The 54,716-nt window shown below is 69.8% G+C and carries 65 protein-coding genes (1 of these 65 running past the window's edge); 6 read left to right on the forward strand and 59 right to left on the reverse strand.

Going from position 1 to position 54,716, the window contains the following annotated elements; genetic code table 11:
• Positions 1–95: 95 nt before the first annotated feature.
• Positions 96–1,292, forward strand: coding sequence for a class I SAM-dependent methyltransferase (locus tag IH45_RS0132630; RefSeq protein ID WP_050515345.1), 1,197 nt, complete (start codon positions 96–98; stop codon positions 1,290–1,292).
• 31 nt (positions 1,293–1,323) lie between these two features.
• On the opposite strand, the gene IH45_RS0132635 is transcribed toward IH45_RS0132630, so the two are convergent.
• The 6 genes from IH45_RS0132635 to tsaB form a co-directional block, all read right to left on the reverse strand.
• Positions 1,324–1,689 (reverse strand): hypothetical protein, encoded by a 366-nt coding sequence (locus IH45_RS0132635; protein WP_030676946.1) that lies wholly within the window; start codon positions 1,687–1,689, stop codon positions 1,324–1,326.
• Positions 1,690–1,773: 84 nt separating this feature from the next.
• On the reverse strand, positions 1,774–2,046 hold the full coding sequence (locus IH45_RS0132640) for a hypothetical protein (protein ID WP_030676949.1): 273 nt from the start codon (positions 2,044–2,046) through the stop codon (positions 1,774–1,776).
• On the reverse strand, positions 2,043–2,399 hold the full coding sequence (locus IH45_RS0132645) for a hypothetical protein (RefSeq protein WP_030676952.1): 357 nt from the start codon (positions 2,397–2,399) through the stop codon (positions 2,043–2,045). The genes IH45_RS0132640 and IH45_RS0132645 overlap by 4 nt, the downstream gene beginning before the upstream one ends.
• Before the next feature lie 121 nt (positions 2,400–2,520).
• A complete protein-coding gene (tsaD, locus tag IH45_RS0132650) occupies positions 2,521–3,672 on the reverse strand; it encodes a tRNA (adenosine(37)-N6)-threonylcarbamoyltransferase complex transferase subunit TsaD (protein WP_030676956.1) in 1,152 nt (383 codons plus the stop codon).
• Positions 3,665–4,243, reverse strand: coding sequence for a ribosomal protein S18-alanine N-acetyltransferase (gene rimI, locus IH45_RS0132655; RefSeq protein ID WP_234440767.1), 579 nt, complete (start codon positions 4,241–4,243; stop codon positions 3,665–3,667). Before rimI ends, tsaD begins: the two co-directional genes overlap by 8 nt.
• Before the next feature lie 53 nt (positions 4,244–4,296).
• Entirely contained in the window at positions 4,297–4,956 is a 660-nt protein-coding gene (gene tsaB / locus IH45_RS0132660) for a tRNA (adenosine(37)-N6)-threonylcarbamoyltransferase complex dimerization subunit type 1 TsaB (RefSeq protein ID WP_030676962.1), read from the reverse strand.
• An 86-nt stretch (positions 4,957–5,042) separates the two neighbouring features.
• Here tsaB and IH45_RS0132665 point away from each other — a divergent pair, with 86 nt between their 5' ends.
• Entirely contained in the window at positions 5,043–5,615 is a 573-nt protein-coding gene (locus IH45_RS0132665; RefSeq protein ID WP_030676965.1) for a hypothetical protein, read from the forward strand.
• Positions 5,616–5,658: 43 nt separating this feature from the next.
• On the opposite strand, the gene IH45_RS01000000144340 is transcribed toward IH45_RS0132665, so the two are convergent.
• The 7 genes from IH45_RS01000000144340 to glmS form a co-directional block, all read right to left on the reverse strand.
• A complete protein-coding gene (locus IH45_RS01000000144340) occupies positions 5,659–5,871 on the reverse strand; it encodes a hypothetical protein (RefSeq protein WP_032918746.1) in 213 nt (70 codons plus the stop codon).
• A 166-nt stretch (positions 5,872–6,037) separates the two neighbouring features.
• Entirely contained in the window at positions 6,038–6,583 is a 546-nt protein-coding gene (tsaE, locus tag IH45_RS0132675; protein ID WP_030676967.1) for a tRNA (adenosine(37)-N6)-threonylcarbamoyltransferase complex ATPase subunit type 1 TsaE, read from the reverse strand.
• 71 nt (positions 6,584–6,654) lie between these two features.
• Positions 6,655–7,917: an alpha/beta fold hydrolase gene (locus tag IH45_RS0132680; protein WP_030676970.1), complete on the reverse strand. Its 1,263-nt coding sequence runs from the start codon at positions 7,915–7,917 to the stop codon at positions 6,655–6,657.
• A complete protein-coding gene (gene alr / locus IH45_RS0132685; protein WP_030676972.1) occupies positions 7,914–9,074 on the reverse strand; it encodes an alanine racemase in 1,161 nt (386 codons plus the stop codon). The genes IH45_RS0132680 and alr overlap by 4 nt, the downstream gene beginning before the upstream one ends.
• 65 nt (positions 9,075–9,139) lie before the next feature.
• The gene (locus tag IH45_RS0132690; RefSeq protein ID WP_030676975.1) at positions 9,140–10,567 is read right to left on the reverse strand and encodes a bifunctional ADP-dependent NAD(P)H-hydrate dehydratase/NAD(P)H-hydrate epimerase; all 1,428 of its coding nucleotides are present in this window, start codon (positions 10,565–10,567) and stop codon (positions 9,140–9,142) included.
• Positions 10,568–10,686: 119 nt separating this feature from the next.
• Entirely contained in the window at positions 10,687–11,055 is a 369-nt protein-coding gene (locus tag IH45_RS0132695) for a holo-ACP synthase (protein WP_030676976.1), read from the reverse strand.
• Positions 11,052–12,899, reverse strand: coding sequence for a glutamine--fructose-6-phosphate transaminase (isomerizing) (glmS, locus tag IH45_RS0132700; RefSeq protein WP_030676979.1), 1,848 nt, complete (start codon positions 12,897–12,899; stop codon positions 11,052–11,054). The genes IH45_RS0132695 and glmS overlap by 4 nt, the downstream gene beginning before the upstream one ends.
• A gap of 158 nt (positions 12,900–13,057) precedes the next feature.
• On the opposite strand from glmS, the gene coaA reads away from it, so the two are divergent.
• Both coaA and IH45_RS0132710 read left to right on the forward strand, forming a co-directional pair.
• Positions 13,058–14,056 carry a type I pantothenate kinase gene (gene coaA, locus IH45_RS0132705; protein ID WP_030589689.1) on the forward strand — a complete coding sequence of 333 codons (999 nt, stop codon included), beginning with the start codon at positions 13,058–13,060 and terminating at the stop codon, positions 14,054–14,056.
• A gap of 40 nt (positions 14,057–14,096) precedes the next feature.
• The gene (locus IH45_RS0132710) at positions 14,097–15,029 is read left to right on the forward strand and encodes a DUF389 domain-containing protein (protein WP_030676981.1); all 933 of its coding nucleotides are present in this window, start codon (positions 14,097–14,099) and stop codon (positions 15,027–15,029) included.
• 3 nt (positions 15,030–15,032) lie between these two features.
• On the opposite strand, the gene glmM is transcribed toward IH45_RS0132710, so the two are convergent.
• The 5 genes from glmM to IH45_RS0132735 all read right to left on the reverse strand — a co-directional run bounded on the left by glmM (position 15,033) and on the right by IH45_RS0132735 (position 20,679).
• Positions 15,033–16,391 (reverse strand): phosphoglucosamine mutase, encoded by a 1,359-nt coding sequence (glmM, locus tag IH45_RS0132715; protein WP_030676984.1) that lies wholly within the window; start codon positions 16,389–16,391, stop codon positions 15,033–15,035.
• Positions 16,392–16,533: 142 nt separating this feature from the next.
• A complete protein-coding gene (gene rpsI / locus IH45_RS0132720) occupies positions 16,534–17,046 on the reverse strand; it encodes a 30S ribosomal protein S9 (protein WP_030676987.1) in 513 nt (170 codons plus the stop codon).
• A gap of 41 nt (positions 17,047–17,087) precedes the next feature.
• Positions 17,088–17,531 carry a 50S ribosomal protein L13 gene (gene rplM, locus IH45_RS0132725; protein ID WP_004571851.1) on the reverse strand — a complete coding sequence of 148 codons (444 nt, stop codon included), beginning with the start codon at positions 17,529–17,531 and terminating at the stop codon, positions 17,088–17,090.
• A 205-nt stretch (positions 17,532–17,736) separates the two neighbouring features.
• Entirely contained in the window at positions 17,737–18,993 is a 1,257-nt protein-coding gene (locus tag IH45_RS0132730) for a glycosyltransferase 87 family protein (RefSeq protein WP_030676990.1), read from the reverse strand.
• A gap of 57 nt (positions 18,994–19,050) precedes the next feature.
• Positions 19,051–20,679: an ABC-F family ATP-binding cassette domain-containing protein gene (locus IH45_RS0132735; protein WP_030676992.1), complete on the reverse strand. Its 1,629-nt coding sequence runs from the start codon at positions 20,677–20,679 to the stop codon at positions 19,051–19,053.
• Positions 20,680–20,735: 56 nt separating this feature from the next.
• Here IH45_RS0132735 and IH45_RS0132740 point away from each other — a divergent pair, with 56 nt between their 5' ends.
• A complete protein-coding gene (locus IH45_RS0132740) occupies positions 20,736–21,560 on the forward strand; it encodes a hypothetical protein (protein WP_030676995.1) in 825 nt (274 codons plus the stop codon).
• An 18-nt stretch (positions 21,561–21,578) separates the two neighbouring features.
• Here the strand turns inward: IH45_RS0132740 and truA are convergent, their stop codons facing one another.
• From truA to IH45_RS0132905, 33 genes are all read right to left on the reverse strand, one after another.
• Positions 21,579–22,430, reverse strand: a complete 852-nt coding sequence (gene truA / locus IH45_RS0132745; protein ID WP_030676997.1) for a tRNA pseudouridine(38-40) synthase TruA — start codon at positions 22,428–22,430, stop codon at positions 21,579–21,581.
• Between the two features lie 249 nt (positions 22,431–22,679).
• Entirely contained in the window at positions 22,680–23,174 is a 495-nt protein-coding gene (rplQ, locus tag IH45_RS0132750) for a 50S ribosomal protein L17 (RefSeq protein WP_030677000.1), read from the reverse strand.
• 96 nt (positions 23,175–23,270) lie between these two features.
• The gene (locus IH45_RS0132755) at positions 23,271–24,293 is read right to left on the reverse strand and encodes a DNA-directed RNA polymerase subunit alpha (protein WP_003956430.1); all 1,023 of its coding nucleotides are present in this window, start codon (positions 24,291–24,293) and stop codon (positions 23,271–23,273) included.
• Positions 24,294–24,491: 198 nt separating this feature from the next.
• On the reverse strand, positions 24,492–24,896 hold the full coding sequence (gene rpsK, locus IH45_RS0132760) for a 30S ribosomal protein S11 (protein WP_004571845.1): 405 nt from the start codon (positions 24,894–24,896) through the stop codon (positions 24,492–24,494).
• A 64-nt stretch (positions 24,897–24,960) separates the two neighbouring features.
• Positions 24,961–25,341, reverse strand: coding sequence for a 30S ribosomal protein S13 (gene rpsM / locus IH45_RS0132765; protein WP_030677003.1), 381 nt, complete (start codon positions 25,339–25,341; stop codon positions 24,961–24,963).
• A gap of 205 nt (positions 25,342–25,546) precedes the next feature.
• Positions 25,547–25,660: a 50S ribosomal protein L36 gene (rpmJ, locus tag IH45_RS0132770; protein WP_003956441.1), complete on the reverse strand. Its 114-nt coding sequence runs from the start codon at positions 25,658–25,660 to the stop codon at positions 25,547–25,549.
• 59 nt (positions 25,661–25,719) lie between these two features.
• Positions 25,720–25,941 (reverse strand): translation initiation factor IF-1, encoded by a 222-nt coding sequence (gene infA, locus IH45_RS0132775; RefSeq protein WP_003956442.1) that lies wholly within the window; start codon positions 25,939–25,941, stop codon positions 25,720–25,722.
• 197 nt (positions 25,942–26,138) lie between these two features.
• A complete protein-coding gene (map, locus tag IH45_RS0132780; protein WP_030677005.1) occupies positions 26,139–26,975 on the reverse strand; it encodes a type I methionyl aminopeptidase in 837 nt (278 codons plus the stop codon).
• 124 nt (positions 26,976–27,099) lie between these two features.
• Positions 27,100–27,753, reverse strand: a complete 654-nt coding sequence (locus IH45_RS0132785) for an adenylate kinase (protein WP_030677008.1) — start codon at positions 27,751–27,753, stop codon at positions 27,100–27,102.
• Positions 27,753–29,066 carry a preprotein translocase subunit SecY gene (gene secY / locus IH45_RS0132790; RefSeq protein WP_030677011.1) on the reverse strand — a complete coding sequence of 438 codons (1,314 nt, stop codon included), beginning with the start codon at positions 29,064–29,066 and terminating at the stop codon, positions 27,753–27,755. Before secY ends, IH45_RS0132785 begins: the two co-directional genes overlap by 1 nt.
• 235 nt (positions 29,067–29,301) lie before the next feature.
• Positions 29,302–29,757: a 50S ribosomal protein L15 gene (rplO, locus tag IH45_RS0132795; RefSeq protein ID WP_004571840.1), complete on the reverse strand. Its 456-nt coding sequence runs from the start codon at positions 29,755–29,757 to the stop codon at positions 29,302–29,304.
• 1 nt (position 29,758) lies between these two features.
• Complete coding sequence (rpmD, locus tag IH45_RS0132800; RefSeq protein WP_004571839.1) at positions 29,759–29,941, reverse strand: 50S ribosomal protein L30; 183 nt, start codon at positions 29,939–29,941, stop codon at positions 29,759–29,761.
• A complete protein-coding gene (rpsE, locus tag IH45_RS0132805; protein WP_030677014.1) occupies positions 29,941–30,546 on the reverse strand; it encodes a 30S ribosomal protein S5 in 606 nt (201 codons plus the stop codon). Before rpsE ends, rpmD begins: the two co-directional genes overlap by 1 nt.
• 78 nt (positions 30,547–30,624) lie before the next feature.
• Positions 30,625–31,008, reverse strand: a complete 384-nt coding sequence (gene rplR / locus IH45_RS0132810; RefSeq protein WP_030375637.1) for a 50S ribosomal protein L18 — start codon at positions 31,006–31,008, stop codon at positions 30,625–30,627.
• 3 nt (positions 31,009–31,011) lie between these two features.
• Positions 31,012–31,551: a 50S ribosomal protein L6 gene (rplF, locus tag IH45_RS0132815; protein WP_004571836.1), complete on the reverse strand. Its 540-nt coding sequence runs from the start codon at positions 31,549–31,551 to the stop codon at positions 31,012–31,014.
• A 22-nt stretch (positions 31,552–31,573) separates the two neighbouring features.
• Positions 31,574–31,972: a 30S ribosomal protein S8 gene (gene rpsH / locus IH45_RS0132820; RefSeq protein ID WP_004571835.1), complete on the reverse strand. Its 399-nt coding sequence runs from the start codon at positions 31,970–31,972 to the stop codon at positions 31,574–31,576.
• Positions 31,973–32,236: 264 nt separating this feature from the next.
• Positions 32,237–32,422 carry a type Z 30S ribosomal protein S14 gene (locus tag IH45_RS0132825; RefSeq protein ID WP_004571834.1) on the reverse strand — a complete coding sequence of 62 codons (186 nt, stop codon included), beginning with the start codon at positions 32,420–32,422 and terminating at the stop codon, positions 32,237–32,239.
• A 2-nt stretch (positions 32,423–32,424) separates the two neighbouring features.
• Positions 32,425–32,985, reverse strand: a complete 561-nt coding sequence (gene rplE / locus IH45_RS0132830) for a 50S ribosomal protein L5 (protein WP_030677017.1) — start codon at positions 32,983–32,985, stop codon at positions 32,425–32,427.
• Positions 32,985–33,308: a 50S ribosomal protein L24 gene (gene rplX, locus IH45_RS0132835; RefSeq protein ID WP_030677020.1), complete on the reverse strand. Its 324-nt coding sequence runs from the start codon at positions 33,306–33,308 to the stop codon at positions 32,985–32,987. Before rplX ends, rplE begins: the two co-directional genes overlap by 1 nt.
• A gap of 3 nt (positions 33,309–33,311) precedes the next feature.
• Positions 33,312–33,680, reverse strand: coding sequence for a 50S ribosomal protein L14 (rplN, locus tag IH45_RS0132840; protein ID WP_003974257.1), 369 nt, complete (start codon positions 33,678–33,680; stop codon positions 33,312–33,314).
• A gap of 39 nt (positions 33,681–33,719) precedes the next feature.
• Entirely contained in the window at positions 33,720–33,965 is a 246-nt protein-coding gene (gene rpsQ, locus IH45_RS0132845) for a 30S ribosomal protein S17 (RefSeq protein ID WP_050515347.1), read from the reverse strand.
• Positions 33,965–34,189, reverse strand: coding sequence for a 50S ribosomal protein L29 (gene rpmC, locus IH45_RS0132850; protein WP_004571830.1), 225 nt, complete (start codon positions 34,187–34,189; stop codon positions 33,965–33,967). Before rpmC ends, rpsQ begins: the two co-directional genes overlap by 1 nt.
• On the reverse strand, positions 34,189–34,608 hold the full coding sequence (gene rplP / locus IH45_RS0132855; protein ID WP_004571829.1) for a 50S ribosomal protein L16: 420 nt from the start codon (positions 34,606–34,608) through the stop codon (positions 34,189–34,191). Before rplP ends, rpmC begins: the two co-directional genes overlap by 1 nt.
• A 5-nt stretch (positions 34,609–34,613) precedes the next feature.
• Positions 34,614–35,438 (reverse strand): 30S ribosomal protein S3, encoded by an 825-nt coding sequence (gene rpsC, locus IH45_RS0132860; RefSeq protein ID WP_030589649.1) that lies wholly within the window; start codon positions 35,436–35,438, stop codon positions 34,614–34,616.
• Positions 35,438–35,785 carry a 50S ribosomal protein L22 gene (gene rplV / locus IH45_RS0132865; protein WP_009997296.1) on the reverse strand — a complete coding sequence of 116 codons (348 nt, stop codon included), beginning with the start codon at positions 35,783–35,785 and terminating at the stop codon, positions 35,438–35,440. The genes rpsC and rplV overlap by 1 nt, the downstream gene beginning before the upstream one ends.
• A gap of 44 nt (positions 35,786–35,829) precedes the next feature.
• Positions 35,830–36,111 (reverse strand): 30S ribosomal protein S19, encoded by a 282-nt coding sequence (gene rpsS / locus IH45_RS0132870; RefSeq protein ID WP_004571826.1) that lies wholly within the window; start codon positions 36,109–36,111, stop codon positions 35,830–35,832.
• A gap of 12 nt (positions 36,112–36,123) precedes the next feature.
• The gene (gene rplB / locus IH45_RS0132875) at positions 36,124–36,960 is read right to left on the reverse strand and encodes a 50S ribosomal protein L2 (RefSeq protein WP_030677025.1); all 837 of its coding nucleotides are present in this window, start codon (positions 36,958–36,960) and stop codon (positions 36,124–36,126) included.
• A gap of 39 nt (positions 36,961–36,999) precedes the next feature.
• Positions 37,000–37,323, reverse strand: coding sequence for a 50S ribosomal protein L23 (gene rplW / locus IH45_RS0132880; protein ID WP_004571824.1), 324 nt, complete (start codon positions 37,321–37,323; stop codon positions 37,000–37,002).
• The gene (rplD, locus tag IH45_RS0132885; protein ID WP_030677028.1) at positions 37,323–37,973 is read right to left on the reverse strand and encodes a 50S ribosomal protein L4; all 651 of its coding nucleotides are present in this window, start codon (positions 37,971–37,973) and stop codon (positions 37,323–37,325) included. The genes rplW and rplD overlap by 1 nt, the downstream gene beginning before the upstream one ends.
• Positions 37,974–37,981: 8 nt before the next feature.
• Positions 37,982–38,626 carry a 50S ribosomal protein L3 gene (rplC, locus tag IH45_RS0132890; protein ID WP_030677031.1) on the reverse strand — a complete coding sequence of 215 codons (645 nt, stop codon included), beginning with the start codon at positions 38,624–38,626 and terminating at the stop codon, positions 37,982–37,984.
• A 17-nt stretch (positions 38,627–38,643) separates the two neighbouring features.
• Positions 38,644–38,952, reverse strand: coding sequence for a 30S ribosomal protein S10 (rpsJ, locus tag IH45_RS0132895; RefSeq protein WP_004571821.1), 309 nt, complete (start codon positions 38,950–38,952; stop codon positions 38,644–38,646).
• 461 nt (positions 38,953–39,413) lie between these two features.
• Positions 39,414–40,325 (reverse strand): helix-turn-helix transcriptional regulator, encoded by a 912-nt coding sequence (locus IH45_RS0132900; RefSeq protein ID WP_030677035.1) that lies wholly within the window; start codon positions 40,323–40,325, stop codon positions 39,414–39,416.
• A 148-nt stretch (positions 40,326–40,473) separates the two neighbouring features.
• A complete protein-coding gene (locus IH45_RS0132905; protein ID WP_030677038.1) occupies positions 40,474–40,752 on the reverse strand; it encodes a hypothetical protein in 279 nt (92 codons plus the stop codon).
• 706 nt (positions 40,753–41,458) lie between these two features.
• Here IH45_RS0132905 and IH45_RS0132910 point away from each other — a divergent pair.
• Entirely contained in the window at positions 41,459–43,297 is a 1,839-nt protein-coding gene (locus IH45_RS0132910; protein ID WP_050515348.1) for a nucleotidyltransferase domain-containing protein, read from the forward strand.
• A 46-nt stretch (positions 43,298–43,343) separates the two neighbouring features.
• Here IH45_RS0132910 and panD read toward each other — a convergent pair whose 3' ends face one another.
• The 8 genes from panD to rpoB form a co-directional block, all read right to left on the reverse strand.
• On the reverse strand, positions 43,344–43,775 hold the full coding sequence (panD, locus tag IH45_RS0132915) for an aspartate 1-decarboxylase (RefSeq protein WP_030677043.1): 432 nt from the start codon (positions 43,773–43,775) through the stop codon (positions 43,344–43,346).
• A gap of 186 nt (positions 43,776–43,961) precedes the next feature.
• Positions 43,962–45,155, reverse strand: coding sequence for an elongation factor Tu (gene tuf / locus IH45_RS0132920; RefSeq protein ID WP_030632473.1), 1,194 nt, complete (start codon positions 45,153–45,155; stop codon positions 43,962–43,964).
• Positions 45,156–45,315: 160 nt separating this feature from the next.
• Entirely contained in the window at positions 45,316–47,436 is a 2,121-nt protein-coding gene (fusA, locus tag IH45_RS0132925; protein ID WP_030677047.1) for an elongation factor G, read from the reverse strand.
• A gap of 39 nt (positions 47,437–47,475) precedes the next feature.
• Entirely contained in the window at positions 47,476–47,946 is a 471-nt protein-coding gene (rpsG, locus tag IH45_RS0132930) for a 30S ribosomal protein S7 (RefSeq protein ID WP_004571813.1), read from the reverse strand.
• A 2-nt stretch (positions 47,947–47,948) separates the two neighbouring features.
• Positions 47,949–48,320 (reverse strand): 30S ribosomal protein S12, encoded by a 372-nt coding sequence (gene rpsL / locus IH45_RS0132935; protein WP_003948652.1) that lies wholly within the window; start codon positions 48,318–48,320, stop codon positions 47,949–47,951.
• 423 nt (positions 48,321–48,743) lie between these two features.
• Positions 48,744–49,223, reverse strand: a complete 480-nt coding sequence (locus IH45_RS0132940) for a DUF1707 and DUF4190 domain-containing protein (protein ID WP_030677050.1) — start codon at positions 49,221–49,223, stop codon at positions 48,744–48,746.
• A gap of 305 nt (positions 49,224–49,528) precedes the next feature.
• Positions 49,529–53,428, reverse strand: a complete 3,900-nt coding sequence (locus tag IH45_RS0132950) for a DNA-directed RNA polymerase subunit beta' (protein ID WP_030677053.1) — start codon at positions 53,426–53,428, stop codon at positions 49,529–49,531.
• A 96-nt stretch (positions 53,429–53,524) separates the two neighbouring features.
• Positions 53,525–54,716 carry the end of a DNA-directed RNA polymerase subunit beta gene (gene rpoB / locus IH45_RS0132955; RefSeq protein ID WP_030648824.1) on the reverse strand. 2,291 nt of this gene lie beyond the right edge of the window, so 1,192 of the gene's 3,483 nt are visible here — the last part of the coding sequence; its start codon lies beyond the right edge, outside the window — the gene reads right to left on this strand; the stop codon is at positions 53,525–53,527.

Below are 54,716 nucleotides of genomic sequence, written 5' to 3' on the forward strand. Positions count from 1 at the left end.
CGGCTAGAGCGCGCCGCTCGCACCGCCCCGCGCGCCCGCGACTGGAGCGCCGCCCGGGCCGCCCCGCCGCTCCCCCACCCGCCCCCTGGCCCACAATGGACCGGGTGAACCAGGCGAACGACCTCGACTCCTTCTCCGCGCTGCACACGCCCGAAGGGCAGGCGCTGCTGGCCGAGCTGCGCGATCACGACCCGGCCGACGAGCTGGCGACCGCGACCCGGCTGCGGCGCGATCACCCGGCGTCGCTGGTGTCCGCCGCGCTGGGCCAGGCACGGCTGCGCCAGCGCGCGGCGGCCAAGTTCGGGGCGGACGCCGCGCGCATGTACTTCACGCCCAACGGCGTCGAACAGTCCACCCGCAGTACGGTCGCCGCCCACCGCGCCACCCGCCTCGCCGCCCTCGGCGTCCGCTCGCTCGCCGACCTGTGCTCCGGCATCGGCGGCGACGCCATCGCCCTGGCGCGCGCCGGCATCCACGTCCTGGCTGTCGACCGCGACCCGCTGGCCTGCGCGGCGGCCCGCGCCAACGCCGAGGCGCTGGGGCTGGCCGACCGGATCGAGGTGCGCTGCGCCGATGTCACCGAGGTGGACACCTCGGCGTACGACGCGGTGTTCGTCGACCCGGCGCGGCGGGGCGGCCGCGGCGGCCGGATCTTCGACCCCGAGGCGTACTCGCCGCCGCTGTCCTGGGCCGTGCAGGCCGCCCGTACGGCGCCGCACGCGGCCCTCAAGATCGCGCCGGGCATCCCGCACGAGATCGTCCCGGAGGAGGCCGAGGCGGAGTGGATCTCCGACGGCGGGGACGTCAAGGAGGCCGTCCTGTGGTTCGGCACCGCACCGGGCGCCCGCCGCGCCACGCTCCTGCCCGCCGGTGACTTCCTGCTCGGCACCGGCCTGCCCGACCCGGAGCCGGGCCCGGTCGGGCGCTGGCTGTACGAGCCGGACGGCGCCGTCATCCGGGCCCACCTCGTGGCCGAGGTCGCGCAGCAGGTGGACGGCCGGCTGATCGACCCGACCATCGCCTACGTCACGGCCGACGAGCACCACCCGACCCCGTACGCCACGGCTTACGAGATCACCGACACCCTGCCCTTCAACGTCAAGAAGCTGAAGGCGCTGCTGCGCGAGCGCGGCGTCGGAATCGCCGTGATCAAGAAGCGCGGTTCGGCGGTCGAGCCCGACGAGCTGCGCAAGAAGCTCAAGCTCTCGGGGCCGAACTCCTGCGTGGTGTTCCTGACGCGGGTGGCCGGCGCGCCCACGATGCTGCTGGGCCGCGCGGCGCCCACCGCGTGAGCGTCTGAACGCCTGAGCGCCCGAGCGCCGCCTACGCCCGGTCCGTCAGCTCCTCCGCGTACACCTGCGAGAGGGGCTGCGGGCCGACGTACTGCTGGCAGGTGCACGGCCCCGGCTCGTACGCGACCGGCTTCTTCTCCGCGTCCCAGGCCGTCGGCACCTGCGTCACCTCGTGGCACCGGCCCTGCTTGTCGTGCTTGGCGAGGTGGTGCGTACACCCGCACACCGGCTCCGGCGGCCGCTGCGCCGCCTCCAGCTCCAGCCGGTCCCGCCGCACCAGCTCCAGCCGCTCCATCTTCCGCTTGTGCCGCGCACTCATCGCCTTGCGCCCCACATCGACAACCTTGGCGAAACCCCCCGCCATGAAGAACGCGAATACCCACCAGATCCAGTTCACGGCCTGCCGCCTCCCCGTATGTCTGCTTTCGGCTTGGCCAGGGTATGACGTGGTGTCACGGAACGGACGGGGCAGGGCCTGTTCTCAGAGGCTCGCGAACGGCGGAACGATGCGAGTGATCACCACCAACTTGCTCCGCGGGGCGGGAAGGAAGAAGAAGTATCCGCCTGCCGCATCCATCCGGCGCAGCCCACCGGGGCGAGGCCCGTCGCCCAGGTCAGTGATGTCGACCCCCACATCGGCCAGTTCGACGAGTTGGCCGACCAGGTGCTCGACCTCGGCCACCACCTCGGAGGGCAGGCCTCCCGCCACATGCTGGAAGTCCGGGTCGTACTCCCACCTCCAGTTTTCCTTCAAGACGCTTCCTGCGCCACGGCTGCGTGGGCGGCGTCCAGGATGCGGCCGAGTTCGGCCGCGGCGCTCCGGGCCTCGTCGGCGTTGTCGGTGGCCTCGGCCAGGTCCTCCAGCTCACGGAACCTGGCGGCGACCTTGGGATGACGCTGGATGTGCACGTACACGGCCCACTGGGTCGTGAAGCGCCGCAGCGGCAGGAGATCGGATCCCTGCCGGGCCTGATCGGCAGCCCGGGAGAGCTCGCGGGCGAACGCGGGCAGGGCGGCAGGGGCGATCTGCGCCACCGCATCGCGCAGCAGCGTGATCGACGCCGGTGGCTGTGGGATGAGGGGGCGCTCGGAGGCACTGGCGGTCATCGGTTCTCCCATGCGCGGGATTCTGGGCCGTGGGCCCAGAGTAGCCAGCGGGAACCGGGCTGCTTCATGCGAACGAGTGGCGCGGCAAGTCCCGTGGGGCGACCTGCCGCAGTGCCCTCCCCTACGAGTACAGGTTGTCCTTGCTCAGCTCATGGAAATGATCGTGGTCGTGTGCGTGGCCGTGGCTGTGGCCATGGCCGTGATCGTGCCCGTCCCCGTGATCGTGGTCCGTCCCCGGTACGTGCGGCTCCGTGACCGGGAGCGACGAGTCGGCCGAGAGGTCCCAGGAGGACGCCGGGCGGTTGCGGGCGACCATTTCGGCGCCGAGGGCGGCGACCATGGCGCCGTTGTCGGTGCACAGTTTGGGGCGGGGGACGCGCAGGGTGATGCCGGCGTCCTCGCAGCGGCGCTGGGCCATCGCGCGGAGGCGGGAGTTGGCCGCGACGCCGCCGCCGATCATGAGGTGGTCGACGCCGTTGTCCTTGCAGGCACGTACCGCCTTGCGGGTCAGTACGTCGACGACCGCCTCCTGGAAGGACGCCGCGACGTCCGCCACCGGAACCTCCTCGCCCGCCGCACGCTTGGCCTCGATCCAGCGGGCGACGGCGGTCTTGAGGCCGGAGAAGGAGAAGTCGTAGATCGGATCGCGGGAGCCGGTCAGGCCGCGCGGGAAGCGGATCGCGTCCGGGTCGCCCTCGCGCGCGTAGCGGTCGATGACCGGGCCGCCCGGGAAGCCCAGGTTCAGCACGCGCGCGACCTTGTCGAACGCCTCGCCCGCCGCGTCGTCGATGGTCGAGCCGAGGGGGCGGACGTCGGCGGTGATGTCGGGCGCGAGCAGGAGGGAGGAGTGGCCGCCGGAGACCAGCAGGGCCATCGTCGGCTCGGGCAGGGCGCCGTGTTCGAGCTGGTCGACGCAGATGTGCGAGGCGAGGTGGTTGACGCCGTACAGCGGCTTGCCGAGGGCGTAGGCGTACGCCTTGGCCGCCGAGACGCCCACCAGGAGGGCGCCGGCCAGGCCGGGGCCTGCCGTGACCGCGATGCCGTCCAGGTCGGACGCCGCGATCCCGGCGTCCTTCAGCGCGCGCTGGATGGTGGGGACCATCGCCTCCAGGTGCGCGCGCGAGGCCACTTCCGGTACGACGCCGCCGAAGCGCGCGTGCTCGTCGACGCTGGAGGCGACGGCGTCCGCGAGGAGCGTGTGCCCGCGCACGATGCCGACGCCGGTTTCGTCGCAGGAGGTCTCGATGCCGAGGACGAGCGGTTCGTCAGCCATGGGTGGGGGTTCCTTGTGCGGAGGGGGATTCGGGGGAGGGGGAGGGGGCGGCGGCCGGCGTCCCGGTCCCGGAATCGGCCGGGGAATCGGCCGGGGATTCAGCCGCGGATTCGGCCGGGGATTCGGAGGGGGACTGCGTGGTACGGCGCATGACGAGCGCGTCCACGTTGCCGGGCTGGTAGTAGCCGCGCCGGAATCCGATCGGCTCGAAGCCGAAGCGCTCGTACAGCCGCTGTGCCCGCGTGTTGTCGACGCGTACTTCGAGCAGCACCTCGGCGCACTCGAAGGCGGTCGCGGCGGACAGCAGCTCGGTCAGCAGCCGGGAGCCGAGGCCGGTGCCCCACTGGTCGCGGGCGGTGGCGATGGTCTGGATGTCGCCGGTGCCGTCGACCGCGGCGAGGCCGCCGTAGCCGACCAGGCGGCCGTCCAGTTCGGCGACGACGTAGCGGCGGTTGGCGGCGGGCCCGCGGGCGTGCGCCAGCTCGGACCAGAACATGCCCGCCGACCAGGCGTCCTCCGGGAACAGCTCGCGTTCCAGGTCCAGTACGGGGGCGATGTCCCACCAGCGCATCTCACGGAGCACGGCGCCGTCCCGCGCGCCCTCCCCGGCAGCCACCCGCGCGGTCACTTCGGCGTGACCACCTTGTAGTTGGCGGGCACCTGCGCGTCCGGGCGGCGCAGGTACAGCGGCTGCGGCGGCAGCAGTTCCGCACCGCGCCCCAGCTTCTCGGCGGCCAGCGCGGCGAGCGCGCCCGCGGACTGGTGCTCGGGGCCGTCTGCCCGTACGCCGGTGAAGGTGTCCGCGTAGAGCACCGCGCCGGCGCCCACCGCCGGCACCCCGCCGACCTGGTCCGCGATGTCCGCGGGGCGGTCCACGGCGGGTTCGGTCAGGCGCGTGCGGGCGTCGGCGTAGCGCGCCCAGTAGACCTCCTTGCGGCGCGCGTCGGTCGCCACCACGAACGGCTCGTCGAGCCCGGCGGCGTACGCGATGCCGTCCAGCGTGCACAGGCCGTGGACCGGCACGTCGAGGGCGGCCGCGAAGGTCGCCGCGGTGACGAGTCCGACCCGCAGCCCCGTGTACGGGCCGGGGCCGACGCCGACCACGATGTCGCTGACCGCGGCGAGTTTCACGCCCGCCTCGGCGAGCACCCGGTCGACGGCGGGCAGCAGCAGTTCGCCGTGGCGGCGCGCGTCCACCTGACGCTCCTCGGCGAGTACGCGGGAGCCGTCGTGGACCGCGACGGTGACGGCGGGGGTTGCGGTGTCCAGAGCAAGCAGCAGCACGCCTTCAAGACTACGGCTCGGCCGCGGGTGCCCTGCCGGGTGCTACCGTCACCCGTAGTCACGCGCGTACGAAAGGTGGCACGGCGGTGTCCGGTAAGAGCAGCACGATCGTCACCGCTTTGACCGCGGCCGCGCTCGCCGCCGTCGGCTTCCTGGCCTATCAGGCGTCCGCCTCGGCCCCCGACCACACCACCGCGGGCAAGCCCCCGTCGTCCTCCGCGAGCCCGGCCCCGGGCAAGGACAAGGGCAAGGACGGTACGGGCAAGCAGCAGACCGAGGTCCCGGTGCCGCCGAACTCGGGCGAGGGCGAGCGGGTCGTCTACGCGCTGGGCGCGCGCCGGGTGTGGCTGGTCACGGCGGACGGCAAGGTGAAGCGGACGTTCGAGGTCACGCCGAGCACCGTGTCCCCGGCGCCGGGGACGTACAAGGTCAACGGTCGGTCGCTGAAGATCCCCGGCTCGGACGGGGTGCCGATCGAACACGTGGTGCGTTTCACGATGGCCGAGGGCGTCGTGGTCGGCTTCAGCTCGGCGGTCGACGGCTCGATGCCGGACCCGAACGCGAAGAAGAAGACCGGCGGTATCCGGGAGACCCGCGAGGACGGCACGGCGCTGTGGGACTTCGCGCTGGGGGGAACGAAGGTCGTCGTCGTTTCCTGAGGGCGGGTGCCTGAAGGGCGACGCCTGGGCGTGGGGGCTCCCCCTACGCCGCGTCGCGCCTCCCCGCCTCCTGCGGGCCGATGACCCGCGTCCCGTCCGCCTCCGCTTCCGTGCCCTCCTCGGCACGTGCCGGCGGCTCCGGGGGCGTGGACACCGCGCTGGCCGCGGCGCACGCCGCCAGCAGTTCGTTCATGGTCGGCGACGGCTCGGTCGCGCCGCTGCGGACCCCTGCGGTGACGGGCTGGTGGGCCGACATGGATGCCTCCCGTGGCTCTGGGCGGGCAAGCGGGCGTAGTTAGGCAGACCTAACCGACTCTCTCTTCACCCATGTGACCACGTTCGGCGCCGCGCGCGCAACATCTTCCCGACGGCTTGTCGGAAACTACGGTACGGCCGGCCGCCCGCTCCCCGGCCGGTACGCCCTACTCCCCCGCCAGCACCGTCAGGTCCACGTCCGCCCAGCGCCGCCCGACACCGCGGACGGAGACCTCGCGTACGTCGTCCTCGTCCGTCACCACGTCGGAGTGCGCACCGTCCGGCAGGCCCGGCGCGTCCGCGCCCACCGCGCGCTCGATGACCAGGTGCAGCCGGTCCTCGGACAGCTCCTCGACCTTGTCCTCGCCCCACTCCACGACCACCACCGACTCCGGCAGCGACACGTCGAGGTCCAGGTCCTCCATCTCGTCCAGCCCGCCGCCGAGCCGGTACGCGTCCACGTGCACCAGGGCCGGGCCCGCGCCCAGCGGCGGGTGCACCCGGGCGATCACGAACGTCGGCGAGGTGACCGCGCCGCGCACGCCCAGGCCCTCGCCCAGGCCGCGGGTCAGCGTCGTCTTGCCCGCTCCCAGCTCCCCGGTCAGCATCACCAGGTCCCCCGGCCGCAGCAGTCCGGCCAGCCTGCGGCCCAACTCCAGCATGCGCGTGGGGGACTTGACGGTTACGTGCACGGTCGTCTCGGTGGCGCTCATGCGCCGATGGTACGGGGCACACAACCGGCATTCCGAACCCGACCGCGGCGGGCGGGTGCCGGAACGCCGCCCTACGCCCGCGCCGACCGGGCCGCTGCCGCCGTCGCCGCCGCCCGTTCGATCAGCGTCTCCAGATGGCTCGTGACCACCTCGGGCCGCTCCAGCATCACCAGGTGTCCCGCGCCCGGCTCGCACACCGACTCGGCGCCCGGCAGCAGCCCGGCGATGGTGTCGCTGTGGTCGGACGGGGTGATCAGGTCCCGGTCGCCGGCCAGCACCAGGGCCGGTACGGCGTCGAACGCGGCCAGCGCCTCGGTCTTGTCGTGCACCGCGAAGGCCGGGAAGAACTCGGCGACGACATCGATCGGCGTCGCCTCGATCATCCGTTCGGCGAACCGCGCCACCCCCGGGTCCACCTCTTTCGGCGTACCGAACGAATACCGCTTGACCAGGCCGGCGAAGAGGTCGGCGGTCGCCCGGCGGCCCTTCTCGACCAGCTCGCTCTGCGAGCCGAGCGCCTTGAGCACGCCCGGCGCCAGCTTGTGGAACGCCTTGACGCCCAGCGACGGCAGCCCGAAGGCGACCTCGCTGAGCCGTCCCGCGGAGGTACCGATCAGCGCCACGCCGACCACCCGCTCCGCGACGTACTCCGGATACTGGTCGGCCAGCGCCATCACGGTCATGCCGCCCATGGAGTGCCCGACCAGCACGATCGGCCCCTCCGGCACGGTGGTGTCCAGCACCGCCTTCAAATCCCGGCCGAGCAGGTCGATGGTGACCGGCTCGGTGCCCTCGCGCTGTGCCCTGCCGCGCTCCGAGCGGCCGTGGCTGCGCTGGTCCCAGTGGACCGTGCGCACCGCGCCGCGCAGGGCCGCGCGCTGGAAGTGCCAGGAGTCCTGGCTGAGGCAGTAGCCGTGGCAGAAGACGACCGTGGGCGCCTCGGCGCGGCGCCCCAGCAGCTTCAGCAGCCGCTTGCGGCGCGCGCCGGCGGTGCCGCCGCCCTTGGCGCCCTTGCCGTCACCCGGCTCGTCGATCTCGTAGTGCAGCTCCGTGCCGTCCTCGGCCACGGCCGTGCCCGGCGTGCCGCGCAGCGTGCCGTACGGGCCCGCCGCGTCCAGCGCGAGCCGCGCCTTGCGCCGCATGCCCCGGCCGACCGTCAGCCGTTCGATGGCCACGCCCGCGGCGGCACCCGCCGCCACCACGCCGATCGCCGCCCCGGCGATGCCCGCGTGGCGTCCGGCCCGCGTCCAGCCGCCGACCGCCGTCGCCGCCTCGGCCGCCGCTCCCGCCGCGTCGATCGCGGTGTCGGCGGCCGCCCCCGTCCTGTCACTCATGTCCCGCTCCCCGTGTCCGCGCGCTCATCAACATAGACGCGTGGCACCCGGGTACCGATCCGCGTGACGATTTCGTACCCGATGGTGCCCGTCGCACGCGCCCAGTCCTCGGCGGTCGGCTCGCCCCGGTCCCCCGGGCCGAACAGCACAGCCACGTCTCCCACCTGGGCCGGGTCCCCGCCAAGATCGACCACAAACTGATCCATCGCGATCCGTCCGGCGACCGTCCGCCATTTGCCCGCGACCAGCACCGGTCCGCTGCCCGACGCATGCCGGGGGATGCCGTCGGCGTAGCCGAGCGGCACGAGGGCGAGGGTGGTGTCACCGGACGTCGTGTACTGGTGCCCGTACGAGACGCCATGGCCGCCGGGTACCCGCTTCACCGACGCCAGCGACGCCTCCAGCGTCATCACCGGCCGCAGCCCGAAGTCCTCCGGCACGCCCATCTCGGGGCTGGGCGAGATGCCGTAGATGCCGATCCCGGCGCGCACCAGATCGAAGTGCGCCTGGGGGAGGCTGAGCAGCGCCGGGGTGTTGGCGTGGTGCCGTACCTCCGGGTCCAGCCCGGCCTTGCGGACCACCGCGTCGGCCTCGGCGAAGGCCGTGAGCTGGGCGTCGATGGAGGGGTGGCCCGGCTCGTCGGCGCAGGCGAAGTGCGACCAGACGCCGGTGACGCGGATCGCGCCCTCGGCCTCGGCGGCGCGCGCGGCGGCGACCAGCTCGGCCCAGTCGGCGGGCTGGCAGCCGTTGCGCCCCAGACCGGTGTCGACCTTCAGCTGCACCCGGGCGGTACGGCCGCAGGCCCGCGCCGCGTCCATGACCTCGCGCAGCGCCCACATGCCGCTGACCGACACGTCGATGTCCTGCTCGATGGCCTGCCGCCAGGGCCCGCCGGGCGTCCACAGCCAGCACATCAGGTGGCCGGTGTCGCCCGCGTCCCGCAGCGCGAACGCCTCCTCCGGCAGGGCCGTACCCAGCCAGGTGGCCCCGGCCTCCCGCGCGGCGCGGGCGCACCGGACGGCACCGTGGCCGTAGCCGTCCGACTTCACCACGGCCATCAGCTCGGCCCGTGGTGCGCGGGCCCGCAGCGCCCGCACATTGGAGCGCACCGCGGCGAGGTCGATGGCCGCACGGGCACGCATGGCTGTGTGGTTCATCCACCCAGTGTCTCAGGACGGGGGTTGGGGCCTGGAGAGGCAGGTGAAAAGAGCGTGCGCCGCCCTCAGGGCCGGCTGACGTCCCGCCACGCCTCCCCCAGCGCCCCCGCCACGTCCGTCGCCAGGATCGGCGCGCCGTCCGGGGTGGCCGCCAGCCGGGCCGCCAGGCCGTGCAGATACGCGCCCACGGAGGCGGCGTCGCGCGCGGACAGGCCGGTGGCCAGCAGCGATCCGGTCAGGCCGGACAGCACGTCGCCGCTGCCGGCGGTGGCCAGCCAGCCGGTGCCGGTGGGGTTGGCGCGTACGGGGCCGCCCGCCGGGCCTGCTACGAGGGTGGTGGAGCCCTTCAGGAGGGCCGTGGCGCCGTACCGCTCGGCCAGTTCCCGTACGGAGCGCAGGCGGGACGCCTCCACGTCCGCCCGGTCGGCGCCGAGCAGCGCGGCGGCCTCTCCGGCGTGCGGTGTCAGCAGGGTCGGCGCGGCACGGTCCCGTACCCGCGCGGCGTCCAGGAAGCGCAGCCCGTCGGCGTCCACCAGCACGGGTACGTCGGAATCCAGCACGTCCGCCACGGCGTCGCCGTCGTCGCCGATGCCCGGGCCGATGACCCAGGACTGGACGCGGCCCGCCTTGGAGGGCGGTCCTGCGTGGACGAGCGTCTCCGGGAACTGCGCCAGCACCTCTTCGGCCGCCGGGCCCACGTACCGTACGGCCCCGGCGCCGCCCCGCAGCGCGCCGGACACGGCCAGCACCGCGGCGCCCGGATAGCGCGCGGAGCCCGCGACCACGCCCACCACGCCGCGCCGGTACTTGTCGCTCTCCGCCGAGGGGCGGGGCAGCAGGTCCGACACGTCCGCGTACTGAAGCGCCTCCACCCCGGCGTCCTCGGGCAGGTCCAGGCCGATGTCCACCAGCCGCAGCGCGCCCGCGTACTCGCGCGCCGGGTCGATCAGCAGGCCCGGCTTGTACGCGCCGAAGGTCACCGTCACATCGGCCCGTACCGCCTCCCCCGGCACCTCTCCGGAGTCCGCGTCCACACCGCTCGGCAGGTCGACGGCCACGGTCATGGCCTGCCGGGCCGCCTCGGCCAGCCGTGCCGCCTCCGGCCGGAGCCCGCCCTTGCCGCCGATGCCGACGATGCCGTCCACGACCAGGTCGGCGCGGGCGATGTCGGCGCGGGCGTCGGCGGACACCCGGCCCCCGGCCGCCTGAAGGGCCGCCAGGCCGCCCGCGTGGGCCCGTTCCGGGGACAGCAGGACGGCGCGTACGCCCGCGCCGCGCCGGGCCAGCCGGGCGCCCGCGTACAGCGCGTCTCCGCCGTTGTCGCCGCTGCCCACGAGCAGCACGACCCGGGACCCGTACACCCGCCCCAGCAGCTCCGCGCAGGCCACCGCCAGCCCGGCGGCGGCCCGTTGCATCAGGGCCCCTTCGGGCAGCCGCGCCATCAGGTCCCGCTCGGCAGCCCGTACGACATCCACGCTGAACGCAGTCCTCATGCCCCCAGTCTCACCCCGGGCGGCGGCAACATTCCTCCGGCTCGCCCGGCGCACCGGACGGTACGGCCCTGCGGCCGGATCGCGTACGGATCGCGTACGGACGGCCACGGGGGCACCGCTCACCCCTCCGCGATCACCACCGCCGAGGCCACGCCCGCGTCGTGACTGAGCGACACGTGCCAGGACCGGACGCCCAGTTCCGCCGCTCGTTCGGCCACCGTCCCGCGGATCTGGAGTATCGGCTGCCCGGACTCCAGCACCGCCACCTCCGCGTCCGTCCAGTGCAGCCCGCCGGGCGCGCCCAGCGCCTTGGCCACCGCCTCCTTGGCGGCGAACCGGGCGGCGAGCGAGGCGGTGCCCCGGCGCTCCCCGCTGGGCAGCGTCAACTCCCGCTCGACGAACAGCCGGTGCGCCAGCTCCGGGGTGCGCTCCAGGGCCGCCCCGAAGCGGTCGATCTCGGCTACGTCGATACCGACCCCGATGATCATTCGACGGTCACCGACTTGGCGAGGTTGCGCGGCTGGTCCACCTCGTTGCCGCGCGCCGTGGCCAGTTCGCAGGCGAACACCTGGAGCGGCACCGCGGAGACCAGCGGCTGGAGCAGGGTGGGGGTGCGCGGGATGCGCACGATGTGGTCCGCGTACGGGACGACCGCCTCGTCGCCCTCCTCGGCGATCACGATGGTGCGCGCGCCCCGGGCCCGGATCTCCTGGATATTGGAGACGATCTTGCCGTGCAGGACGGACCGGCCGCGCGGCGGCGGCACGACCACCACCACCGGCACGCCCTCCTCGATCAGCGCGATCGGGCCGTGCTTCAGCTCGCCCGCCGCGAAGCCCTCCGCGTGCATGTACGCGAGTTCCTTGAGCTTGAGCGCGCCCTCCAGGGCGACGGGGTAGCCCACGTGCCGGCCCAGGAACAGCACCGTGTCCTTGTCCGCGAGGCTGCGCGCCAGCTCCCGTACCGGCTCCATCGTCCCCAGGACCTGCTCGACCTGCGTACCGACGCCGGCCAGCTCGCGCACCACGGCCCGGATCTCGTCGCCCCACTGCGTGCCGCGCACCTGCCCCAGGTAGAGCGCGAGCAGGTAGCAGGCCACCAGCTGGGTCAGGAACGCCTTGGTGGAGGCGACCGCGACCTCGGGCCCGGCATGGGTGTAGAGCACCGCGTCCGACTCGCGCGGGATCGTCGAGCCGTTGGTGTTGCACACCGCGAGGACCTTCGCGCCCTGCTCGCGGGCGTGCCGCACCGCCATCAGGGTGTCCATCGTCTCGCCGGACTGCGAGATGGCGACGACCAGGGTGCGCGGGTCCAGGATCGGGTCCCGGTAGCGGAACTCGCTGGCCAGCTCGACCTCGCAGGGGATGCGGGTCCAGTGCTCGATCGCGTACTTGGCGATCATCCCGGCGTGGAAGGCCGTGCCGCAGGCCACTATCACCACCTTGGTGGCCTCGCGCAGCACCGCGTCATCGATGCGCACCTCGTCCAGCGAGAGCACCCCGGACCCGTCCACCCGGCCCAGCAGCGTGTCGGCGACCGCCTTCGGCTGCTCGGCGATCTCCTTGAGCATGAAGTAGTCGTAGCCGCCCTTCTCGGCAGCCGACGCGTCCCAGTCCACGTGGTACTCGCGCACCTCGCCCGGCGCCCCGTCGAAGCCGGTGACCGTCACCCCGTCCCGGCGCAGCTCCACCACCTGGTCCTGGCCCAGCTCGATCGCCTCACGGGTGTACGCGATGAACGCCGCCACGTCCGACGCGAGGAACGCCTCGTCCTCGCCGACGCCCACCACCAGCGGCGAGTTGCGGCGCGCGCCCACCACCACGTCCGGCGCGTCCGCGTGCACCGCGACCAGCGTGAACGCGCCCTCCAGGCGGCGGCACACCTGGCGCATCGCCTCGGCCAGGTCGCCGCAGGAGGAGAAGTTCTCCGCCAGCAGGTGCCCGACGACCTCGGTGTCCGTCTCGGAGGCCAACGTGTGACCGCGCTCGGAGAGTTCGGCCCGCAGCGCCGCGAAGTTCTCGATGATGCCGTTGTGGACGACGGCGACCCGCCCGGCGTTGTCCAGGTGCGGATGGGCGTTGGCGTCGGTGGGCGCGCCGTGCGTGGCCCACCGGGTGTGCCCGATCCCGGTCGTCCCGGCCGGCAGCGGACGCTCGGCCAGCTCCTTGTCGAGATTGGCGAGTTTGCCCGCCTTCTTGGCCGCGGCCAGGCCCCCGTCGGCCAGTACGGCCACCCCGGCCGAGTCGTAGCCGCGGTACTCCAGCCGCTTCAGCCCGGCGAGCACGACGTCCAGGGCGGACCGGCCGCCCGCATACCCCACGATTCCGCACATGGGGGCAGCCTACGGGGCGGCGTGATCAAAACCGCCGCTCTATACGGTCAACCCGCGGCGCCGCTGCCGTACGGCCCGTGCACGGCCCGTACGCGACACGGAAGGCCACAACCCCACCCCGGAGTGAACCGGGCGCCACGCGCGCGGACAATGGGCGCGTGCCCCTCACCACAGAGCCGACCGAGTCGCAGCACCGCCGCCGCGCCGAGCGCACGCCGTACGTGGACCTCACGCGCGCCGAGTGGAGCGCCCTGCGGGAGAAGACACCGCTGCCGCTGACCGCCGAGGAGGTCGAGCGGCTGCGCGGCCTGGGCGACGTGATCGACCTGGACGAGGTGCGCGACGTCTACCTGCCGCTGTCCCGGCTGCTCAACCTGTACGTGGGCGCCACCAGCAATCTGCGCGGCGCGCTGAACACCTTCCTCGGCGACGCGGGCGGCGGCCACGGCGCGCAGCCCGGCACGCCGTTCGTCATAGGCGTCGCGGGCAGCGTGGCGGTCGGCAAGTCCACCACCGCGCGCCTCCTCCAGGCGCTGCTGGCGCGCTGGCCGGAGCACCCGCGCGTCGAGCTGGTCACCACCGACGGCTTCCTGTTCCCCAACGCCGAGCTGCACCGCCGCGGCCTGATGTCGCGCAAGGGCTTCCCCGAGTCGTACGACCGCCGGGCGCTGACCCGCTTCGTCGCCGATGTGAAGTCCGGCAAGTCCGAGGTCAGCGCGCCCGTCTACTCGCACCTGATCTACGACATCGTGCCCGGCGAGCGGCTGACCGTGCACCGGCCCGACATCCTGATCGTCGAGGGCCTCAACGTCCTGCAGCCCGCGCTGCCCGGCAAGGACGGCCGCACCCGGCTCGGCCTCGCCGACTTCTTCGACTTCTCGGTGTACGTGGACGCCCGTACCGAGGACATCGAGCAGTGGTACCTGGGCCGCTTCCGCAAGCTGCGCGACACCGCGTTCCAGAACCCGTTCTCGTACTTCCGGAAGTACACCCAGGTTTCCGAGGAGGAAGCCCTCGACTACGCGCGCATGATCTGGCGCACCGTCAACAAGCCCAACCTGGAACAGAACGTCGCGCCGACCCGCGGCCGCGCCAACCTCGTCCTGCGCAAGGGCCCCGATCACAAGGTGCAGCGGCTGTCGCTGCGCAAGCTCTGACGCGGCCCGCCGTCGTCGCGCCACCCCGAGGAGTACGCACGTGCTGCACCTGCGCCTGATCGTCCCCGCCGACCGTACGGACGACGTCGTACGCCTCGTGGAAGGCACGGTCGGCACCACCCACCTCGCCGTCCTGACCGGCGCCGCGCGCGAGCCGCGGGGCGATGTGGTCCTGTGCGACGTGGCCCGCGAGGCCGGTGACGGCCTGCTGCACGATCTGCGGGCGCTCGGCATCGACCGGGACGGCGCGATCGCCGTCGAGAACATCGACCTGTCGCTGTCCACCCGCGCGGACAAGGCGGAGAAGGACGCGCCCGGCGAGGGCGTGGACGCCGTGCTGTGGGAGTCGCTGGCCGACGCCACCCACGAGGAGTCCACGCTCTCCGTCACCTATCTGGCGTTCCTGACGCTCGCCACGATGATCGCGGCCTGTGGCGTGGTGCTGGACAACGCGATCCTGATCGTCGGCGCGATGGCCGTCGGCCCGGAGTTCGGCCCGCTGGCCGGCATCTGTACGGCCCTGGTGCGCCGCGCGCCCCGGCTGGCCTGGCGCTCGCTGCTGGCACTCGTCGTGGGCTTCGCGGTGGCGATGGCACTGACGGTGGGGTTCAGCCTGTTCATGGACGCGGTGGGGCTCTTCGACGCCACGGCGCTGACGGCCGAGCGCCCGAACACGGGCTTCATCTACCGGCCGGACTGGTTCTCGTTCGTCGTCGCCGTCCTCGCCGGGATCGCCGGGGTCCTCTCCCTGACCTCGGCGAAGTCCGGCGCCCTGGTCGGCGTGGCGATCTCGGTCACCACCGTCCCGGCCGCCGCGAACGCCGCCGTCGCCTTCGGCTACAACGCGTACAAGCAGGCCTGGGGCTCCACGGAACAGCTCCTGCTGAACCTGGCCGGCATAGTCGTCGCGGGCACGCTGACGCTGCTGGCCCAGAAGTTCTTCTGGGCCAGCAGGAAGCGCGTACGCGACTAGGGACTAGCCCAGCGCCGACTTCACGACATCCGCCAGGCGGCCGGCCACGGCCCCCGCCTGCTCGATGTCGGCGGCCTCGACCATGACCCGCACCAGCGGCTCGGTGCCGGAGGGGCGCAGCAGCACCCGGCCGGTGGCGCCCAGCTCCTTCTCGGCCTCGGCGACCGCGGTGGTCAGCTCCGGCGAGGTGCCGACGCGCGTCTTGTCCACGTCCGGGACGTTCACCAGCACCTGCGGCAGCCGCTCCATGACGCGGACCAGCTCGGCCAGCGGGCGGCCGGTCGCCGCGACGCGGGCGGCCAGCATCAGGCCGGTGAGGGTGCCGTCGCCGGTCGTGGCGTGGTCCAGCGCGATGACGTGGCCGGACTGCTCGCCGCCGAGCGCGAACCCGCCGGCCTTCATCTCCTCCAGGACGTAGCGGTCGCCGACCGCCGTCTGGACGAAGGTCAGGCCCTCACGCTCCATCGCCAGCTTGAAGCCCAGGTTGGACATGACGGTCGCCACGACGGTGTTCTTGCGCAGCGTCCCGGCCTCGCGCATCCCGAGGGCGAGGACGGCCAGGATCTGGTCGCCGTCGATCTCGTTGCCCGCGTGGTCCACCGCCAGGCAGCGGTCCGCGTCGCCGTCGTGCGCCACGCCCAGGTCGGCGCCGTGCTCGACGACGGCCGCGCGCAGGTCACCGATGTGGGTGGAACCGCAGCCGTCGTTGATGTTCAGGCCGTCGGGGTCGGTGCCGATGGTGACGACCTCGGCGCCCGCCCGCGCGAACGCCTCCGGGGAGACCCGGGAGGCCGCGCCGTGCGCACCGTCGATGACGATCTTCAGGCCGTCCAGGCGGTTGGGCAGCACGCCCACCAGGTGCGCGACGTAGTTGTCGAAGCCCTGGTCGTAGTCCTTGACCCGGCCGACACCGGCGCCGGTGGGCCGGTCCCACGGCTCACCGGAGCTGTGCGCCCGGTAGGTGCGCTCGATGCGGTCCTCCAGCTCGTCGGCGAGCTTGTGGCCGCCGCGGGCGAAGAACTTGATGCCGTTGTCGGGCATCGGGTTGTGGCTGGCGGAGAGCATCACGCCCAGGTCCGCGCCGAGCGACCCGGTCAGGTACGCCACGGCCGGGGTCGGCAGCACGCCCACCCGCAGGACGTCCACGCCCGCACTGGCCAGGCCCGCGACGACGGCGGCTTCCAGGAACTCCCCCGAGGCCCGCGGATCGCGCCCGACCACGGCCACCGGCCGATGGCCCTCAAAAGAGCCCGCCTCCGCGAGCACGTGCGCCGCCGCGACCGAGAGACCGAGCGCCAGCTCGGCCGTCAGATCGGCGTTGGCGACACCGCGCACACCGTCCGTGCCGAAGAGTCGTCCCACTGGTGTCCTCCGAGTTGATGTACGTGGACCAGAGCATTGCGTCCAGGTATACGCCGCTGGTCCGGGATAGCCGAACGCCCCGGCAGCACGGATGGTGCCACCGGGGCGTTCGCCAAGAGCCGCGCGAGCAGCCAAGCGGCAATTAGCGCTTGCTGTACTGCGGCGCCTTGCGGGCCTTCTTCAGACCGGCCTTCTTGCGCTCGACCGCACGGTCGTCGCGCTTGAGGAAGCCGGCCTTCTTCAGCGGGCCGCGGTTGTTGTCCTCGTCCGCCTCGTTCAGCGCACGGGCCACGCCCAGGCGCAGCGCACCGGCCTGGCCGGAGATGCCGCCACCGGCGATGCGGGCGACCACGTCGTAGCGGTTGTCGAGTTCGAGCACCTTGAAGGGCTCGTTGACTTCCTGCTGGTGCACCTTGTTCGGGAAGTAGCCCTCAAGGGTGCGGCCGTTGATCTTCCACTGGCCGGTGCCCGGGATGATCCGGACGCGGGCGATGGCGTTCTTGCGACGGCCCAGGCCGGCGGCCGGCTGCGGGTCGCCGAAGCGCGAGGCGAGGGACTCGGAGGTGTACTCACCCTCCAGCGGAACCTCGGTCTCGGTCGTGTACTCCTCGACCTCTACCTCTTCGAGCGGGGTCTCGGCGGTGGTCTCAGCCACGATTCTCCTCAGATTCTCTTCGTCTTAGGGGGTGGCCGGACTTACTGCGCGACCTGGGTGATCTCGAACGGGACCGGCTGCTGGGCAGCGTGCGGGTGCTCGGCGCCCGCGTAGACCTTCAGCTTCGAGAGCATCTGACGGCCCAGGGTGTTCTTGGGGAGCATGCCCTTGATGGCCTTCTCGACGGCCTTCTCGGGGTTCTTCTCCAGCAGGTCCTCGTAACGGACCGCACGGAGACCGCCCGGGAAACCGGAGTGGCGGTAGGCCATCTTCTGGATGCGCTTGTTACCGGACAGGTGCACCTTGTCGGCGTTGATGATGACGACGAAGTCGCCGGTGTCGACGTGCGGCGCGTACACCGGCTTGTGCTTACCCCGCAGGAGGGAAGCGGCCTGGGAGGCCAGACGGCCCAGGACGACGTCCTGGGCGTCGATGATGTGCCACTGGCGCTGGACATCGCCGGGCTTGGGGCTGAACGTACGCACGGTTAGCCTTCGCTTCTTCAGTGAATAGGGTCCTGTACTGGCCACCACGGCCGATCGCCAGCGCTGGCGGCACCACGGGTGACGCAACCCGGGTTCCTGCCGCTGGTCATCGGCCCGATGAGCCGGCGTAAGGGCCCCTCACGTGAGATAGAGCAAGCCAATACGCATAACGAACTGGCAGAATACCGGGCCGCCCCCAGCCGGGTCAAAACACGTCCCGAACCGGCGTGCGATCCGTACTCTCGGGGCCCACTGGCATGGTAGCCACCGCCCGCAGCACCCGCGGCCGGACGCATGTCCATGCCATCACGGCCGCGACGGTCCACAGCATCGCCGCGTCCCGGAAGGCCCGCCGGTGCAGCGCCTCCAGATGCGGCCAGACCAGCCCGCTGACCTGCGGTACGAGGGCGATCCAGAACCAGACCGTACGGGCCGCCGAGCCCGGCAGGGCCACGGAGGCCACCAGCGGCGGCAGCACCACCAGCAGATAGTGGTCGAAGGACGGCCGGGACACCAGGAAGGCCGCGAGCATCAGCGTCGCGGCGGTCTCGGCGAGCCGCAGCGGGCCCTCGTCACCGCGCCGCCAGCGCGCCCACGCACATCCGGCCCCGGCCACCGCCGCCACCGCGGCGACCCCGTACGCCGCGGTCTCCGGCACCCCCAGCCGGGTGAGGATCATCCCGAGCGAGGCGTCGAAGGGCCGCGCGAAGCTGTCCTGGCCGCGCAGCAGGAACGGCAGCGTACGGGTGAAGAACATGCCGGGGCGCGGCATCACCAGGGCCGCCAGCGCGGACGCCGCGACGGGCACCGCCACCGCCACCGCGAGGGCCCGCCACCGCCGCGCCAGCACCAGCAGCAGGAGCAGCGGCGCGAGCAGCGGCTTGAGGGCCAGCGCGAGCCCGAGGACCGCGCCCGCGGCCACCCACCGGGAGCGCAGCGCCAGGAGCAGCACCAGCGGCAGCGCCACCACGGAGGCCAGCGTCCAGTTCCCGATGTTGACCACATTGCGGAACGGCTCGAAGAACGCCAGGGCCGCCACCCCGAGCGCCGCCAGCCTGCTCCGTACGGGCACCCGGAAGATCCGCAGCGAGACCAGCCAGCCCAGCACCACCGCCCCCACACCCGCCACCGGCACCAGCAGCCGCAGCTTCCCTGCGGACAGCAGCGCCTCGGGCACCGCGGCCAGCACCGCGCTCGGCAGGTACAGGAACCGCTTGTCGGCGTACGGGGCGTCGCCGTCCAGCAGCGCCCGCGCCGCCTTGACGACGAAGTCGTTGTCCATGCCGACGGTGGGGCTGTGCCGGTGGACGTTGAAGATCACCGCGCCCATCAGCACGGCGGCCACCGCCCACAGGGGCCAGGGGGCCCGCCTGAGCAGCCAGCCGACGGCCGGGGAGCCCGAGGTCCCGGCCGCGTCCGCCACCTCCCCAGCGCCCGCTATGCCCGTTTTCTCCGCGCTCATGCGTCCATCTAAGAGGCGCCGCTACGGGCTCACCACCGGACGGGCTCCAGCGGAGCGTCAGCGCTTCCGCTCCACCCTCCGCTCGTCCCACACCGGCTCCCCCGTCTCCCGCACCCGCCCGTCCGAGCCGAAGACCAGGTACCGGTCGAAGGACCGCGCGAACCAGCGGTCGTGCGTCACCGCCAGCACCGTGCCCTCGTACGCCTCCAGCCCCTCCTGAAGCGCCTCGGCACTCTCCAGGTCGAGGTTGTCGGTCGGCTCGTCCAGCAGCAGGGCGGTCGTCCCCGACAGCTCCAGCAGCAGGATCTGGAAACGCGCCTGCTGGCCGCCCGACAGACGGTCGAAGCGCTGCTCGGCCTGCCGCTCCAGCTCGTACCGGCGCAGCGCGCTCATCGCCTTGCCCCGGTCCTTGGCGTGTTCCGTCCACAGAATGTCCAGAAGGGTGCGCCCCTCCAGCTCCGGATGAGCGTGCGTCTGCGCGAAATGACCGGGTACGACGCGGGCGCCCAGCTTCCACGTACCCGTGTGCGCGACTGGGTTCTCGGGGTCTCCCGCCAGCAGCCGCAGGAAGTGCGACTTGCCCGAGCCGTTGGACCCCAGCACCGCGACCCGCTCCCCGTAGAAGACCTCCAGGTCGAACGGCTTCATCAGCCCGGTCAGCTCAAGGTTCTCGCAGGTCACGGCACGTACGCCGGTACGGCCGCCGCGCAGCCGCATCGTGATGTCCTGCTCGCGCGGCGGCTCCTGCGGCGGGCCCGCCTCCTCGAACTTCCGCAGCCGCGTCCTGGCCGCCTGGAGCCGGGAGGCCATGTCGGAGTTGAAGGCGGCCTTCTGCTTGTACATGTGCACGAGCTGCTTCAGCTTGGCGTGGTCCTCGTCCCAGCGCCGCCGCAGCTCCTCGAAGCGCGCGAAGCGCTCCTTGCGGGCCTCGTGGTACGTACCGAAGCCGCCGCCGTGCACCCACACGTCCGACCCGGCCGGTCCCGGCTCCACACTCACGATCTTGTCGGCGGCGCGCGCCAGCAGTTCCCGGTCGTGGCTGACGAAGAGCACCGTCTTCTTCGTCTCGCGCAGCCGCTCCTCCAGCCAGCGCTTGGCCGGAACGTCCAGGTAGTTGTCCGGTTCGTCCAGCAGCAGCACCTCGTCGGTGCCGCGCAAGAGCGACTCCAGCACCAGCCGCTTCTGCTCGCCGCCGCTGAGCGTGCGCACCTGCCGCCACTGCGCCTTCTCGTACGGCACGCCCAGTGCGGCCATGGTGCACATGTCCCAGAGCGTCTCGGCCTCGTACCCGCGCGCCTCGGCCCAGTCGCTGAGCGCCTGCGCGTACGCCATCTGCGCGGCTTCGTCATCGACGGTCATGACGGCGTGCTCGGCGGCGTCCACGGCCGCCGCCGCTTCCCGTAGACGCGGCTGCGCCACCGAGACCAGGAGATCCCGTACGGTCCGTTCGTCTCTCACCGACCCCACGAACTGCGGCATCACCCCCAGCCCGCCACTCACCGTCACCGCGCCCCCGTGCGGCTGGAGCTCCCCCGAGATCAGCCGCAGCAGCGTCGTCTTGCCCGCGCCGTTGGCGCCGACCAGCGCCACCGAGGCGCCCTCACCGACCCGGAAGGAGACGTCCCCCAACAGGACCCGCCCGTCCGGCAGGTAGTACTCCAGATGCCCGGCCTCCACGTGTCCCATGGCCCGGATTCTCGCCGCCCGCCCCGCGTTCCACCAACCGGTTTAGGATGCGCGGCATGAGCTTTGGGCATGGTGGGCCGTTCGGGCCCGGGGGACCGGACTCCTCGACTCCTGACTGGGAGGCGCTCGCCGACGAGAGCGAGTCACGCAACAAGCGCCGCCGCTGGCTGTACATCGGCGGCGGCGCCCTCGCGACCGTGGCCGTGGCGGGCATCGTCGCCACCGCCGTGATCACCAGCAACAAGGGCGGCAAGGACCTGCCGCACGCCCAGAAGCTGCCGGACGAGCCCGACGAGCCCAAACCGTCCTTCTCCGAGGTGCACGTCCCGCCGCCGCCGAACCCGCGGGACTACATCACCGACCCCAAGAAGGACACCGCGGCGCTCACCCCCGACACCCTCTTCCCCGAGAAGAGCATGGTGATCGACAAGCGGTCCTACCCCCGGGTGACCACCGCCGCCACCGACGACTGCACGGCCGGCACGCACGGCGCGCTCGGCTCGGTGCTCAAGCACAACGGCTGCCAGAAGCTGCTGCGCGCCACGTACTCCAAGGACGGCGTCGCGGTCACCGTCGGCGTCGCGGTCTTCGACTCCAAGGCCGCCGCCTTCAAGGTCAAGGACGCCAACAAGCCCAGCCTCGCGCCGCTGGCCGGCGGCGGTGTCGGCACCTTCTGCGAAGGCACGGCGTGCACGATGTACACCAACGCCACCGGCCGCTACGCCTACTTCACCATCGCCGGCAACCTCGACCGCTCGGCCGTCACCAAGGCGTCCACGAAGGCCCTGCAGATCGGCCGGGACGGCGGCCAGTACGCGTACAACCGCATCTGGCAGCGCGGCACGGACCAGGCGGCCAAGGCCGCCCGCGCCCAGTCCTGACCAGGCCCGCGGGGCGGCTCAGCAGCAGCCGCCCCCGGGCAGGCTCCGCTTGTTGCGCGCCTCCTTGTTACGGGCCATGAGCAGGTCGTCCGCCGGATAGCCGACCTCCTCCAAGGTCAGCCCGTGCGGCCGTACGACGTGCACCGCCGAGTCCCGCACCCCGGCCGCCAGCACCTTCCCCGGCCACTCCACCGGCCGGTGCCCGTCCCCCACGAACAGCAGCGCGCCCACCAGCGAGCGCACCATGTTGTGGCAGAAGGCGTCCGCCTTCACGGTCGCGGTGATGATCCCGTCCGCGTCCCGCACCCAGCTCAGCTCCTGGAGCGTACGGATCGTCGTCGCCCCCTCACGCCGCTTGCAGTACGCGGCGAAGTCGTGCTCCCCCAGCAGCGCCTGCGACGCCTGGTTCATCGCGTCGACGTCCAGGTCCCAGTCGTGCCACAGCACGTGGCCGCGCAGCAGCGGATCGACACCGCCCGGGTGATCCGTCACCCGGTAGGCGTACCGCCGCCAGATCGCCGAGAACCGCGCGTTGAACCCGTACGGCGCCTCGGCGGCCCGCCACACCCGTACGTCCTTCGGCAGCCGCCCGGCCAGCCGCCGCAGCAGCTTGTCCGCGTGCTCGGCCCACAGCTCCGCCGGCAGGTCCACATGCGCCACCTGCCCGCGCGCGTGCACCCCGGCGTCCGTCCGCCCCGCCACGGTCAGCTCGTACGTCTCGGCCGACCGCGTCACCGTCCGCAGCGCGGTCTCCAGCTCCTCCTGGACCGTGCGCCGCGCCCGCTGCTTCGCCCAGCCGGAGAAGTCCTTGCCGTCGTACGAAAGGTCCAGCCGCACCCGTACGAACCCGGGCTCCACTTCATCGCTCACGCGTGCATCCTCTCAAGCGGAACGGGCCCGCTCCCCTGAGGGGAGCGGGCCCGTCCTAGGTCCTGTCGTCACATTCCCGTTGTCCGCCCGAAGGGCGGGCCGCGCGGCGTCTGGTGCGTGCGATCGCAAGGCGCCGGGGCGCCCTCGTAGCGGAGCTACGCGGGCGTTTCGGCAACGCAGCGAGCGTGCGTGCCAGGCGTCGCGCGGCAGGCGGGAATGTGACGACAGGGCCTACGGCCTGTGTCAGGCTCAGGCGTCCTTGGACTCCTCGGCCGGGGCCTCGGCGGCCTCGCCCTTGGTGTCCTCGGCCTTGGCGGCCTCGTCGGACTCCTTCACCGCGCGCTTGGTCGCGGCCTCGGCCTCGGCAACGGTGGCCTTCTTGGCGATCTCGCCCTCGACCAGCTCGATGACCGCCATCGGGGCGTTGTCGCCACGACGGTTGCCGATCTTGGTGATACGGGTGTAGCCACCCGGGCGCTCCTCGAAGCGCGGGGCGATCTCCGTGAAGAGCGTGTGCACGACGCTCTTGTCCGAGATCAGCTGCATGACCTGGCGGCGGTTGTGAAGGTCACCCTTCTTCGCCTTGGTCACCAGACGCTCGGCGTACGGACGCAGACGACGGGCCTTGGCCTCGGTCGTCGTGATGCGGCCGTGCTCGAACAGCGCGGTGGCCAGGTTGCGCAGCATGAGACGCTCGTGCGCTGCGCTGCCGCCCAGACGGGCACCCTTGGCGGGCTTCGGCATGGTATTTCTCCTTCATTGCTGCACCGGCCGTATCAGGTACCGGTGTCAGTTCCCGCGGGGCGGACGCCCCGCGGAAGATTGCGCGAGCCCTTGGGCTCAGTACTGCTCGGTCTCCACGAAACCGGCGTCCGCGTCGTCGTCGGCGCCGAAGGCGTCGGCGGCGGCGGTCGGGTCGAACCCGGGGGGCGAGTCCTTCAGCGCCAGGCCCATACCGGCCAGCTTCGCCTTGACCTCGTCGATCGACTTCGCACCGAAGTTGCGGATGTCGAGCAGGTCCGCCTCGGAGCGGGCCACCAGCTCGCCCACCGAGTGGATGCCCTCGCGCTTGAGGCAGTTGTACGACCGAACGGTGAGCTCCAGCTCCTCGATCGGCAGCGCCAGGTCGGCCGCCAGGGCGGCGTCCGTCGGCGACGGGCCCATGTCGATGCCCTCGGCGTCGATGTTGAGCTCGCGCGCCAGGCCGAACAGCTCGACCAGGGTCTTGCCCGCGGAGGCCATGGCGTCACGGGGACGCATCGCCTGCTTGGTCTCGACGTCGACGATCAGCTTGTCGAAGTCGGTGCGCTGCTCGACACGGGTCGCCTCGACCTTGTAGGTGACCTTGAGGACCGGCGAGTAGATGGAGTCGACCGGAATGCGGCCGATCTCCTGGCCGACCTGCTTGTTCTGCACGGCGGAGACGTAGCCGCGACCGCGCTCGACGGTCAGCTCCATCTCCAGCTTGCCCTTGCCGTTGAGCGTGGCGAGGACCAGGTCGGGGTTGTGCACCTCGACACCGGCCGGCGGGGCGATGTCCGCGGCGGTGACCAGGCCGGGGCCCTGCTTGCGCAGGTACATCACGACCGGCTCGTCGTGCTCCGAGGAGACGACCAGCTGCTTGATGTTCAGGATGAGGTCGGTGACGTCCTCCTTGACGCCCGGCACGGTGGTGAACTCGTGCAGGACACCGTCGATGCGGATGGACGTGACCGCCGCACCCGGGATCGAGGAGAGGAGCGTACGACGCAGGGAGTTGCCGAGGGTGTAGCCGAAGCCCGGCTCCAGCGGCTCGATCACGAACCGGGAGCGGTATTCGTCGACGACCTCTTCGGTCAGCGAGGGACGCTGAGCGATCAGCATGAGGTGTTTCGCCTTCCAGTCATGGCACCCGCTATTTGATGCCAGCTGCGCCGGACGGTGGCCCGGCGGTTTCTACAAGGGTACGGGCGGCACGGCGCGGCTCCCAGGAGTCGCGGCGTACCGCCCGAAAAGTGCCCGGTGCCGGGCCGCGCCGGAGCGCGGACCGACAGGCTGCGGCCGTCGAGCGACCGCGCGACGTCAGACGCGACGACGCTTGGGGGGACGGCAGCCGTTGTGCGGCGTGGGGGTGACGTCCTGGATCGAGCCGACCTCAAGGCCGGTGGCCTGGAGGGAGCGGATCGCGGTCTCACGGCCGGAGCCGGGACCCTTGACGAAGACGTCGACCTTGCGCATGCCGTGCTCCTGCGCGCGGCGGGCGGCCGACTCGGCAGCCATCTGCGCGGCGAACGGCGTGGACTTGCGCGAGCCCTTGAAGCCCACGTGGCCCGCCGAGGCCCAGGAGATCACGTTGCCCGTGGGGTCGGTGATCGAGACGATGGTGTTGTTGAACGTGCTCTTGATGTGAGCGTGCCCGTGGGCGACGTTCTTCTTCTCCTTGCGGCGCACCTTCTTGGCGCCGGCCGTACGGCCCTTCGGAGGCATGTATTACTCCCGGTGGAGGTGGTCGGTCCTACAGCGAAGACCGCTGATGAGCGTCCGCTGAGGACTACTTCTTGCCCGGCTTCTTCTTGCCGGCGATCGCGCGACGCGGACCCTTGCGGGTACGGGCGTTCGTGCTGGTGCGCTGACCGTGCACCGGCAGGCCGCGGCGGTGACGCAGACCCTGGTAGCAGCCGATCTCGACCTTGCGGCGGATGTCGGCCTGGATCTCGCGACGGAGGTCACCCTCGGTCTTGAGGTTGTTGTCCACGTACTCGCGGATCTTGACCAGGTCTTCCTCGGCCAGGTCGCGAACGCGGGTGTCCGGGTTCACGCCGATGGCGGCGAGGGTCTGCTGCGACAGGGTGCGCCCGATGCCGAAGACGTAGGTGAGGGCGACCTCGACGCGCTTGTCGCGCGGGAGATCAACGCCTGCGAGGCGTGCCATTTATTGGCTCCTGAGGTATTCGGAGGTCTTCCGCAGCACCGTTCCCGTAAGACTCTTCGGAATTACGAGCCGGGTCCCCGGCCTCCGAGCCGGGGGTGTCGTCCCCGCGCGACGAACGCGAGGGGTCGGGTGTCTGCGTATGTACGTATTGCTGTGCGTTTGCGTCGCGCGAAGAAACTGCGAAATGCAGAGAGGTCGGCGTGCGTCAGCCCTGGCGCTGCTTGTGGCGCAGGTTGTCGCAGATCACCATGACCCGGCCGTGGCGGCGGATCACCTTGCACTTGTCGCAGATCTTCTTGACGCTCGGCTTGACCTTCATGGGATGTGAGGTTCTCCGGGTCAGTGCCGCCACCCCACGGGAGGGGGCGTCGACAAGATCTACTTGTAGCGGTAGACGATCCGGCCACGCGTCAGGTCGTACGGAGAAAGCTCCACGACGACCCGGTCATCCGGGAGGATACGGATGTAGTGCATCCGCATCTTGCCGCTGATGTGCGCGAGGACCTTGTGACCGTTCTGAAGCTCCACCTTGAACATCGCGTTCGGGAGGGACTCGATCACGGTGCCCTCGATCTCGATGGCACCTTGCTTCTTGGCCACGCTTCGCCCTTCGAATCGGCTACCTTGATCGACTTCGTACGGATGCGTACCCGGTAAACAGGCACACGGATGCACGACAGCCGACGCGTCAGTCTACGTCAGCGTTCCCGAAAAGACGAATCCACGATTATTGCCCACGCTCTGTGATCGTTACGCCTCGGGGTCGGCCGGGTGCCGCACGCCGTACGCGGAAAAACTCAGGCCAGCGGGTCCGGCGCGGCCTCGATGCCCAGCTCGGCCAGCTTCGCCTTGCCGCCGTCCGGGGCGGTCAGCACCAGCGGGCCCTCTTCGGTCAGCGCGACGGAGTGCTCCCAGTGCGAGGACCAGCCGCCGTCGTTCGACTTGACCGTCCAGTCGTCCGCCAGGACGTGGGTCTTGGCCGTGCCCAGGTTGACCATGGGCTCGATGGCGATGCAGAAGCCCGGCACCAGCTTCGGGCCGCGGCCGCGCTTGCGGTCGACGTAGTTCAGCAGGTGCGGGTCCATGTGCATCTCCGAGCCGATGCCGTGGCCGCCGTAGTCCTCGACGATGCCGTACTTGCCGTTCGACGGGCGCGGCTGGCGGCGGATGTAGCCCTCGATGGCCTTGGAGATGTCGACCAGGCGGTTGCCCTTGCGGACGGCCGCGATGCCGGCCCACATGGACTCCTCGGTGACCCGGCTCAGCTCGATCAGCTCCGCGGAGTGACCGGAGCCCACGAAGGCGGTGTACGCCGCGTCGCCGTGCCAGCCGTCGATGATCGCGCCGCAGTCGATGGAGATGATGTCGCCGTCCGCGAGCACCGTCTCGGTGTCCGGGATGCCGTGGACGACGACGTCGTTGACCGACGTGCAGATCGTCGCGGGGAAGCCGCCGTACCCGAGGAAGTTCGACTTGGCGCCGTGCTCGGCCAGCACCTTGCGCGCCGCGTCGTCCAGGTCCTTGGTGGTGGCGCCGGGCACCGCCACCTCCCGGGTGGCCGCGTGGATGGCGGCGACCACCAGCCCCGCCTCGCGCATCTTCGCGATCTGCTCGGGGGTCTTGATCTCCACCATGCTGGCTTACGCCTTCCTCAAACCGACTACTACGACGCTGGGGCGGCCCGCGGCCGCCCCATACACGATACGGCCGCGGTCCCGTCCCCGGGCACCGCGGCCGTATGCGCTGATCTTCGAGAAGCTACTCGCCCTTGCCGAGCGCGGCCATCGCGCGCCGGGTGACCTCGTCCACCTTGCCCAGGGCCGGGATCGTGACGACCAGGTCCTGCGCCTTGTAGTGGTCGATGATCGGCTCGGTCTCCGTGTGGTAGACCTCCAGCCGCTTGCGGACGGTCGCCTCGCGGTCGTCCTCGCGCTGGTAGAGGTCGCCGCCGCAGATGTCGCAGACGCCCTCGGTCTTCGGCTTGTGGTAGTCCACGTGGAAGACATGGCTGCTGTCGTTGCGGCAGATCCGGCGGCCGGCGATCCGCTTGACCACCTCGTCCTCGGGGACCTCCAGGTCCAGGACGGCGTCCAGCTTCACGCCCTTGTCCTTGAGGTAGCCGTCCAGCGCCTCGGCCTGGCCCAGGTTGCGCGGGAAGCCGTCCAGCAGGAAGCCCTGCCCCGCGTCGTCCTGGTCGAGCCGGTCCTCGGCCATCGCGATCGTCACCGAGTCGGGCACCAGGTTGCCCGCGTCCATGTAGGACTTCGCCTCTTTGCCCAGGTCGGTGCCCTGGCTGATGTTGGCGCGGAACAGGTCGCCCGTGGAGATGTGCGGGATCGAGAGGTTCTTGGCCAGGTACGCGGCCTGCGTACCCTTGCCTGCCCCAGGAGGCCCGACGAGGACGATTCGCATCAGCGGAGGAACCCTTCGTAGTTGCGCTGCTGGAGCTGGCTCTCGATCTGCTTCACGGTCTCCAGACCCACACCCACGATGATCAGGATGCTCGTCCCGCCGAACGGGAAGTTCTGGTTGGCCTTGAACAGCACCAACGCCACTGTTGGCACAAGCGCGATCAGACCCAGGTACAGCGAGCCCGGCCACGTGATCCGGTTGAGCACGTAGCTGAGGTACTCGGCCGTGGGGCGACCAGCCCGGATGCCCGGGATGAAGCCACCATACTTCTTCATGTTGTCGGCAACTTCCTCGGGGTTGAAGGAGATGGCGACGTAGAAGAACGCGAAGAAGACGATCAGCAGGAAGTACGTGACGATGTAAACCGGGTGGTTGCCCTTGGTGAAGTTGGTCTCGATCCAGACCGCCCAGCCCGCCTTGGACCCGCTGAACTGGGCCACCAGCGCCGGGATGTAGAGCAGCGACGAGGCGAAGATGACGGGGATGACGCCCGCCTGGTTCACCTTGAGCGGGATGTAGGTCGAGGTGCCGCCGTACGAGCGGCGGCCGATCATCCGCTTGGCGTACTGCACGGGGATCCGCCGCTGGGCCTGCTCGACGAAGACCACCAGGGCGACCATCGCCAGGCCCACCACGATGACGGCGAAGAACTCGATCCAGCCGTCGGCCAGCTTGCCGGACATCTTGATCTGCCACAGCGAGCCGGGGAAGCCGGCCGCGATGCCGACGAACATCAGGATCGACATGCCGTTGCCGATGCCGCGGTCGGTGACCAGCTCACCGAGCCACATGACCATGGCCGTACCGGCGGTCATCGTGATGACCATGGTGATCGTGGTGAAGATCGAGTCGCTCGGCACGATCTGGCCGGCGACCGGGCAGCCCTGGAACAGCGCGCCGCTCTTGGCGGTGGCGACCAGGCCGGTGCCCTGGAGGACCGCCAGTGCGACGGTCAGGTACCGGGTGTACTGGGTGATCTTCGCCTGTCCGGACTGCCCCTCCTTCTTGAGGGCCTCCAGACGGGGAATGACCACGGTCAGCAGCTGGAGGATGATGCTTGCCGTGATGTACGGCATGATCCCCAGCGCGAAGATCGTGATCTGGAGCAGCGCACCACCGCTGAACATGTTCACCAGGCCGAAGAGACCGCCATTGGCGCCGGCCTGCTTCATGCAGGTGTCGACATTGGAGTAGTTCACCCCCGGCACCGGAACGTGCGCTCCGAGCCGGTAGACGAGCACGATGCCCAATGTGAACAGCAGCTTCTTGCGCAGGTCGGGCGTCTTGAACGCTCGGGCGAACGCGGTGAGCACGGTGCCTCCTGCGCCTCCCGCCTCTGGAGCGAGAGGTGACGGTCTAAAGGATCGACGGATACAAAGCGGCCAAAACCGCGCAGACATTAGCCCACGCGGCGGGGGCCCGGGGGAAGAACCCCCGGAAAATACAGCAACAGTGCACGCCACCTTACCGGCGACCAGGCCCCCCTTGGAACGACCGACCGGGGATGCCCCAATACGTGGGCATCCCCGGTCAGTTGATTCACCTGGCTCAGATGAGCTCGGTGACGCTGCCACCAGCAGCGGTGATCTTCTCCTTGGCGGAGCCGGAAACGGAGTCCACCGTCACCGTCAGCGCCACGGAGATCTCGCCCTGGCCCAGGACCTTGACGAGCTCGTTCTTGCGCACCGCGCCCTTGGCGACCAGGTCGGCCACCGTGACCTCGCCACCCTGCGGGTAGAGCGCGGCCAGCTTGTCCAGGTTCACGACCTGGAACTGCTTGTGGGCGGGGTTCTTGAAGCCCTTCAGCTTCGGGAGGCGCATGTGCAGCGGCATCTGGCCGCCCTCGAAGCGCTCCGGAACCTGGTAACGGGCCTTGGTGCCCTTGGTACCACGACCAGCGGTCTTACCCTTGGACGCCTCACCACGACCCACACGGGTCTTGGCGGTCTTGGCGCCCGGGGCAGGACGGAGGTTGTGGACCTTCAGCGGGTTGTTCTCCGCCATGTCAGTCGACCTCCTCGACCGTCACGAGGTGGCGGACGGTGTGCACCATGCCGCGGTACTCGGGGCGGTCCTCCTTGACAACCACGTCGTTGACCCGCTTCAGGCCAAGCGAACGCAGGGTGTCGCGGTGGTTCTGCTTGCTGCCGATGATGGACTTGGTCTGCGTGATCTTGAGCGAAGCCATTACGCGTTCACCCCGGCACGCGCCCGCAGCAGAGCGGCGGGAGCAACGTCCTCCAGCGGCAGACCACGACGGGCGGCGATCTCCTCGGGCCGCTTGAGCCCCTGGAGCGCCTCCACCGTGGCGTGCACGATGTTGATCGGGTTCGACGAACCGAGCGACTTGCTCAGCACGTCGTGGATGCCCGCGCACTCCAGGACGGCGCGCACCGGGCCACCGGCGATCACACCGGTACCGGGGGAAGCAGGCTTGAGCAGGACGACGCCCGCGGCCTTCTCGCCCTGGATCGGGTGCGGGATGGTGCCGGCGATACGGGGGACCTTGAAGAAGTGCTTCTTGGCCTCCTCAACACCCTTGGCGATGGCGGCCGGCACCTCCTTGGCCTTGCCGTAACCGACACCGACGGTGCCGTCACCATCGCCCACCACGACCAGCGCGGTGAAGCTGAAGCGACGACCACCCTTCACAACCTTGGCGACGCGGTTGATTGCGACAACCCGCTCGACGTAAGCGGTCTTCTCGGCAGCAGCGCCGCCGTCCCGCCGGTCCTTACGGTCCCGCCGCTCGCCGCCACCGGCACCGCTGCCGCGGCGCTGGGGTCCAGCCATTGGAATTACCTCTCTCTGTTACTCCCTCCGGACGCCGTCACCGGCGCTGGAGGGGCCCAGTAGCTACGGAACCGGGACTTAGAACTTCAGTCCGGCTTCGCGGGCTGCATCGGCCAGAGCGGCAATCCGCCCGGCGTACTGCTTGCCACCACGGTCGAAGACGACGGCCTCGACGCCGGCGGCCTTGGCGCGCTCGGCGACCAGGGAGCCGACCTGCTTGGCCAGGTCCGTCTTGTTGCCCTCGCCACCACGGATCGACGCGTCCAGGGTCGACGCCGACGCCAGGGTGTGACCCTTGATGTCGTCGATGACCTGGGCGGTGATACCGCGGTTGGACCGCGTCACGACCAGACGCGGACGCTCCGGCGTACCCGAAATCCGCTTGCGGATGCGGATGTGGCGACGCTTGGCGGCGGCGCGCTTGTAGGCGTCACCCTTCGCGACCTTCACACCGTATGCCATGGCTTACTTACCAGCCTTTCCGACCTTGCGGCGGATGACCTCGCCGGCGTACTTGACGCCCTTGGCCTTGTACGGGTCGGGCTTGCGCAGCTTGCGGATGTTCGCGGCGACCTCGCCGACCTTCTGCTTGTCGATGCCCTCGACGCTCAGCTTGGTCGGGGACTCGACCTTGAACGAGATGCCCTCGGGCGCCTCGACCAGGATCGGGTGGCTGTAACCGAGCGAGAACTCCAGGTTGGAGCCCTTCGCCTGGACGCGGTAACCGACACCGCTGATCTCGAGCGCCTTGGTGAATCCCTGGGTCACGCCGGTGATCATGTTCGCCACCAGCGTGCGGGACAGGCCGTGCAGGGCCTTGTTCTGACGCTCGTCGTTCGGGCGGGTGACGTTGATGACGCCGTCCTCACCCTTGGCGACCTCGATGGGCGCGGCGACGGTGTGCTGCAGGGAGCCCTTGGGACCCTTCACCGAAACCGTGCGGCCGTCGATGGTGACGTCCACACCAGCGGGAACCTGGATGGGCAGCTTGCCAATACGCGACATTAGCTATTCCTCCGTTCCCGAATTACCAGACGTAGGCGAGAACTTCTCCGCCTACGCCCTTCTTGCTGGCCTGCTGACCGGTGAGGAGACCGTGCGACGTGGAGATGATCGCCACGCCCAGGCCGCCGAGCACCTTCGGCAGGTTGGTGGACTTTGCGTAGACCCGCAGGCCCGGCTTCGAGATGCGCTTGATGCCGGCGATCGAGCGCTCGCGGTTCGGACCGAACTTCAGCTCAAGGATGAGGTTCTTGCCGACCTCGGCGTCCTCGACCTTCCAGCCGGTGATGTAACCCTCCTGCTGGAGGATCTCCGCGATGTGCGACTTGATCTTGCTGTGCGGCATCACGACGGTGTCGTGGTACGCCGAGTTCGCGTTCCGCAGACGCGTGAGCATGTCTGCGATGGGGTCAGTCATGGTCATGAATTGGCCTTCGGCCTCTCTCGCCGGGGTTTCCTGTATGCGCCATCCCTCTCCCCGATCAGGGTCGGGACGGGTGCGGCGCGGGGACCTTCGGCGTAGTAAGTCGTTCCTGGGCGGCGGGCGCCCAACCCTTCTACCCTACGGGATCAAAGGGCGGGCCCCCGCCGAACAGATGCTTACCGAGAGACTCCGGAACCACCCTCGTGATTCCTGCCGTCCGCCGGGCGCCCGCGAGGGCGCTGGTCGGACGTGCGGGAGGGGGTGTTACCAGGAGCTCTTGGTCACGCCCGGCAGCTCGCCACGGTGAGCCATCTCACGGAGGCACACGCGGCACAGGCCGAACTTGCGGTACACGGAGTGCGGCCGGCCGCAGCGCTGGCAACGCGTGTACGCGCGCACAGCGAACTTCGGCTTGCGGGCCGCCTTAGCGATCAGAGCCTTCTTCGCCACGGTCAGTTCTCCTTGAACGGGAAGCCGAGGTGACGAAGCAGGGCGCGGCCCTCATCGTCGTTGGACGCCGTGGTGACCACGGTGATGTCCATGCCCCGCTGCCGGTCGATCTTGTCCTGGTCGATCTCGTGGAACATGACCTGCTCCGTGAGACCGAAGGTGTAGTTGCCCCGACCGTCGAACTGCTTCGGGGACAGACCACGGAAGTCGCGGATGCGCGGGAGCGCGAGCGACAGCAGGCGGTCCAGGAACTCCCACATGCGGTCACCGCGGAGGGTGACGTGGGCACCGATCGGCTGGCCCTCGCGCAGCTTGAACTGCGCGATGGACTTACGGGCCTTGGTGACGGCCGGCTTCTGGCCGGTGATCGTGGTGAGGTCCTTGATGGCACCCTCGATCAGCTTGGAGTCGCGGGCGGCGTCGCCCACACCCATGTTGACCACGATCTTGGTCAGACCGGGGATCTGCATGACGTTCTCGTAGGAGAACTCGTCCTTCAGCTTCCCGGCGATCTCTTCGCGGTAGCGCGTCTTGAGACGCGGCGCGTTGGTGGTGGCAGTCATCAGATGTCCTCACCGGTCCGCTTGGCAACGCGGATCTTGTTGCCCTCGTCGTCGAAGCGGTATCCGACGCGGGTGACGACCTTCTGGCCGTCCTTCTCCACCACGAGCTGAACGTTGCTCACGTGGATCGGGGCCTCGGTCGTCACGATGCCGCCGGTCTTGGAGCCCCGAGCGGTCTGACCGGCCTTGGTGTGCTTCTTGACCCGGTTGACACCCTCGACCAGGACACGGTCCTCGCGGGGGAAGGCCGCGATGACCTTGCCCTGCTTGCCCTTGTCCTTGCCGGTGATGATCTGGACCAGGTCGCCCTTCTTGATCTTCATCGGTTACAGCACCTCCGGCGCGAGCGAGATGATCTTCATGAACTTCTTCTCGCGCAGCTCCCGGCCCACGGGGCCGAAGATGCGGGTGCCGCGGGGGTCGCCATCGTTCTTGAGGATGACGGCCGCGTTCTCGTCGAAGCGGATGTACGAGCCGTCCGGACGGCGGCGCTCCTTGACGGTGCGAACGATGACCGCCTTGACGACGTCACCCTTCTTCACGTTGCCACCGGGGATCGCATCCTTGACGGTGGCGACGATGACGTCACCGATGCCCGCGTAGCGGCGGCCCGAACCACCGAGAACACGGATGGTGAGAATTTCCTTCGCACCCGTGTTGTCGGCGACCCGAAGCCGCGACTCCTGCTGGATCACGTCTATCTCCTGATCGTCTGCCGGTTCCCGGCGGGGGCCTCATTGCTGAGGCCCACCGCGCGTCTCCATCAGGAGGACGCGGTCGCCGACACCGGCAGCGTTCTGCTCGTCGTGCGCCTTGAGCTTGTTCGTACGGCGGATGACCTTGCCGTACAGCGCGTGCTTGACACGGTCCTCGACAGCGACGACGACGGTCTTGTCCATCTTGTCGCTGACGACGAGACCCTCGCGGGTCTTGCGGAAGCCGCGCTGCTCGTTCGTCTCAGTCACATTCTTCTCGCTCATCAGGCGCTCTCCACCGTCTCGATGCCGAGCTCGCGCTCCCGCATCAGGGTGTAGATCCGGGCGATGTCCTTGCGGACGGCCTTCAGCCGGCCGTGGTTCTCAAGCTGTCCGGTCGCCGCCTGGAAGCGGAGGTTGAACAGCTCCTCCTTGGCCTCACGAAGCTTCCCAACGAGGTCCTCGTTGTTCAGCTCGCGCAGCTCGGTCGCCTTGGTACCGGCCGCCATCACGACTCACCTGCCTCGCGCCGCACGATGCGGCACTTCATCGGAAGCTTGTGGGCGGCGCGGGTCAGCGCCTCCTTGGCAACCTTTTCGTTCGGGAAGGACAGCTCGAACATCACCCGACCGGGCTTGACGTTCGCGACCCACCACTCCGGAGAACCCTTACCGGAACCCATGCGGGTCTCGGCCGGCTTCTTCGTCAGCGGGCGGTCCGGGTAAATGTTGATCCAGACCTTGCCGCCACGCTTGATGTGACGGGTCATGGCGATACGAGCGGACTCGATCTGCCGGTTCGTCACGTAGGCGGGGGTCACGGCCTGAATGCCGTACTCACCGAAGGCAAGCTCGGTGCCACCCTTGGCCATACCGTTGCGCTTCGGGTGGTGCTGCTTGCGGTGCTTGACCCTGCGAGGGATCAGCATGTCGGTCAGCCCTCCGTTCCGGTGCTCTCAGCAGCCGGAGCAGCGGCAGCGGCCTCGGCCTTGGGGGCCTCGGCAGCGGCGTTCTGCTGCGGCTTGCGGCCGCCACGGCCGCCACGCTCGCCACCGCGGCGCGGGCGGTCGTTGCCACCACGGGCCGGGCGGTTGCCCGCACGGGCGGCAGCGTTCTCGGCGCGGACCTCGGCGATGTTCTTGACGTCGCCCTTGTAGATCCAGACCTTCACGCCGATCCGGCCGAAGGTGGTCTTGGCCTCGAAGAAGCCGTAGTCGACGTTCGCGCGGAGCGTGTGCAGGGGCACACGGCCCTCGCGGTAGAACTCCGAGCGCGACATCTCGGCACCGCCGAGACGGCCACCACACTGGATCTTGATGCCCTTGGCGCCGGCCTTCATCGTCGACTGCATGCTCTTGCGCATGGCGCGACGGAAGGAGACGCGGGAGGACAGCTGCTCGGCGACGGCCTGGGCCACCAGCTGAGCATCGGTCTCGGGGTTCTTGACCTCGAGGATGTTCAGCTGGACCTGCTTGCCGGTCAGCTTCTCCAGTTCGCCGCGGATGCGGTCGGCCTCGGCGCCGCGGCGGCCGATGACGATGCCCGGACGAGCGGTGTGGATGTCAACGCGGACGCGCTCACGGGTGCGCTCGATCTCCACCTTCGAGATGCCGGCGCGCTCCATGCCCTTCGTCATCATGCGACGAATGGCGACGTCTTCCTTGACGTAGTCCTTGTACAGCTTGTCGGCGTACCAACGCGACTTGAAGTCGGTGGTGATGCCGAGCCGGAACCCGTGCGGGTTTACCTTCTGGCCCATTACCGGGTTCCTTCCTTGCTGCTGACGACCACGGTGATGTGGCTGGTCCGCTTGCGGATCCGGTAGGCACGGCCCTGGGCACGCGGACGGAACCGCTTCAGGGTCGGACCCTCGTCGACGTACGCCTCGCTGATAACCAGCGTGGAGGCGTCCGTGTGGTCGTAGTTGTGCGCGGCGTTGGCAATGGCGCTGTCCAGCACCTTGCCCACGGGCACGCTCGCGGCCTGCGGGGCGAAACGCAGGACCGCCTGAGCCTCCGTGGCATCCATGCCACGGATAAGGTCCACCACGCGGCGGGCCTTCATGGGCGTGACGCGGATGTACCGCGCCTGGGCCCTGGCTTCCATGGTTGTCCCTTCGGTGTCAGTCATAGTCTTCGCACTCCGGTCGATCAGCGACGACGCGACTTGCGGTCGTCCTTCTCGTGGCCGCGGAAGGTGCGGGTCGGCGCAAACTCGCCGAGCTTGTGGCCGACCATCGACTCGGTGACGAACACCGGGACGTGCTTGCGGCCGTCGTGCACCGCGATCGTGTGGCCGAGCATGGCCGGGACGATCATGGAGCGGCGGGACCAGGTCTTGATGACGTTCTTGGTGCCGGCTTCGTTCTGGACATCCACCTTCTTGGCGAGGTGGTCGTCGACGAAGGGCCCCTTCTTGAGACTACGCGGCATCTAAACCCGCTCCTAGCGCTTCTTGTTCGTCTTGCGGCGGCGGACGATGTACTTGTTCGAAGCCTTCTTCGGCGAACGCGTACGACCCTCCTTCTGGCCCCAGGGCGAGACCGGGTGGCGACCACCGGAGGTCTTGCCCTCACCACCACCGTGCGGGTGGTCGACCGGGTTCATCACGACACCACGCACGGTCGGGCGGACGCCCTTCCAGCGCATACGGCCGGCCTTGCCCCAGTTGATGTTCGACTGCTCGGCGTTGCCGACCTCGCCGACGGTGGCGCGGCAGCGCACGTCGACCAGGCGGATCTCACCGGACGGCATACGAAGGTGGGCCATGGAGCCCTCCTTCGCCAGCAGCTGCACGGAGGCACCCGCGGAGCGGGCGAACTTCGCGCCGCCGCCGGGCCGCAGCTCGATGGCGTGGATCGTCGTACCCACGGGGATGTGGCGCAGCGGCAGGTTGTTGCCCGGCTTGATGTCGGCGCCAGGGCCGTTCTCGATGCGGGCGCCCTGCACCAGGCCACGGGGGGCGATGATGTAGCGCTTCTCGCCGTCCGCGTAGTGGAGCAGCGCGATGCGGGCGGTGCGGTTCGGGTCGTACTCGATGTGCGCGACCTTGGCCGGCACGCCGTCCTTGTCGTGACGACGGAAGTCGATCACGCGGTAGGCGCGCTTGTGGCCACCACCCTGGTGGCGAACGGTCACACGACCGGCGTTGTTACGGCCGCCCTTGCTGTGCAGCGGGCGGACCAGCGACTTCTCCGGCGTGGACCGCGTGATCTCGACAAAGTCGGCGACGCTGGAGCCACGACGGCCCGGGGTCGTCGGCTTGTACTTGCGGATACCCATTTCTCAGTCCTCGTCCGATTCCGGACGACTCGGACTCCGTTAGGAGACCGGGCCGCCGAAGATGTCGATACGGTCGCCCTCGGCGAGGGTCACGATGGCGCGCTTGGTGTTGGCGCGCTTGCCGAAACCGGTGCGGGTGCGCTTGCGCTTGCCCTGGCGGTTGATCGTGTTGACCCCGGTGACCTTGACCGAGAAGACCGCCTCGACGGCCTGCTTGATCTGAGTCTTGTTCGCACGCGGGTCGACGACGAACGTGTACTTGTTCTCGTCCAGCAGCGCGTAGCTCTTCTCGGAGACGACCGGCTTGACCAGGAGGTCGCGCGGGTCCGAGAAGGACTTGCTGGTAACGGTCGCCTCAGTCATCAGGCGGCGCTCCCTTCGAGCTCAGCGGCCTTGGGACCAGCCACGAAGGACTCGAAGGCGGCCTTGGTGAAGACCACGTCGTCGGAGACGAGCACGTCGTACGTGTTCAGCTGGCCCGGCTCCAGGATGTGGACCTGGGGCAGGTTGCGGGCGGACAGCCACGCGGCCTCGTCGGCGCGCTCGGCGACCAGGAGCACGTTCTTGCGCTCGCTGATCTTGCCGAGGAGAGCCTTGGCGGCCTTCGTGGAAACCGTGCCCTCGACCACGCCGGAGACGACGTGGATGCGGCTGCTGCGGGCCCGGTCGGTGAGGGCACCGCGCAGGGCGGCGGCCTTCATCTTCTTCGGGGTCCGCTGCGAGTAGTCACGCGGCACGGGGCCGTGGACGACGCCACCGCCGGCGAACTGCGGCGCACGGGTCGAACCCTGGCGCGCGCGGCCGGTGCCCTTCTGGCGGTACGGCTTCTTGCCACCGCCGCGGACCTCGCCGCGGGTCTTGGTCTTGTGCGTGCCCTGACGGGCCGCGGCCAGCTGCGCGACGACGACCTGGTGGATCAGCGGGATGCTGACCTTCGCGTCGAAGATCTCCGCGGGGAGCTCGACGGTCCCGGCCTTGTCGCCTGCCGGCGAAAGGATGTCAATGGTGCTCATCGGTTACCTCAGGCCCCCTTGGCCGCGGTACGGACCAGGACGAGGCCGCCGTTCGGACCAGGAACTGCGCCCTTGATGAGCAGCAGGCCCTTCTCCGCGTCAACGGCATGGACGGTCAGGTTCTGGGTGGTGACCCGCTCGTTGCCCATACGGCCGGCCATCCGCATGCCCTTGAACACGCGGCCCGGGGTGGCGCAGCCACCGATGGAGCCCGGCTTGCGGTGCACGCGGTGGGCACCGTGCGAAGCCTTGCCGCCGTGGAAGCCGTGACGCTTCATGACACCGGCGAAGCCCTTGCCCTTGCTCTTGCCGGTCACGTCCACCTTGACGCCCGACTCGAAGGTCTCGGCGGTCAGCTCCTGGCCGAGGGTGTACTCACTGGCGTCAGTGGTACGGACCTCGACGAGGTGGCGACGGGGGGTGACGTCGGCCTTCGCGAAGTGGCCCTTGAGGGGCTTGTTCACCTTGCGCGGGTCGATCTCGCCGAAGGCGATCTGGACGGAGTCGTAGCCGTCCTGGTCATTGGTGCGCACCTGGGTAACGACACAGGGGCCGGCCTTCACCACGGTCACCGGAACGACACGGTTGTTGTCGTCCCAGACCTGGGTCATGCCGAGCTTCTCGCCCAGGATGCCCTTGATCTGCTTAGCCATTCTCAGATCACCGACCCTCAGAGCTTGATCTCGATGTCGACACCGGCCGGGAGGTCGAGTCGCATCAGGGAGTCAACGGTCTTCGGCGTCGGGTCGAGGATGTCGATCAGGCGCTTGTGCGTGCGCATCTCGAAGTGCTCGCGCGAGTCCTTGTACTTGTGCGGCGACTTGATGACGCAGTACACGTTCTTTTCGGTGGGGAGCGGCACCGGGCCCGCGACCGACGCACCAGTACGGGTCACCGTCTCGACGATCTTCTTCGCCGACGTGTCGATGACCTCGTGGTCGTAGGCCTTGAGCCGGATGCGGATCTTCTGTCCCGCCATGGCTACTTCGTAGTCCTGTCTCTCGTAACGCTCTGGGACCCGGTACGTTGCCGTCCATCCACCGACCCGACCGACCCACGCGGTCGGGCGTGTCGCGCTCCTTCCCGCAGATCTCCGCAAGGGCGATCCTTCGAGAAGGAGAACGTGGGGGATGAACACCCACCGGGCGCCTGGCCGAGGCACCCCGCTGACACTTCCCGGAAGATTCCCGTACTTCCGCCCCTGATAAGGAGCGACGAATACCTAGGACTCGCTTCCGGTCCTCCCGGCGGGAGGCGCGCAGCATCGGCACTCAACCGAGCAACCTGGACAGTGTGCCATACGAGCGGCGAACGCCGCCAATCAAGCCGGAGATCGTACACCGCTCCGGGGCCCGCGGTGACACGGCCCCGCCCGCGACACGCCGTATCCGGCCGGTACAGAGCGCGTCTTCGCAGGCCGGAGCGGGTCCGCGCGCCGCGTTACGCCGCGATCGCCAGCTGCCACTGGATGCGGGCGGACTCTTCCGTACGGCGGCCCCCGGTCTCCATGGCGAAAGCGGCGCGCGGATGGTCGCGGACCAGACGGAGCCACTCCGCGACCGTGGCCGACGCCGGTACGGGCACGACACGGCCGGAGCGGGCCGGGCCACGGCTGGACAGCACGGTGACGGTGAACCGGTCCGTCTCGGTGACCAGCACCGCGTCGTGCGGGAACCGCGCCACGCACTCCATCACGCCGCGCGCCGGCTCCCGCCCGTCGGCCACGACCAGGACGTGGTTGCCGTGCTCGTCCGTCGTCCCGTCGAACCCCGCCAGCAGGGTCAGGAAGCGGCTTATGTGGTGGCTGCGCAGCTCGTCGATGACACGCTGGCGCCCGTCCTTGAAGCCCGGGGTGGTGGCGAAGCGGAAGGTCAGCGAGATCCGCCCGGCCAGCGCGACATCGATCTGCGCCATCTCCTCGCGCGTGGGGTGCGCGGCGCCGTCGTCCAGGCCGTGTGCGGCGAGCCAGCGGTTGACCTCGGACCAGAGCCACGCCTGCGACCGGCCGACGGTCCCCTCCGGGGCCGGGAAGGGCGCGCCACGGGCCTTGCGCACCCCGGCGGCCCACTGGGCGACGTTCTGCCGGGAGCGTCCCGTACGCTCGGCGATCTCGTGTATGCCGACCAGGTCGCGGTCGAGGCGGCACACCCGCAGGCGCGGCGCGGCGGCCCGTACCGCCGAGGCGGCTTCGAGGGCGGCCTGTACCGCGCAGTCGCCCGGCCAGCTGACGCTGAGCAGGTCGACGCCACCGGCCCGCGCCAGGAGGGCGTCGCAGGTCTCGCGCAGCGCGTCGACGGCATCCTGGTCGTCGACGGTCGCGCCGGTGACGACGAAGGTGAAGTCGTAGTCCATGGCGGCGTTCCCCCTAGTCCTTCCGCAGGGTCGCAGAGTCTGTTGTCGTTCGTCAACAGACAAAGCATGACAAAACCTGCCGCACCCTGCTCGGGCAACTGTCGCAAAACGCACAGACCTCGATGGCCCACCTCAGTTGACGCAGTGGTCACGCTTCGGCGCGCGGCATCCCCGTCAGACTGCGGTTCGGCGCCTCGCCGGGCAGCGGGCACCGGGCCGCCATCCGGTCGATCACGCGCGCGTGCGCGGACGGGTTGCGCGGCGTGCCCGCCACGGGAATGACCGTGCAGCGGCCCTCACAGGGGCAGTAGAGGCGCCCCCAGTGCCCGTCCTTGCGCAACACCCAGCCCCGGGCGGCCCACTTCTCCAGGACGCGCCGTACGTCCTTCTTGGGGTGGTCACAGGGCCTGATCTCGCTGCCGACCACCCGCTCACCGCCCGTCGTCGTGCGAGAGCGGCCCGCAGGGCCCGCGGCGCGCGGGCGGCTTCGGGACGGCTGCGGCGCCGGCGCTGCGCGCGGCGGGGGTGACGGGGTGAGCAAGTACCACGAGAGGCTGACTCCTCTGGTGCCGATGAGGTGGCTACGCTCCGACACCAGTACGTTACTCCAAATGACGGACGGCGCCCGGCACATCGTGCGCGCCACACCTCACAACCCGTATCGCCACCGCGCCGGAATGCGATCCGCATTCGGTTCGCCGCAAAATCCTATAGCTCAGATGAAAGGGAAGCCGTCTGAATGAAGCTGCGGGCCCGGCGACTGAAGGGCCCCGCCGAGGGAATCCTGTTTCCCGTGCCGGGGGGGCTGAACGGAGAGAGCCCGCGCGAACTGTCCCGGCTCCCGGCCCATACGCGCCGGGCCCGGCGCGTATGGGCCGCCGGGCTCCCCGCTGACGGGGCGAGGCTGCGACCGGCAGCGTGCAGCCGCCGTCAGTGACCGAATTCCCCCGCGATGATTTCCGCGGGGCGGAGTGACGGAATCCGCCGCTCTTCCGATCATCAGCTCATCATCATCGGCTCATCGACGAATACCAGGCCGACCCCTCCCCCGTACCGAGGAATCACCCACCCGCCTATGCACACCACCATGCCGAAATCCCCCGCCCGGACTTTCCACCACCGGAGGAAGTGCCATGCCCCTGAACCCGCCGGCCGAAAACGGCCCGTCGGCGCCGCCCCGTGTCATCGCGGTGAGCGGCCCGGCCCACGTGGGCAAGGCAACGCAGCTGCGGCTGCTGGCCCGCCGTACCCCGCAGCTCGACGTCTGCCGCCCGGCGGACGAGGACGCCCCGCTGTGGCCGGCCCTCATCGGTACGGACCGCACCGGCTGGTGGCTCCACAGCACCTCGTACCAGGAGCTGGCGGATGTGCTGGCCGCCTCCTTCCTGGCCCGCGCCCGGCAGCCCCACGCAGGCGGTCTGCGCTGCGTACGGCAGGGCCTGCCCATGCTGGAAGCGACGCTGGCCGCGGTGGCCGCGGTACGCGAGGCGCGTACGACGGCGCGCGCTGCCGATGACGCCCGCGCCGCGCTCGCCCCGTACCGCGCCGCGCTGCACGCCGCCGAGGAGAGCGAGTACGGCCTCGTCCTGCTGCACGACGAGGACCCCGCGCTGGGCGTCGCGCGCGGTCTGGCCCGGTCACCGGCCCCGAACGGGCTCCTGGAGAACTACCAGCGGCGGCTCCACGACCAGATTCACCGCCTCGTCGACGAAGGACGGTTCGGCACGGCCGTCGTCGTCGGCGACCGGCCGGTCATCGACGTGCAGCACCAACTGCGGCAGTGCCTCCACCGGCTGTACCCAGCGGTGCCGGAGTGCGCGCTCTCCCGTGTGCGGGTGGTGGCGCTCGGGGGCGACAGCGACCAGGCGCGCGAGGACGCGGGCGAATACCTGCGTACCCGGCGCGGCTACGCCCGCCTCGATGCCGCGTACCTGGCCGGCGATGCGGCCTCCGACCCCCGGACCTGGGCCGAACGCCTCACCGACGGCCTTGACCGTTTCTGCGCCGCGCATCCCTTCCTCGATCGGGTGAGTGTCGAGCCCGTACGTGACCCAGGCGCGCTCACGGAGCTGCGCAAGCTGTTCGGTGACCGGCTGCGCGTCCAGGACGGGCCGCCTGCCGGGCAGGCCGCCGCCACGCCGTGGGCGCATCTGTCCCTCCAGCGCGGCCTTGACCGCCTGGCCTTCGACACAGCCTGGACCTTCCGGCCGCTGAAGCCCGTCTCCGTCCACAGCCTGGGGTTGCCGCCGTGCCTCGGCAGCTACCTGCGCGCGCTGCGGGACCGGCTCATCCGGCCTTTCCCGGCCGTTGATCTGGTCGCCGTCACCGGCAGCGCGGCCCAGGGGACGTACGAGCAGGGCCGCAGCGATCTGGACGTCCTCGTCGTGGCGCCGCAGGACCGGCTTCCCCGGCTCCGGCGGGTACGCGCCGGCCTGGCGCCCGAGCCGGCCGGGGTGCGGCTGACGATGACGGTCCTCACCGAGGACGAGTTCCGCGCGGGCGCCCTGCCGCCGCGGCTGCTGCACGTCCTCACCCTGAGCGGGGCGGGCGCCGTCGCGCCCCTGTGGTGCGCCCCCGGCCTCGCCCTGCCCGTACCGGACGCCGTGACGTACGCGGACGCCAGCCTGCGCGACGCGGTACGGGCGGCCGTCACCATCCGCAGGCAGCTCCTGCTGGACGACCCGTACCTGCACGTGCTCCACAAGGCCACCGCCCTCCTCGCGAAGGTCATGCTCCGGGTGGAGTGCGGGGCCGAGTACCCGGCCGACGACCAGGCCATCGCGGCCTTCCACCGCCGGCAGCCCGACGGCGACGACGAGGGGCCCGGCGACGTACGGCGCGACCGGGCCGCGGCCGAGCGGATGGCCGGGGCGGTGCTGCGCGGCTGGCTGGCGACGCTCGGGGCCACGCCGGAGGCGGGCGCTGTCACGGCCGCCGCCTCCGCACCGGTGGCGCCGCACCCCCGCCGGTAGCCCGGACGGGCCGGTCAGCAGATCGGCAGGCGAGCAGACGAGCCGGTCAGCCGACCGGCCGCGCCCCCACCGCACCGGGACTGCGCTGCGTGTCCCCGCCCGGCACCGGCTCCGACGGGTCCGTGCCGAGCGCGACGATGCGGTTGTCCGCGTCCACGTGCACGACGTGCGGCCGCAGCGTACGGGCCTCCGCGTCGTCCACCTGCGCGTAGCTGATGAGGATCACCAGGTCGCCGGGGTGTACGAGGTGCGCGGCGGCGCCGTTGATGCCCAGGACGCCGGAGCCGCGCTCGCCCTCGATGATGTACGTCTCCAGGCGGGCGCCGTTGGTGATGTCGACGATGTGGACCAGCTCGCCGGGGAGCAGATCGGCGGCGTCCAGCAGGTCGGCGTCGACCGTCACCGAGCCGACGTAGTGCAGGTCCGCCTGGGTCACGGTGGCCCGGTGGATCTTGGACTTGAACATGGTGCGCAGCATGGCGTCACTTCCGGGAGAAGGGTCGCGTCCCCGGCCGGGGTACGCGCCGACCCGCACATGCTAGGCAGCGGGGGCCCGGAGCAGAAGGCCCGGCCGCGAACAGCGAAGAGCCCCGCTCACCCGAAGGTGAGCGGGGCTCCTCAGAGCGCTCAGCAGAGCTGCCGGGTCTCCCCGACCGTCAAGGACTTACTTGACGATCTTGGTGACCTGGCCGGCGCCGACGGTCCGGCCACCCTCACGGATGGCGAACTTCAGGCCCTCCTCCATGGCGACCGGCTGGATCAGCTGGACCGACATCTCGGTGTTGTCGCCCGGCATGACCATCTCGGTGCCCTCGGGGAGGGTCACAACACCGGTCACGTCAGTCGTACGGAAGTAGAACTGCGGACGGTAGTTGTTGAAGAACGGCGTGTGGCGGCCACCCTCGTCCTTGGACAGGATGTAGGCCTGCGCCTCGAACTCGGTGTGCGGGGTGACCGAGCCCGGCTTGATGATGACCTGGCCGCGCTCGACGTCCTCGCGCTTGATGCCACGGAGCAGCAGACCGACGTTCTCACCGGCCTGGCCCTCGTCGAGCAGCTTGCGGAACATCTCGATGCCGGTGACCGTGGTGGTGGTCTTCTCGGTCTTGATGCCGATGATGTCGACGGTCTCGTTGACCTTGAGGACACCACGCTCGATACGACCGGTGACAACGGTGCCACGGCCGGTGATCGTGAAGACGTCCTCGATCGGCATCAGGAACGGCTTGTCGACGTCACGCTCGGGCTGCGGGATGGCGCCGTCCACGGCCTCCATCAGGTTCAGGACCGACTGGCCCCACTCCGCGTCGCCCTCGAGCGCCTTAAGCGCCGAGACCTTGACGACCGGCACGTCGTCGCCCGGGAACTCGTACTCGGAGAGGAGCTCACGGACCTCGAGCTCGACGAGCTCCAGGATCTCCTCGTCGTCCACCATGTCGGCCTTGTTCAGGGCGACGACGATGTACGGAACGCCGACCTGGCGGGCCAGGAGCACGTGCTCCTTGGTCTGCGGCATCGGACCGTCGGTCGCGGCGACCACGAGGATCGCGCCGTCCATCTGGGCGGCACCGGTGATCATGTTCTTGATGTAGTCCGCGTGACCCGGGCAGTCGACGTGGGCGTAGTGACGGTTCTCCGTCTGGTACTCGACGTGCGCGATCGAGATGGTGATACCGCGCTGGCGCTCTTCGGGAGCCTTGTCGATCTGGTCGAAGGCCGAGGCCTCGTTCAGGTCCGGGTACGCGTCGTGCAGCACCTTGGTAATGGCGGCCGTGAGGGTCGTCTTACCGTGGTCGATGTGACCGATGGTGCCGATGTTGACGTGCGGCTTAGTCCGCTCGAACTTCGCCTTCGCCACTGGGGTCCTCCTGTGGAGTGGTTCTGTACGCCTTACTCATCGGCGCCAGGTGATCTTTGCTGGGGTGCCGGCTGCCGGGGGCCCACCCCGCGGGTGGCGGGGACGGGCCCCGGCAGACGGTGTCAAGCCTAAAGCGTGTTCCGACTCGTGGGAGCCGGGACTACTCGCCCTTGGCCTTCGCGATGATCTCCTCGGCGACGTTCCGCGGAACCTCGGCGTAGGAGTCGAACTGCATCGAGTAGCTTGCGCGACCCGAGGTCTTGCTGCGGAGGTCTCCGACGTAGCCGAACATCTCCGAGAGCGGAACCAGGCCCGTGACGAGCTTGGCGCCGTGGCGGTCCTCCATGGACTGGATCTGACCGCGACGCGAGTTGATGTCGCCGATGACGTCACCCATGTAGTCCTCGGGCGTCGTCACCTCGACCTTCATCATCGGCTCCAGCAGGGCCGGGCTGGCCTTGCGGGCGGCCTCCTTGAAGGCCATCGAACCGGCGATCTTGAAGGCCATCTCCGAGGAGTCGACCTCGTGGAAGGCACCGTCGAGAAGCACGACCTTGACGCCGGTCAGCGGGTAGCCGGCGAGCACGCCGAACTCCATGGCCTCCTGGCAGCCCGCGTCCACGGACGGGATGTACTCCCGCGGGATACGGCCACCGGTGACCTTGTTCTCGAACTCGTACCCGTCGCCCTCAAGGGGCTCCAGCGCGATCTGGACCTTCGCGAACTGACCGGAACCACCGGTCTGCTTCTTGTGCGTGTAGTCCAGCCGCTCGACGGCCTTGCGCAGGGTCTCGCGGTAGGCGACCTGCGGCTTGCCGACGTTGGCCTCGACCTTGAACTCGCGCTTCATACGGTCGACCAGCACGTCGAGGTGCAGCTCGCCCATACCCGCGATGATGGTCTGGCCCGTCTCCTCGTCCGTGTGGACCTGGAAGGACGGGTCCTCCTCGGCCAGACGCTGGATGGCGACACCCAGCTTCTCCTGGTCGCCCTTGGACTTGGGCTCGATGGCGACCTGGATGACCGGGGCCGGGAACTCCATCGACTCCAGGATGACCTGGTTCGACGGGTCGCAGAGGGTCTCACCGGTGGTGGTCTGCTTCAGACCCATGACGGCGACGATGTCACCGGCACCCACCGACTCGATCTCCTCACGCTTGTTCGCGTGCATCCGGTAGATCTTGCCGATGCGCTCCTTCTTGCCCTTCACCGAGTTGGTGACCTGCGAGCCGGCCTCAAGGCGGCCCGAGTACACCCGGATGAAGGTGAGCTTGCCCAGGTGGGGGTCGCTCGCGATCTTGAAGGCCAGCGCGGACAGCGGCTCGTCCTCGGAGGGACGGCGCTTGATGACCTGGTCCGCGTCGTTGACGGCGTGGCCCTCGATGGCCTCGACGTCCAGCGGCGACGGCAGGTAGCGCACGACGGCGTCGAGCAGGGGCTGCACGCCCTTGTTCTTGAACGCGGTGCCGCAGAAGACCGGGGTGACGGTGGTGTCGCCGCCCTTGCCGGAGTTGATGGTGATGCGGCGGATCGCCGCGTGCAGCTGCTCCTCGGTGGGCTCCTGGCCCTCCAGGTACAGCTCCATCATCTCTTCGTCGTTCTCGGCGACGGCCTCGAGGAGCTTGCCGCGCCACTCGTCGGCGGCCTCGGTGTGCGTGGCCGGGATGTCGAGCGTGTCGTACATCTCGCCCTTGGCGGCCTCGGCGGACCAGACCAGCGCCTTCATGGAGACGAGGTCGATGACGCCCTTGAAGTCCGCCTCGGTGCCGATCGGCAGCTGCATCACGATCGGGGTCGCGCCCAGGCGGTCCACGATCATGTCGACGCAGCGGTGGAACTCCGCACCGGTGCGGTCGAGCTTGTTGACGAAGCAGATACGCGGCACGCCGTAGCGGTCCGCCTGGCGCCAGACGGTCTCGGACTGCGGCTCAACACCGGCAACGCCGTCGAACACCGTCACGGCACCGTCGAGCACGCGCAGCGAGCGCTCCACCTCGACGGTGAAGTCGACGTGGCCCGGGGTGTCGATGATGTTGATGGTGTGGTCGACGTTGTTCAGCGGCCAGTGGCAGGTCGTCGCGGCAGACGTGATCGTGATGCCGCGCTCCTGCTCCTGCTCCATCCAGTCCATCGTGGCAGCGCCGTCGTGGACCTCACCGATCTTGTAAGAGACACCGGTGTAGAACAGGATCCGCTCGGTGGTGGTCGTCTTGCCCGCGTCGATGTGGGCCATGATCCCGATGTTGCGGACCTTGGCCAGGTCAAGCGAAGTGGTAGCCATATCGGCTCAATCTTCTCTCGGTCTCGATGGGGGTAGCGACTACCAGCGGTAGTGCGCGAAGGCCTTGTTGGACTCGGCCATCTTGTGCGTGTCCTCGCGCTTCTTGACCGAAGCGCCGAGGCCGTTCGAGGCGTCCAGCAGCTCGTTCATGAGGCGCTCGGTCATGGTCTTCTCGCGGCGGGCGCGGGAGTAGCCCACGAGCCAACGCAGCGAGAGCGTGGCGGCACGGCCGGGCTTGACCTCGACCGGGACCTGGTAGGTCGCGCCACCGACACGGCGGGACTTGACCTCAAGGGTCGGCTTGATGTTCTCGAGCGCGCGCTTCAGCGTGATGACCGGGTCGTTGCCGGTCTTCTCACGCAGACCCTCCATGGCGCCGTAGACGATGCGCTCGGCGGTGGAGCGCTTGCCGTTCAGCAGCACCTTGTTGATGAGGGAGGTCACCAGAGGAGAGCCGTAGACCGGGTCGATGATGACCGGGCGCTTCGGGGCGGGGCCCTTACGAGGCATTCTTACTTCTCCTTCTTGGCGCCGTAGCGGCTGCGAGCCTGCTTGCGGTTCTTGACGCCCTGCGTGTCGAGGGAGCCGCGGATGATCTTGTACCGAACACCCGGCAGGTCCTTCACACGGCCGCCGCGCACGAGCACGATCGAGTGCTCCTGCAGGTTGTGGCCCTCACCCGGAATGTAAGCGGTGACCTCGATGCCGCTGGTCAGACGCACACGCGCGACCTTACGCAGGGCCGAGTTCGGCTTCTTCGGGGTGGTCGTGAAAACACGCGTGCAGACGCCGCGGCGCTGGGGCGAACCCTCCAGTGCGGGCGTCTTGTTCTTCTCGACCTTGTCCTGCCGGCCCTTGCGGACCAGCTGCTGGATCGTAGGCACCGTTTCTCCGGTTTCTGTGTGCCAGTCTCGGTAAAGCTAACCTGGAACAGTCCCCGACCCACGCGGTCGGGTGTGTCGAATACTGCAGACCCCTCGCTGGGACGAGGACGGCGGCAGATTGCGGTGTCGAGACCCGGCTTCCGTGCGGACGAGTGCACGCACGGCAGCCCGAGGACACCCCAGGCACAAGGTCAGAGCGTACCTACCGCATGGGCTGCGGTCAAAACAAATGCACACGCGAAGGACACCCCGGACTCCTCCGGCGCTGCGGCCACCGTAGTGCGATCAGGAGCCGTACGGAAGAAGGCTCCACCACCGCTCCGAGGGCCGTTCGGCCCGCCGGATACGCCGTACGGGTGGGCCGGACACCGTCACTGCGGCTTGTACCACGCCGGCGCCGGCTTCGCGCGTGTGACGTTCTTCCTAAGCGCGGGCCAGCACCGCCAGCATCATCATCAAGAGGAAGAACGCCCAGCCGCCGATGCTCAGCCAGCCCAGGACCAGCCCGGCCAGCGCCTGGCCGTCGCCGCGCTCCCCGGAGCGGCGGATCTCGGCACGTGCCTTGTGGCCCAGGATCACCGCGGGTATCCCGGTCAGGCCCCCCGTCGCCATGGTGAGGATGCCGCAGACCAGCGCGCCGGTCGCGGTGCCGTTGACGGGCGCCAGCGGGGGCACCGGCGCCGGCATGAAGGTCTGGGGCACCGCCTGAGGGGGTGCGAACTGTGCCTGCGGCACCGGCCCCTGCGGCAGGTCCGCGACCAGCAGCTGCAGCTCGCCATGGGTCTGGGCCTGGTACGCGCGGCCGATCCGCTGCTCGTACTCGTGCTGCGGCAGCCGGCCCTCGGCGAATCCGGCCTTCAGCACGTCCACCGCACGCTCCCGGTCGGCGTGCGAAGCGCGCATCGCCGGCGCCTGACCCGACGTCTGTCCCGACGCCTGGGCCGGCGGCTGACCGCCTTGCCAGGGCACCGGCTGCCCACCCTGCCACGGTTGGTACGCCACCTGAGCACCTCCCCCATTTTTGAGCAGTACACCCATCATTCAGTACGCGCCAGGAGATCGCACGGTTCCCCCGGCCGAATCTTCGGCGCCTCATCGAGCCGTCCGGTCACCGGGGCAGAACGCCGCAGGGCGGCCACCCCACAAAGGGGTGGCCGCCCTGCCGCTACAGCGCGTGACCGGTGAGCCGGTCACGGCCGCGAGGGACCTTACTGGTTGTACGGACCGTAGTCGTAGTCCTCCAGCGGGACCGCCTGGCCGGAGCCGGTGCCGAAGGGCGAGTAGTCGATGTCGTCGTAACCGACGGCCGAGTACATCGCGGCCTTGGCCTCCTCGGTGGGCTCCACCCGGATGTTGCGGTAGCGGGACAGGCCCGTACCGGCCGGGATGAGCTTACCGATGATGACGTTCTCCTTGAGGCCGATCAGGGAGTCCGACTTGGCGTTGATCGCCGCGTCGGTGAGCACCCGGGTCGTCTCCTGGAAGGACGCCGCCGACAGCCAGGACTCGGTGGCCAGCGAAGCCTTGGTGATACCCATCAGCTGCGGACGGCCGGAGGCCGGGTGGCCGCCTTCCTGGACCACACGACGGTTCTCGCTCTCGAACTTCGTACGCTCCACCAGCTCGCCCGGCAGCAGCTCCGCGTCGCCGGACTCGATGATCGTCACACGGCGCAGCATCTGCCGGATGATGATCTCGATGTGCTTGTCGTGGATCGCCACGCCCTGGTTGTTGTAGACCTTCTGGACCTCGCCGACCAGGTGGACCTGGACGGCTCGCTGGCCCAGGATGCGCAGCACGTCGTGCGGGTTGACGGCACCCACGGTCAGCGGCTGGCCGACCTCGACGTGGTCACCCTCGCCCACCAGCAGACGGGCACGCTTGGAGACGCCGTACGCCGTCTCGTCGCTGCCGTCGTCCGGCGTGACGATGACCTTCTTGGTCTTCTCGGTCTCCTCGATCCGCACGCGGCCGGCGGCCTCGGAGATCGGGGCGACACCCTTGGGCGTACGGGCCTCGAAGAGCTCGACGACACGCGGCAGACCCAGGGTGATGTCGTCACCGGCCACACCACCGGTGTGGAAGGTACGCATCGTCAACTGGGTGCCGGGCTCACCGATGGACTGGGCGGCGATGATGCCGACCGCCTCACCGATGTCGACCAGCTTGCCGGTGGCCAGCGAACGGCCGTAGCAGAAGGCGCAGGTGCCGACGGCGGACTCACAGGTCAGGACCGAGCGGGTCTTGACCTCCTCCACGCCGTGCGCGATCAGCTGGTCGATGAGCACGTCACCGAGGTCGACGTTGGCCGACGCGACGACCTTGCCGTCCACCACGACGTCCTCGGCCAGCATCCGCGCGTACACGGAGGACTCGACGTCGTCCGCCTTGCGCAGCACGCCGGCGGCGTCCTTGCTGGCGATCCGCAGCTTGAGGCCGCGCTCGGTGCCGCAGTCCTCCTCGCGGATGATGACGTCCTGCGAGACGTCCACGAGACGACGGGTGAGGTAACCCGAGTCGGCGGTACGCAGCGCGGTGTCCGCGAGACCCTTACGGGCACCGTGGGTGGAGATGAAGTACTCCAGCACGGACAGACCCTCACGGAACGACGCCTTGATGGGCCGCGGGATGGTCTCGTTCTTCGCGTTCGACACCAGACCACGCATACCGGCGATCTGCCGCATCTGCATCATGTTTCCTCGGGCACCCGAGTCAACCATCATGAAGATGGGGTTCGTCTTGGGGAAGTTCTCGTTCATCGCCTCGGCGACCTCGTTGGTCGCCTTGGTCCAGATGTTGATCAGTTCCTGAGTGCGCTCGTCCTTGGTGATCAGACCGCGCTCGTACTGCTTCTGGACCTTCTCGTCCTGGGCCTCGTAGCCCGCGACGATGGCCTTCTTGGCCTCCGGCACGACGATGTCCGAGACCGCGACGGTGACACCGGAACGGGTCGCCCAGTGGAAACCGGCCGCCTTCAGGTTGTCGAGCGTCGCCGCCACGATGACCTTCGGGTAGCGCTCGGCCAGGTCGTTGACGATCGCGGAGAGCTGCTTCTTGCCCACCGAGTAGTCGACGAACGGGTAGTCCTCGGGCAGCAGCTCGTTGAAGAGCGCGCGGCCCAGGGTCGTACGCAGCCGGAAGCTGTCACCCTGCTGCCACTCGGGCTCGCCCTCCTCCTGCGCCGGCGGGGTCCAGCCACGGGGCGGGACGGTGCCGATCGGGAAGCGGATGTCGACCTTCGCCTGGAGCGACAGCTCCCGGTTGTCGAAGGCCATGATCGCCTCGGCGACCGAGCCGAAGGACCGGCCCTCACCGATGACCTCGCGCTCCGCCTCGTCGGTGGTGAGGAAGAACAGGCCCAGCACCATGTCCTGGGTCGGCATGGTGACCGGACGGCCGTCGGCCGGCTTGAGGATGTTGTTCGAGGACAGCATCAGGATGCGGGCCTCGGCCTGCGCCTCCGCGGACAGCGGCAGGTGCACGGCCATCTGGTCACCGTCGAAGTCCGCGTTGAACGCGGTGCACACGAGCGGGTGAATCTGAATGGCCTTGCCCTCGACCAGCTGCGGCTCGAAGGCCTGGATGCCGAGGCGGTGCAGGGTGGGCGCACGGTTCAGCAGGACCGGGTGCTCCGCGATGACCTCTTCGAGGACGTCGTAGACGACCGTGCGGCCGCGCTCGACCATCCGCTTGGCGCTCTTGATGTTCTGCGCGTGGTTCAGGTCGACCAGGCGCTTCATCACGAACGGCTTGAAGAGCTCCAGCGCCATGGCCTTGGGCAGGCCGCACTGGTGCAGCTTCAGCTGCGGACCGACGACGATCACGGAACGCGCGGAGTAGTCCACACGCTTGCCGAGCAGGTTCTGACGGAAGCGGCCCTGCTTGCCCTTGAGCATGTCGGACAGCGACTTCAGCGGACGGTTGCCCGGGCCGGTGACCGGCCGGCCGCGGCGGCCGTTGTCGAACAGCGCGTCCACGGCCTCCTGGAGCATGCGCTTCTCGTTGTTCACGATGATCTCGGGCGCACCGAGGTCGAGAAGCCGCTTCAGGCGGTTGTTGCGGTTGATCACACGGCGGTACAGGTCGTTCAGGTCGGAGGTCGCGAAGCGGCCACCGTCCAGCTGCACCATCGGACGCAGGTCCGGCGGGATGACCGGGATGCAGTCCAGCACCATGCCGTTGGGGCTGTTGCGGGTCTGCAGGAACGCGGAGACGACCTTCAGGCGCTTGAGCGCACGGGTCTTCTTCTGGCCCTTGCCGGTACGGATGATCTCGCGGAGCTTCTCGGCCTCTTCGTCGAGATCGAAGGACTCCAGGCGCTTCTGCAGCGCAGCCGCGCCCATGCCGCCCATGAAGTACGTGCCGAAGCGGTCACGCAGCTCGCGGTAGAGCAGCTCGTCGCCCTCCAGGTCCTGGACCTTGAGGTTCTTGAAGCGGCTCCACACCTCGTCGAGGCGGTCGATCTCGCGCTGCGCGCGGTCGCGCAGCTGCTTCATCTCGCGCTCGGCGCCCTCGCGCACCTTGCGGCGCACGTCGGCCTTGGCGCCCTCGGCCTCCAGCTCGGCCAGGTCGGTCTCGAGCTTCTTGGCGCGGGCCTCCAGGTCGGCGTCGCGGCGCTGCTCGATCTGCTGGCGCTCGACGGAGACGTGCGCCTCCAGCGAGGGCAGGTCGCGCGTACGGCGCTCCTCGTCCACCCACGTGATCATGTAGGCGGCGAAGTAGATGACCTTTTCCAGGTCCTTCGGGGCGAGGTCGAGCAGGTAGCCCAGCCGCGACGGAACGCCCTTGAAGTACCAGATGTGCGTGACGGGAGCGGCCAGCTCGATGTGGCCCATCCGCTCACGGCGCACCTTGGCGCGAGTGACCTCGACGCCGCAGCGCTCACAGATGATGCCCTTGAAGCGGACACGCTTGTACTTGCCGCAGTAGCACTCCCAGTCCCGGGTGGGGCCGAAGATCTTCTCGCAGAAGAGGCCGTCCTTCTCGGGCTTGAGGGTGCGGTAGTTGATGGTCTCCGGCTTCTTGACCTCGCCGTGGGACCACTGTCGGATGTCGTCCGCGGTCGCCAGGCCGATCCGCAGCTCGTCGAAGAAGTTGACGTCGAGCACTGTCGTCAATCCCTCTTTCAGGGTCGAGTCTCAATCATGGTCTGAGGGGGTCCGGGGTGGGGCCGGGACCTCGCTGGGAGGTCCCGGCCAGACCCGTCAGACCTCTTCGACGCTGCTCGGCTCGCGCCGGGACAGGTCGATGCCGAGCTCCTCCGCGGCGCGGAAGACATCCTCGTCCGTGTCGCGCATCTCGATGGACATGCCGTCCGAGGACAGCACCTCCACGTTGAGGCACAGCGACTGCATTTCCTTGATGAGGACCTTGAAGGACTCGGGAATGCCGGGCTCGGGGATGTTCTCGCCCTTGACGATGGCCTCGTAGACCTTCACGCGGCCGGTCACGTCGTCGGACTTGATGGTCAGCAGTTCCTGGAGGGCGTACGCGGCGCCGTATGCCTCCAGCGCCCACACCTCCATCTCACCGAAGCGCTGGCCACCGAACTGGGCCTTACCACCCAGCGGCTGCTGGGTGATCATCGAGTACGGGCCGGTCGAGCGCGCGTGCAGCTTGTCGTCGACCAGGTGGTGGAGCTTCAGGATGTACATGTACCCGACCGAGATCGGGTCCGGGAACGGCTCACCGGAACGGCCGTCGAACATCCGGGCCTTGCCGGAGTTCTTGACCATCCGCTCGCCGTCGCGGTTGGGGAGCGTCGCGTCGAACAGACCGGCGAGCTCGTCCTCGCGCGCACCGTCGAAGACCGGGGTCGCGACGTTGGTGCGCGGCGCGACGTCGTCGGCGCCGATCGCCTGGAGGCGCTTCTGCCAGTCCTCGTCGCCCTCGACCTTCCAGCCCTGGCTGGCGAGCCAGCCGAGGTGGATCTCCAGGACCTGTCCCGGGTTCATTCGGGACGGGACACCCAGCGGGTTGAGGATGATGTCGACCGGGGTGCCGTCCTCCAGGAACGGCATGTCCTCGACCGGCAGGATCTTGGAGATGACGCCCTTGTTGCCGTGGCGGCCGGCGAGCTTGTCACCGTCGGTGATCTTGCGCTTCTGCGCCACGTAGACGCGGACCAGCTGGTTCACGCCCGGGGGCAGCTCGTCGCCCTCCTCGCGGTCGAAGACGCGGACGCCGATGACCTTGCCGATCTCGCCGTGCGGGACCTTCAGCGAGGTGTCACGGACCTCACGGGCCTTCTCACCGAAGATCGCGCGCAGCAGGCGCTCCTCGGGGGTCAGCTCGGTCTCACCCTTGGGCGTGACCTTGCCGACGAGGATGTCGCCGGCGACGACCTCGGCACCGATCCGGATGATGCCGCGCTCGTCGAGGTCCGAGAGGACCTCC

This window comes from Streptomyces rimosus subsp. rimosus, from assembly GCF_000720725.1.
GTDB lineage: Bacteria > Actinomycetota > Actinomycetes > Streptomycetales > Streptomycetaceae > Streptomyces > Streptomyces rimosus_A.

Bases quoted from the DNA above. Each gene is read 5' to 3' on its own strand.
- IH45_RS0132630 (WP_050515345.1), top strand. From the start codon at position 96: ATGGACCGGGTGAACCAGGCGAACGACCTCGACTCCTTCTCCGCGCTG.
- IH45_RS0132645 (WP_030676952.1), bottom strand. From the start codon at position 2,399: ATGACCGCCAGTGCCTCCGAGCGCCCCCTCATCCCACAGCCACCGGCG.
- tsaD (WP_030676956.1), bottom strand. From the start codon at position 3,672: ATGGCTGACGAACCGCTCGTCCTCGGCATCGAGACCTCCTGCGACGAA.
- rimI (WP_234440767.1), bottom strand. From the start codon at position 4,243: ATGCGCTGGTGGGACATCGCCCCCGTACTGGACCTGGAACGCGAGCTG.
- IH45_RS01000000144340 (WP_032918746.1), bottom strand. From the start codon at position 5,871: ATGTCGGCCCACCAGCCCGTCACCGCAGGGGTCCGCAGCGGCGCGACC.
- tsaE (WP_030676967.1), bottom strand. From the start codon at position 6,583: ATGAGCGCCACCGAGACGACCGTGCACGTAACCGTCAAGTCCCCCACG.
- IH45_RS0132680 (WP_030676970.1), bottom strand. From the start codon at position 7,917: ATGAGTGACAGGACGGGGGCGGCCGCCGACACCGCGATCGACGCGGCG.
- alr (WP_030676972.1), bottom strand. From the start codon at position 9,074: ATGAACCACACAGCCATGCGTGCCCGTGCGGCCATCGACCTCGCCGCG.
- IH45_RS0132690 (WP_030676975.1), bottom strand. From the start codon at position 10,567: ATGAGGACTGCGTTCAGCGTGGATGTCGTACGGGCTGCCGAGCGGGAC.
- IH45_RS0132695 (WP_030676976.1), bottom strand. From the start codon at position 11,055: ATGATCATCGGGGTCGGTATCGACGTAGCCGAGATCGACCGCTTCGGG.
- glmS (WP_030676979.1), bottom strand. From the start codon at position 12,899: ATGTGCGGAATCGTGGGGTATGCGGGCGGCCGGTCCGCCCTGGACGTC.
- IH45_RS0132730 (WP_030676990.1), bottom strand. From the start codon at position 18,993: ATGAGCGCGGAGAAAACGGGCATAGCGGGCGCTGGGGAGGTGGCGGAC.
- IH45_RS0132735 (WP_030676992.1), bottom strand. From the start codon at position 20,679: ATGGGACACGTGGAGGCCGGGCATCTGGAGTACTACCTGCCGGACGGG.
- IH45_RS0132740 (WP_030676995.1), top strand. From the start codon at position 20,736: ATGAGCTTTGGGCATGGTGGGCCGTTCGGGCCCGGGGGACCGGACTCC.
- rplQ (WP_030677000.1), bottom strand. From the start codon at position 23,174: ATGCCGAAGCCCGCCAAGGGTGCCCGTCTGGGCGGCAGCGCAGCGCAC.
- IH45_RS0132755 (WP_003956430.1), bottom strand. From the start codon at position 24,293: ATGCTGATCGCTCAGCGTCCCTCGCTGACCGAAGAGGTCGTCGACGAA.
- rpsK (WP_004571845.1), bottom strand. From the start codon at position 24,896: ATGCCTCCGAAGGGCCGTACGGCCGGCGCCAAGAAGGTGCGCCGCAAG.
- rpsM (WP_030677003.1), bottom strand. From the start codon at position 25,341: ATGGCACGCCTCGCAGGCGTTGATCTCCCGCGCGACAAGCGCGTCGAG.
- rpmJ (WP_003956441.1), bottom strand. From the start codon at position 25,660: ATGAAGGTCAAGCCGAGCGTCAAGAAGATCTGCGACAAGTGCAAGGTG.
- map (WP_030677005.1), bottom strand. From the start codon at position 26,975: ATGGTGGAGATCAAGACCCCCGAGCAGATCGCGAAGATGCGCGAGGCG.
- IH45_RS0132785 (WP_030677008.1), bottom strand. From the start codon at position 27,753: ATGCGAATCGTCCTCGTCGGGCCTCCTGGGGCAGGCAAGGGTACGCAG.
- rplO (WP_004571840.1), bottom strand. From the start codon at position 29,757: ATGGCGGAGAACAACCCGCTGAAGGTCCACAACCTCCGTCCTGCCCCG.
- rpmD (WP_004571839.1), bottom strand. From the start codon at position 29,941: ATGGCTTCGCTCAAGATCACGCAGACCAAGTCCATCATCGGCAGCAAG.
- rpsE (WP_030677014.1), bottom strand. From the start codon at position 30,546: ATGGCTGGACCCCAGCGCCGCGGCAGCGGTGCCGGTGGCGGCGAGCGG.
- rplR (WP_030375637.1), bottom strand. From the start codon at position 31,008: ATGGCATACGGTGTGAAGGTCGCGAAGGGTGACGCCTACAAGCGCGCC.
- rplF (WP_004571836.1), bottom strand. From the start codon at position 31,551: ATGTCGCGTATTGGCAAGCTGCCCATCCAGGTTCCCGCTGGTGTGGAC.
- rpsH (WP_004571835.1), bottom strand. From the start codon at position 31,972: ATGACCATGACTGACCCCATCGCAGACATGCTCACGCGTCTGCGGAAC.
- rplE (WP_030677017.1), bottom strand. From the start codon at position 32,985: ATGACTGCCACCACCAACGCGCCGCGTCTCAAGACGCGCTACCGCGAA.
- rplX (WP_030677020.1), bottom strand. From the start codon at position 33,308: ATGAAGATCAAGAAGGGCGACCTGGTCCAGATCATCACCGGCAAGGAC.
- rpsQ (WP_050515347.1), bottom strand. From the start codon at position 33,965: ATGAGCGAGAAGAATGTGACTGAGACGAACGAGCAGCGCGGCTTCCGC.
- rpmC (WP_004571830.1), bottom strand. From the start codon at position 34,189: ATGGCGGCCGGTACCAAGGCGACCGAGCTGCGCGAGCTGAACAACGAG.
- rplP (WP_004571829.1), bottom strand. From the start codon at position 34,608: ATGCTGATCCCTCGCAGGGTCAAGCACCGCAAGCAGCACCACCCGAAG.
- rpsC (WP_030589649.1), bottom strand. From the start codon at position 35,438: ATGGGCCAGAAGGTAAACCCGCACGGGTTCCGGCTCGGCATCACCACC.
- rplV (WP_009997296.1), bottom strand. From the start codon at position 35,785: ATGGAAGCCAGGGCCCAGGCGCGGTACATCCGCGTCACGCCCATGAAG.
- rpsS (WP_004571826.1), bottom strand. From the start codon at position 36,111: ATGCCGCGTAGTCTCAAGAAGGGGCCCTTCGTCGACGACCACCTCGCC.
- rplB (WP_030677025.1), bottom strand. From the start codon at position 36,960: ATGGGTATCCGCAAGTACAAGCCGACGACCCCGGGCCGTCGTGGCTCC.
- rplW (WP_004571824.1), bottom strand. From the start codon at position 37,323: ATGACTGAGGCGACCGTTACCAGCAAGTCCTTCTCGGACCCGCGCGAC.
- rplD (WP_030677028.1), bottom strand. From the start codon at position 37,973: ATGAGCACCATTGACATCCTTTCGCCGGCAGGCGACAAGGCCGGGACC.
- rplC (WP_030677031.1), bottom strand. From the start codon at position 38,626: ATGGCTAAGCAGATCAAGGGCATCCTGGGCGAGAAGCTCGGCATGACC.
- rpsJ (WP_004571821.1), bottom strand. From the start codon at position 38,952: ATGGCGGGACAGAAGATCCGCATCCGGCTCAAGGCCTACGACCACGAG.
- IH45_RS0132900 (WP_030677035.1), bottom strand. From the start codon at position 40,325: ATGGACTACGACTTCACCTTCGTCGTCACCGGCGCGACCGTCGACGAC.
- IH45_RS0132910 (WP_050515348.1), top strand. From the start codon at position 41,459: ATGCCCCTGAACCCGCCGGCCGAAAACGGCCCGTCGGCGCCGCCCCGT.
- panD (WP_030677043.1), bottom strand. From the start codon at position 43,775: ATGCTGCGCACCATGTTCAAGTCCAAGATCCACCGGGCCACCGTGACC.
- fusA (WP_030677047.1), bottom strand. From the start codon at position 47,436: ATGGCTACCACTTCGCTTGACCTGGCCAAGGTCCGCAACATCGGGATC.
- rpsG (WP_004571813.1), bottom strand. From the start codon at position 47,946: ATGCCTCGTAAGGGCCCCGCCCCGAAGCGCCCGGTCATCATCGACCCG.
- IH45_RS0132940 (WP_030677050.1), bottom strand. From the start codon at position 49,223: ATGCGCGCTTCGCACGCCGACCGGGAGCGTGCGGTGGACGTGCTGAAG.